The 57,213-nt window shown below is 69.5% G+C and carries 51 protein-coding genes (1 of these 51 running past the window's edge); 30 read left to right on the top strand and 21 right to left on the bottom strand.

Translation table 11 applies throughout. From position 1 onward, the window contains the following. A protein-coding gene (locus tag ACFRAQ_RS06440) for a hypothetical protein (protein ID WP_379094826.1) crosses the window boundary here: on the top strand, positions 1-304 show its final stretch. It extends 1,112 nt beyond the left edge of the window; the window shows 304 of its 1,416 coding nt (coding positions 1,113-1,416); its start codon lies off the left edge, out of view; it ends in the stop codon at positions 302-304. Positions 305-414: 110 nt separating this feature from the next. Next, a complete protein-coding gene (locus ACFRAQ_RS06445; RefSeq protein WP_379094829.1) occupies positions 415-1,737 on the top strand; it encodes a serine hydrolase domain-containing protein in 1,323 nt (440 codons plus the stop codon). A 19-nt stretch (positions 1,738-1,756) separates the two neighbouring features. On the opposite strand, the gene ACFRAQ_RS06450 is transcribed toward ACFRAQ_RS06445, so the two are convergent. Beyond that, complete coding sequence (locus ACFRAQ_RS06450; RefSeq protein WP_379094832.1) at positions 1,757-2,473, bottom strand: SDR family NAD(P)-dependent oxidoreductase; 717 nt, start codon at positions 2,471-2,473, stop codon at positions 1,757-1,759. A 109-nt stretch (positions 2,474-2,582) separates the two neighbouring features. On the opposite strand from ACFRAQ_RS06450, the gene ACFRAQ_RS06455 reads away from it, so the two are divergent. From ACFRAQ_RS06455 to ACFRAQ_RS06470, 4 genes are all read left to right on the top strand, one after another. Then, positions 2,583-3,224: a TetR/AcrR family transcriptional regulator gene (locus ACFRAQ_RS06455; RefSeq protein ID WP_379094835.1), complete on the top strand. Its 642-nt coding sequence runs from the start codon at positions 2,583-2,585 to the stop codon at positions 3,222-3,224. Positions 3,225-3,313: 89 nt separating this feature from the next. Then, complete coding sequence (locus ACFRAQ_RS06460) at positions 3,314-3,625, top strand: hypothetical protein (RefSeq protein ID WP_357086311.1); 312 nt, start codon at positions 3,314-3,316, stop codon at positions 3,623-3,625. An 82-nt stretch (positions 3,626-3,707) separates the two neighbouring features. Beyond that, positions 3,708-4,169 (top strand): hypothetical protein, encoded by a 462-nt coding sequence (locus tag ACFRAQ_RS06465; RefSeq protein WP_379094838.1) that lies wholly within the window; start codon positions 3,708-3,710, stop codon positions 4,167-4,169. Between the two features lie 61 nt (positions 4,170-4,230). Then, positions 4,231-5,385 carry an alkaline phosphatase family protein gene (locus ACFRAQ_RS06470; RefSeq protein ID WP_379094841.1) on the top strand — a complete coding sequence of 385 codons (1,155 nt, stop codon included), beginning with the start codon at positions 4,231-4,233 and terminating at the stop codon, positions 5,383-5,385. A 1-nt stretch (position 5,386) separates the two neighbouring features. Here the strand turns inward: ACFRAQ_RS06470 and ACFRAQ_RS06475 are convergent, their stop codons facing one another. Further along, positions 5,387-5,971, bottom strand: coding sequence for a QsdR family transcriptional regulator (locus tag ACFRAQ_RS06475; RefSeq protein WP_379094844.1), 585 nt, complete (start codon positions 5,969-5,971; stop codon positions 5,387-5,389). After that, complete coding sequence (locus tag ACFRAQ_RS06480; protein ID WP_379094846.1) at positions 5,968-6,915, bottom strand: patatin family protein; 948 nt, start codon at positions 6,913-6,915, stop codon at positions 5,968-5,970. Before ACFRAQ_RS06480 ends, ACFRAQ_RS06475 begins: the two co-directional genes overlap by 4 nt. A 119-nt stretch (positions 6,916-7,034) precedes the next feature. On the opposite strand from ACFRAQ_RS06480, the gene ACFRAQ_RS06485 reads away from it, so the two are divergent. Together ACFRAQ_RS06485 and ACFRAQ_RS06490 are read left to right on the top strand one after the other, a co-directional pair. Next, positions 7,035-8,201 carry an acyl-CoA dehydrogenase family protein gene (locus ACFRAQ_RS06485; RefSeq protein WP_379094849.1) on the top strand — a complete coding sequence of 389 codons (1,167 nt, stop codon included), beginning with the start codon at positions 7,035-7,037 and terminating at the stop codon, positions 8,199-8,201. Between the two features lie 9 nt (positions 8,202-8,210). Continuing rightward, a complete protein-coding gene (locus tag ACFRAQ_RS06490; protein ID WP_379094852.1) occupies positions 8,211-9,290 on the top strand; it encodes an acyl-CoA dehydrogenase family protein in 1,080 nt (359 codons plus the stop codon). Positions 9,291-9,597: 307 nt separating this feature from the next. On the opposite strand, the gene ACFRAQ_RS06495 is transcribed toward ACFRAQ_RS06490, so the two are convergent. The 5 genes from ACFRAQ_RS06495 to ACFRAQ_RS06515 all read right to left on the bottom strand — a co-directional run bounded on the left by ACFRAQ_RS06495 (position 9,598) and on the right by ACFRAQ_RS06515 (position 17,659). After that, on the bottom strand, positions 9,598-11,034 hold the full coding sequence (locus tag ACFRAQ_RS06495; RefSeq protein ID WP_379094855.1) for a DUF222 domain-containing protein: 1,437 nt from the start codon (positions 11,032-11,034) through the stop codon (positions 9,598-9,600). A gap of 91 nt (positions 11,035-11,125) precedes the next feature. Continuing rightward, positions 11,126-13,189, bottom strand: coding sequence for an MMPL family transporter (locus ACFRAQ_RS06500; protein WP_379094857.1), 2,064 nt, complete (start codon positions 13,187-13,189; stop codon positions 11,126-11,128). Between the two features lie 29 nt (positions 13,190-13,218). Next, positions 13,219-13,599 (bottom strand): nuclear transport factor 2 family protein, encoded by a 381-nt coding sequence (locus tag ACFRAQ_RS06505; protein WP_379094860.1) that lies wholly within the window; start codon positions 13,597-13,599, stop codon positions 13,219-13,221. A 177-nt stretch (positions 13,600-13,776) separates the two neighbouring features. After that, entirely contained in the window at positions 13,777-17,208 is a 3,432-nt protein-coding gene (locus ACFRAQ_RS06510; protein WP_379094863.1) for a BTAD domain-containing putative transcriptional regulator, read from the bottom strand. A gap of 88 nt (positions 17,209-17,296) precedes the next feature. After that, positions 17,297-17,659, bottom strand: coding sequence for a hypothetical protein (locus ACFRAQ_RS06515; protein WP_379094866.1), 363 nt, complete (start codon positions 17,657-17,659; stop codon positions 17,297-17,299). A 305-nt stretch (positions 17,660-17,964) separates the two neighbouring features. Here ACFRAQ_RS06515 and ACFRAQ_RS06520 point away from each other — a divergent pair, with 305 nt between their 5' ends. The 4 genes from ACFRAQ_RS06520 (at position 17,965) to ACFRAQ_RS06535 (ending at position 22,194) form a co-directional block, all read left to right on the top strand. Beyond that, positions 17,965-19,098, top strand: a complete 1,134-nt coding sequence (locus ACFRAQ_RS06520; protein ID WP_379094869.1) for an LLM class flavin-dependent oxidoreductase — start codon at positions 17,965-17,967, stop codon at positions 19,096-19,098. Between the two features lie 8 nt (positions 19,099-19,106). After that, complete coding sequence (locus ACFRAQ_RS06525; protein WP_379094872.1) at positions 19,107-19,763, top strand: CE1759 family FMN reductase; 657 nt, start codon at positions 19,107-19,109, stop codon at positions 19,761-19,763. Between the two features lie 28 nt (positions 19,764-19,791). Beyond that, a complete protein-coding gene (locus ACFRAQ_RS06530; protein WP_379094875.1) occupies positions 19,792-20,754 on the top strand; it encodes a DUF5996 family protein in 963 nt (320 codons plus the stop codon). Positions 20,755-20,820: 66 nt separating this feature from the next. Beyond that, positions 20,821-22,194: a bifunctional lysylphosphatidylglycerol flippase/synthetase MprF gene (locus ACFRAQ_RS06535; protein ID WP_379094878.1), complete on the top strand. Its 1,374-nt coding sequence runs from the start codon at positions 20,821-20,823 to the stop codon at positions 22,192-22,194. A gap of 75 nt (positions 22,195-22,269) precedes the next feature. Here ACFRAQ_RS06535 and ACFRAQ_RS06540 read toward each other — a convergent pair whose 3' ends face one another. The 3 genes from ACFRAQ_RS06540 to ACFRAQ_RS06550 form a co-directional block, all read right to left on the bottom strand. Then, the gene (locus ACFRAQ_RS06540; RefSeq protein WP_379094881.1) at positions 22,270-23,022 is read right to left on the bottom strand and encodes an alpha/beta fold hydrolase; all 753 of its coding nucleotides are present in this window, start codon (positions 23,020-23,022) and stop codon (positions 22,270-22,272) included. 62 nt (positions 23,023-23,084) lie between these two features. After that, on the bottom strand, positions 23,085-23,834 hold the full coding sequence (locus ACFRAQ_RS06545; protein ID WP_379094884.1) for an SDR family oxidoreductase: 750 nt from the start codon (positions 23,832-23,834) through the stop codon (positions 23,085-23,087). A gap of 77 nt (positions 23,835-23,911) precedes the next feature. Then, complete coding sequence (locus ACFRAQ_RS06550; protein ID WP_379094887.1) at positions 23,912-24,292, bottom strand: hypothetical protein; 381 nt, start codon at positions 24,290-24,292, stop codon at positions 23,912-23,914. 180 nt (positions 24,293-24,472) lie between these two features. Here ACFRAQ_RS06550 and ACFRAQ_RS06555 point away from each other — a divergent pair, with 180 nt between their 5' ends. From ACFRAQ_RS06555 to ACFRAQ_RS06585, 7 genes are all read left to right on the top strand, one after another. Next, on the top strand, positions 24,473-25,030 hold the full coding sequence (locus tag ACFRAQ_RS06555) for a sigma-70 family RNA polymerase sigma factor (protein ID WP_379094890.1): 558 nt from the start codon (positions 24,473-24,475) through the stop codon (positions 25,028-25,030). Between the two features lie 84 nt (positions 25,031-25,114). Then, positions 25,115-25,573 (top strand): ubiquinol-cytochrome c reductase iron-sulfur subunit, encoded by a 459-nt coding sequence (locus ACFRAQ_RS06560; protein WP_379094893.1) that lies wholly within the window; start codon positions 25,115-25,117, stop codon positions 25,571-25,573. 279 nt (positions 25,574-25,852) lie between these two features. Next, positions 25,853-27,661 (top strand): N-acetylmuramoyl-L-alanine amidase, encoded by a 1,809-nt coding sequence (locus ACFRAQ_RS06565; RefSeq protein ID WP_379094896.1) that lies wholly within the window; start codon positions 25,853-25,855, stop codon positions 27,659-27,661. A gap of 371 nt (positions 27,662-28,032) precedes the next feature. Then, the gene (locus ACFRAQ_RS06570; protein ID WP_379094899.1) at positions 28,033-29,055 is read left to right on the top strand and encodes an Hsp70 family protein; all 1,023 of its coding nucleotides are present in this window, start codon (positions 28,033-28,035) and stop codon (positions 29,053-29,055) included. Between the two features lie 176 nt (positions 29,056-29,231). After that, a complete protein-coding gene (locus ACFRAQ_RS06575; protein ID WP_379094902.1) occupies positions 29,232-30,236 on the top strand; it encodes a diiron oxygenase in 1,005 nt (334 codons plus the stop codon). Between the two features lie 14 nt (positions 30,237-30,250). Further along, positions 30,251-31,834: an FAD-dependent oxidoreductase gene (locus ACFRAQ_RS06580; RefSeq protein ID WP_379094904.1), complete on the top strand. Its 1,584-nt coding sequence runs from the start codon at positions 30,251-30,253 to the stop codon at positions 31,832-31,834. Between the two features lie 742 nt (positions 31,835-32,576). Beyond that, entirely contained in the window at positions 32,577-34,820 is a 2,244-nt protein-coding gene (locus ACFRAQ_RS06585) for an Hsp70 family protein (RefSeq protein ID WP_379094907.1), read from the top strand. A 413-nt stretch (positions 34,821-35,233) separates the two neighbouring features. Here the strand turns inward: ACFRAQ_RS06585 and ACFRAQ_RS06590 are convergent, their stop codons facing one another. From ACFRAQ_RS06590 to ACFRAQ_RS06600, 3 genes are all read right to left on the bottom strand, one after another. Then, positions 35,234-35,992, bottom strand: coding sequence for an SDR family NAD(P)-dependent oxidoreductase (locus tag ACFRAQ_RS06590; protein WP_379094910.1), 759 nt, complete (start codon positions 35,990-35,992; stop codon positions 35,234-35,236). Positions 35,993-36,108: 116 nt separating this feature from the next. After that, complete coding sequence (locus tag ACFRAQ_RS06595) at positions 36,109-36,756, bottom strand: HAD family hydrolase (RefSeq protein WP_379094913.1); 648 nt, start codon at positions 36,754-36,756, stop codon at positions 36,109-36,111. A gap of 24 nt (positions 36,757-36,780) precedes the next feature. Further along, positions 36,781-37,347, bottom strand: a complete 567-nt coding sequence (locus ACFRAQ_RS06600) for a hypothetical protein (RefSeq protein WP_379094915.1) — start codon at positions 37,345-37,347, stop codon at positions 36,781-36,783. A gap of 132 nt (positions 37,348-37,479) precedes the next feature. On the opposite strand from ACFRAQ_RS06600, the gene ACFRAQ_RS06605 reads away from it, so the two are divergent. After that, a complete protein-coding gene (locus ACFRAQ_RS06605; RefSeq protein WP_379094918.1) occupies positions 37,480-38,187 on the top strand; it encodes a TIGR00266 family protein in 708 nt (235 codons plus the stop codon). A gap of 48 nt (positions 38,188-38,235) precedes the next feature. On the opposite strand, the gene ACFRAQ_RS06610 is transcribed toward ACFRAQ_RS06605, so the two are convergent. The 6 genes from ACFRAQ_RS06610 to ACFRAQ_RS06635 form a co-directional block, all read right to left on the bottom strand. Continuing rightward, positions 38,236-39,066 carry a sirohydrochlorin chelatase gene (locus ACFRAQ_RS06610; protein WP_379095861.1) on the bottom strand — a complete coding sequence of 277 codons (831 nt, stop codon included), beginning with the start codon at positions 39,064-39,066 and terminating at the stop codon, positions 38,236-38,238. A 208-nt stretch (positions 39,067-39,274) separates the two neighbouring features. Further along, a complete protein-coding gene (locus ACFRAQ_RS06615; RefSeq protein WP_357086251.1) occupies positions 39,275-40,564 on the bottom strand; it encodes a GTP-binding protein in 1,290 nt (429 codons plus the stop codon). Further along, entirely contained in the window at positions 40,564-41,490 is a 927-nt protein-coding gene (gene cysD / locus ACFRAQ_RS06620) for a sulfate adenylyltransferase subunit CysD (protein ID WP_379094921.1), read from the bottom strand. The genes ACFRAQ_RS06615 and cysD overlap by 1 nt, the downstream gene beginning before the upstream one ends. After that, positions 41,469-42,179 carry a phosphoadenylyl-sulfate reductase gene (locus tag ACFRAQ_RS06625; RefSeq protein WP_379094924.1) on the bottom strand — a complete coding sequence of 237 codons (711 nt, stop codon included), beginning with the start codon at positions 42,177-42,179 and terminating at the stop codon, positions 41,469-41,471. Before ACFRAQ_RS06625 ends, cysD begins: the two co-directional genes overlap by 22 nt. Positions 42,180-42,194: 15 nt before the next feature. Then, entirely contained in the window at positions 42,195-43,937 is a 1,743-nt protein-coding gene (locus tag ACFRAQ_RS06630) for a nitrite/sulfite reductase (protein ID WP_379094927.1), read from the bottom strand. 400 nt (positions 43,938-44,337) lie between these two features. Next, entirely contained in the window at positions 44,338-45,201 is an 864-nt protein-coding gene (locus ACFRAQ_RS06635; RefSeq protein ID WP_379094929.1) for an immunity 49 family protein, read from the bottom strand. Positions 45,202-45,539: 338 nt separating this feature from the next. Here ACFRAQ_RS06635 and hemW point away from each other — a divergent pair, with 338 nt between their 5' ends. The 10 genes from hemW (at position 45,540) to era (ending at position 55,480) form a co-directional block, all read left to right on the top strand. Continuing rightward, positions 45,540-46,790 carry a radical SAM family heme chaperone HemW gene (gene hemW, locus ACFRAQ_RS06640; RefSeq protein ID WP_379094932.1) on the top strand — a complete coding sequence of 417 codons (1,251 nt, stop codon included), beginning with the start codon at positions 45,540-45,542 and terminating at the stop codon, positions 46,788-46,790. 111 nt (positions 46,791-46,901) lie between these two features. Next, complete coding sequence (locus ACFRAQ_RS06645; protein ID WP_379094935.1) at positions 46,902-47,744, top strand: alpha/beta fold hydrolase; 843 nt, start codon at positions 46,902-46,904, stop codon at positions 47,742-47,744. 152 nt (positions 47,745-47,896) lie between these two features. Beyond that, complete coding sequence (gene hrcA, locus ACFRAQ_RS06650; protein WP_357278606.1) at positions 47,897-48,937, top strand: heat-inducible transcriptional repressor HrcA; 1,041 nt, start codon at positions 47,897-47,899, stop codon at positions 48,935-48,937. 34 nt (positions 48,938-48,971) lie between these two features. Then, positions 48,972-50,126, top strand: a complete 1,155-nt coding sequence (gene dnaJ / locus ACFRAQ_RS06655; protein WP_357086237.1) for a molecular chaperone DnaJ — start codon at positions 48,972-48,974, stop codon at positions 50,124-50,126. Between the two features lie 4 nt (positions 50,127-50,130). Then, positions 50,131-50,871 (top strand): 16S rRNA (uracil(1498)-N(3))-methyltransferase, encoded by a 741-nt coding sequence (locus ACFRAQ_RS06660; protein ID WP_379094940.1) that lies wholly within the window; start codon positions 50,131-50,133, stop codon positions 50,869-50,871. A gap of 240 nt (positions 50,872-51,111) precedes the next feature. Next, the gene (locus tag ACFRAQ_RS06665; protein WP_357279025.1) at positions 51,112-52,170 is read left to right on the top strand and encodes a PhoH family protein; all 1,059 of its coding nucleotides are present in this window, start codon (positions 51,112-51,114) and stop codon (positions 52,168-52,170) included. Between the two features lie 22 nt (positions 52,171-52,192). Next, positions 52,193-52,750 (top strand): rRNA maturation RNase YbeY, encoded by a 558-nt coding sequence (gene ybeY / locus ACFRAQ_RS06670; protein ID WP_357004316.1) that lies wholly within the window; start codon positions 52,193-52,195, stop codon positions 52,748-52,750. Continuing rightward, the gene (locus tag ACFRAQ_RS06675; RefSeq protein ID WP_379094944.1) at positions 52,747-54,084 is read left to right on the top strand and encodes a hemolysin family protein; all 1,338 of its coding nucleotides are present in this window, start codon (positions 52,747-52,749) and stop codon (positions 54,082-54,084) included. Before ybeY ends, ACFRAQ_RS06675 begins: the two co-directional genes overlap by 4 nt. Continuing rightward, positions 54,081-54,530, top strand: a complete 450-nt coding sequence (locus ACFRAQ_RS06680; protein ID WP_379094947.1) for a cytidine deaminase — start codon at positions 54,081-54,083, stop codon at positions 54,528-54,530. Before ACFRAQ_RS06675 ends, ACFRAQ_RS06680 begins: the two co-directional genes overlap by 4 nt. Further along, positions 54,527-55,480, top strand: coding sequence for a GTPase Era (gene era / locus ACFRAQ_RS06685; RefSeq protein WP_379094950.1), 954 nt, complete (start codon positions 54,527-54,529; stop codon positions 55,478-55,480). Before ACFRAQ_RS06680 ends, era begins: the two co-directional genes overlap by 4 nt. A gap of 65 nt (positions 55,481-55,545) precedes the next feature. Here era and ACFRAQ_RS06690 read toward each other — a convergent pair whose 3' ends face one another. Further along, positions 55,546-56,961 (bottom strand): amidase, encoded by a 1,416-nt coding sequence (locus tag ACFRAQ_RS06690; RefSeq protein ID WP_379094953.1) that lies wholly within the window; start codon positions 56,959-56,961, stop codon positions 55,546-55,548. Between the last annotated feature and the right edge of the window lie 252 nt (positions 56,962-57,213).

The following is a 57,213-nucleotide window of genomic DNA, read 5'->3' on the forward strand; positions in this document are numbered from 1 at the left end:
CCTGCGCTTCGCCGAACCCGTCGGCCTGGTGGCGGCCATGCTCACCGGTGGCGCCGAACTGGTGACGGCGGGGCGTTGGCCGCTGCCCACCGACCTGGCGTTCCGCCGGTGCTCCGGCATCCCCGACAGCGTGCACCCGTTCCAGGAAGCCGTGTGCGCCATCGACTCCGCGCACGAGACAGCCGACCCGGTCGTCGCCCTCAATGCCTGGCAGCGCACACATCTGGCCGCCTGGCGCGCGACCGGGGCGATCGAGCATTCCCCGCTGATCTGGGCGGCGTTCGCCACCGTCGACACCCACTGATCGGCTGCCCCGAAAACCCGCGCCCCCGAAAGTCACGGGCCGGGAAAAGCTAATCGCGCCCGCCGATTCTCCGATGAGCCAGACGGATTCAACGGAGTACGGAGGATCGTGTGGCGCGCTTCCTGACAGGCATCCTGGCGGTGATGATGGCGGCCGCCCTGACCTCGTTCGCGGCGCCCGTCGCCGGGGCGGAGCCGGACGGCCTGCGGCACTGCGACGTCAGCGACGGCAGGCAGCCCGACACCGCGACCGCCGAAGAGGTGGGCCTGGATTCGGAGGCGCTGCGGCGCGCGGTCGACTTCGCCTCCGACCCCACCCGCTTCACCGTGCAGGTGTTCCGCAACAACTGCCTGATCGCGGCCGGACCCACCAATCAGCGGGCGGGTGGCGTCCCGTGGAATCTGTGGAGCGGCACCAAGAGCGTCGTGTCCATGGTCGCGGGGATCGCGGTCGGCGAAGGCCTACTGCGCGTGGACGATCCGATCGGCGACTACCTGCCCGCCGGGCTCGGTGACGCCGAACATCGCGCGATCACCGTGCGCAGCCTGCTGACCGAGACCTCCGGCATGGAGATCGCCATCGCCTCCGAAGGCATCACCGGGGTGGCCCGGCTCGACCCGAACGTGGTCGCGCAGGCCCTCGCCATGCCCATCCTGCATCCGCAGGGGGAGACCTGGCAGTACAGTCAACGCGCCGTCGACCTGCTCGTGTACGTGATCCAGCGGGCGGTCGGCGAGGACTTCCAGGCGTACGCGCAACGAAACCTGTTCGATCCCTTGGGTATCCGGCACACCGACTATCTGTGGGCGCGGGACCGCAGCGGCAACACCTACGGGCACGCCCACCTGGTGCTCCCGCCCGACGACTACGCCAAACTCGGCCTGCTGCTCGTCAATCGCGGCACGTGGCACGGCCGCCCGGTGATCCCGACCGCCTACCTCGCCGAGGCCACCACCTCCAACGGCGTCAACCCCTGCTACGGCTTCCTGATCACCGTCAACGGCCCCGACTGTGAGGACCTGTTCCCGGGCCTCCCCAAGGACGCCCTCCAGATGGCCGGCATGATGCGCCAGGACAACTTCATCGTCCCCAGCCTCGGCCTCCTCGTCAGCTGGACCGGCGTCACGGTTCCCGGTGGCGCGGTGAGCTTTCCGCACGACGTCCTGCGCGGCCTCACCACCGCCTTCCGCACCCCCGCACTCTCCGACCCCGGCCCCTACGTCCAACGTCCGGACGCCAGCATCACCGACCCCATGTTCATGAACCCGGACGCCACCCTCGCCGCCCTGGGCCTCGGCCCGATGGCCTACCCGGGGTGCGGCCTGCTGGAATGCCTCGGCAAACCCCTGTACCCGCCCTTCGGCGACTGGCCCCCCGGCTGTTTCATCCTCGGCTGCACCGGGGCCGATCCCGCGACCCCGGGCATCCGCTGACCCGTCGGGGGGCATGGGTTCAGAAGCCGATCTCCACTTCGGTTCGATCCCGGCCGGTGTACAGATCCCAATAGTGGTCGCCCAGTTCGCTATTGGTCATGCGCGGGATGCTGACGCCGGACGGCACCACTTCGGGGTGCTCGTCGACCATGCGCTCCGCCTCGCTGTCGCCGATCAGCACGCCGATGTTCATCAACCCGACGTGCACGCCGGTGCCGCGCAGTTCCTCGGCCAGTTGCAGCACGTAGGCCCGCTGCGCGGCCAGGGCCACACCGAAATTGGCCAGGTAGGGCAGCACGCCGTGCGCGGGCGAGCCCGAGGAGAACAACAGGGCGCCGGTGCGCCGCTCGAGCATGGCGGGCAGCAGGGCTCGGGTCATCAGGATGGGCGAGTGCAGTTTCAGGGTGATGGGAACGCGCAGGGCCGCGAGGTCCACGGCGCGGGTGGAGGGTGCGCGGTCGGTCATCCCGGCGGCCGCGCCGTGCAGTGCGACATCGATGTCGCCGAAGGTCCGCCGAATGGTCGCGATGGCCTCGTCGAGCTGGTCCGCGGCGGTGACGTCGGCGGGGAAGGCCTGGGCCTCGATGCCCTCGGCTTTCAGGTCGGCCACGTGCCGATCGGCCTTGTCGGGTCTGCGGCTGATCACGGCGACGCGGAACCCCTCTCGCCCGAAGCGCCGTGCGACGCCCATGCCGAGGCCGGGGCCGAAACCGAAGATCGCGATGGTCTTGCTCATGCTCGCTCCCAGATAAGTTGAGCAGTGGTTCAAGTTACATCTCCGACGCTAACACTAAGTTGAACCTATACTCAACATAAATCGTGACCCGGATTTGTAGGATCGGCGGATGCCCGCCCAGAAACCGCTCCGCCTCGACGCCCGCCGCAATCGCGACGCGCTGGTGACCGCGGCGCGTGAGGTTTTCGCCGAACGTGGGCTCGACGCGCCCCTCAAGGAGATCGCCGCCCGCGCGGGCGTGGCCATCGGCACCCTCTACAACCGCTTCCCGGCGCGCGACGATCTGATCGCGGCCGCTGTCGAGGACCGCATCGAGGCGGGCGGTCGCATCGCGGAAGCCGCTCTCGCCTTGGATGATCCGTGGGATTCGTTCGTGTACCTGGTCGAGAAGATCTGTGAACTACAGGCTCACGACCGCCTGCTCAACGAGCTCGCATTACGCGCCGCGCCCAGTCCGGAGATCGCCGCCCAGCGTGATCGGGGCCACGCCGTCATGCGTGAAATCATCACGCGCGCACAGGATGCCGGGGCGCTGCGGGCGGACTGGGTGCTCGAGGACATCGCGTTCATCACCTGGTCGCACACGCGGGTGGTGGAGCAGACCACGGACATCGCCCCCGAAGCGTGGCGGCGCAATCTGGCGCTGATCCTGGACGGTCTGCGGGCGGAAGCCGCTCACCCGCTACCGGTTCCGCCGATCAGTGAGGAGCAGTTGAACCGCTCGCTGCTCGCCGACCCGGACCGCGATTGAGGGACGAACACCGACCCGAAGAAACGGCGGAATCGGCTCCGGTTACCGTCGAGGATGATCGTTCGTTCGCACGTGTTGGAGGTAGTGAAATGGCTGGGATTCCCGCGGTACCGACGTCGCTGCTCGCGGCCGGTGGACTCACCGGCGGCTTCGCGCTCGCCCAGGCCACCAAGAAGCGTCAGCTCGGCGGTGCGGTGTTCGCGGCGGGCACGGCGGCCGCGTTCCCGCGGTGGCGCAAGACCGTCGGCACCGGTGGCGCGGCCGCGCTGACCGGGCTCGCCATCGGCGCAATGGGCGCCTCGCACCCGCTGGCCAAGAAGATCGGCGCGTGGCCGTCGGTGGCCGTGGTGTCGAGCGTGGTCGCCGTGGCCGCGTGGGCCGCGGTGGATCGCCGCGCCTGATTCATCCGCCGGTCCTCCGGTGTGTGTCGGACCGTAAGGTTCGATCGCGTGCCGGGGGACCGTCCACGCAATACCGTGGAGTATGCGCACTTTCGTTCACCTACTGCTGTTCGCCGCCGCCATCGCGGTGGCGGCCGGGGTCTTCGGTCCGCTCGTCGGCACGGTCGACGCGCGGAATGTTCAGTTCACCGACCTGCGGAACGGCTTCGAGCAAGGCCGGACCCTGGGGCAGATCGGGGCGCAGTCGGGGAGCTTCGTCACCTCACTGGCCATCGGGCTGCTCGCGGTCGCGGCGGTGGTGCTGGTGGCCGCGCTGACCGGGTCCCGCATCGTGGGCTGGATCGGCGTCCTGGCCGGACTGGCCGGACTCGGCGTCCTGGGCTGGCGGCTCGACCAGCGCTTCGACCACGAACTCCGCACCGACTACCGGCACCTGCTCTCCGGCACCTGGGGGCTGTACCTCGTCGCCGGGGGACTACTGCTGTCGCTGCTGCTCCTGCTCGTCCCGCGCGAACGCCGCCTGCCCCCGCCGCCGGGATTCTGAACTCGCGGCTTTTCCGGGCGAGCGACCTGAACGGTGGCCGCGCAATCAATAGAGTCGGGCCATGCCCGGTACACCCGCGGGGTCCAGTCCGCACACGCTCGCCGACATCCTGCCCTCCGTCGCCGCCTCCTTCGGACTCGACCAGCCCAATCCCCTGGCCATCGCGCCCAATCGGGACGTCGTGGTCCTGCTCATCGACGGCCTCGGCGCGGAACTGCTGGGCCGCCACCGCGACCTCGCGCCCACCCTCGCCACCCACGTCCGCACCACGCTCACCGCGGGCTTTCCGGCCACCACGTCGACCAGCCTGACCAGCCTCGCGCTCGGCGCGCCCTGCGCCACCCACGGCATCATCGGCTACAGCTTCGCGCTGCCCGAGGGCGACGGGGTGCGGCTGCTGAACTCGCTGCGCTGGACCCTCGACAGCGCCACCGGCGACACCGCCGTCGAGGCCTACCCGCCGGAATCGGTGCAGCCGCAGGCCAGTCGCCTCGAGGACCTGGCCGCCCACGGGATCGAACCGCACTACGTGATCCCCGGCTACCAGCGCGCCTCGGGACTGACCCGCGCCGCCTTCCGCGCCCCGGGCACCCTGCACCCGGCCTCGAACCTCGATGATCTGCGCGCCGGAATCCTCGCTGTCGCACAGCATTCGGGGACGGCGTCGCGGTTCGCCTACGCCTACTTCGCCGACCTCGACGCCAACGGGCACCTGTACGGCCCCGAATCGCCGCAGTGGCTGGCGGTCCTCGCGGAGATCGACGCCGCGGTGGCCGACCTGCTCGCGGACCTGCCGTCGAGCTGCACGCTGCTGATCACCGGCGACCACGGAATGATCCACGTGGACAACGCCATCGACCTCGACGCGCTCCCCGCCCTGCACCGGGGCGTCCGCCTGATCGGCGGCGAGGCGCGGGTGCGTCACGTCTATCTCGAACACCCCGACGCCCTCGCCGATGTCCGCGCGGCCTGGACCGGGGAACTCGCGCCGCACGCCACCGTCGTCTCCCGGGAACAAGCCCTCGACGAGCACTGGTTCGGGCCGACCCCGCCGACACCCGTGATCGCCCATCGCATCGGCGATCTCATCGCCGTGGCCGAGAATCGAGCCGCGCTGATCCGCCCCGCCCTCGAACCCCTGGAATCCGCGCTACTGGGCCACCACGGGGCCCGCACCTCCGCCGAACAGCTCGTCCCGCTGATCGCGAACCGCTGAATCAGGTTCGCAGCAGCGCGTTCTGGACCTTGCGCAGGCGGTCCACGTCACCGCGGAAACCGGCCACGGCATCGTTGTAGAGGAACGCCTCCCACAACCGGACCAGGGCATAGGCGAGGGTGTCCGGCTCGATCGGCGGCTGGTAGCCCTCCGATCGCGCGCGCTCGATGTGCCGCTCGACGATGCTCACCGCGGTCTGGTGCACCGTCCCGTCACCGCGCGTGATCAGGCGCAGGGCGGCGGTGGACTCGTTGTCGAAGTAGGCGCGCAGCGCGTCATTGGCGACCAGCAGGTCGATGGTCCGGTCCAGCACCGCGGCGAGCCGCTCCCCACCGGTGCCGCGGGTGCGGCGGTCGGCCAGGGCGACCACCTTCTCCAGCTGCCGCGCCACGGCCGCGCCGAGCAGGCCGTCGCGGGAGCCGAACCAGCGGTAGATGCTCGCCCGCCCCACCCCGAGCTGCGCGGCAATGGCATTGACGTCCAGCCGCTTTCCCGCCAGGAACACGGCGATGGACGCCTCGAGCACATCGTCCCGGCTCGCCGACGCCGGTCGGCCCGGCGCTCTCGTTCCCTCCGCTCGTGTCACGCGGACAGCTTAGGAGCCAGGAACTCCGACAGCGTGCGCGCGGTCGCCGCGCGTCCCAGGATGAGGGCCGTCCGCAGCACCTCGGGGTCACGATCGACGCGGCCGATAGCGGGTGCGTCGCGCGGCGGGCGGATCTGCAGCACGGCCGGGTCGGAGGCGAAATCGCGCTCGTCGCTGTGATGTCGCTCGACCCGCGCGAGCCAGGGCTCGACGGTCCCGGGCGCGTGCCGCGACAGGAAGCGCGCCACCACCCGCGACTCCACCGTCGACGGGGGCCGCACGGCCTCGTCGTCCCGGCGCGTGCGCAGCACCAGCACCCGGGTAGCGCCCTGCGCCAACGCCGTTCGCACCGGCACGGATTCCGACAGCCCCGCGTCCACGAACCGCCGCGCCCCGATCCGGACCGGCCGCCCCGCCAGGATCGGCAGGCAGGTCGAGGCCCGCAGCGCCGTCTGCACCGAGCGCACATCGCTCAGCTCCGGGTGCAGGTCGACGGCCGCGCCGGTATCGGCGTCGGTGGCGATCGGGTGGAAGGTGATGGCATTGGCCAGGATCGCCGGGAAATCCATGGGCACGATCCGCTCGTACACGGTGTGCACCAGGTAGTCGGTGTCCACCACCTTGCCGCCGCGCAGCGCCCGCGCCGGACTGATGACGCGGTTGATCACCTCGGGATTCCAGGCCCGCCGCGAATCCACCGCCCGCCCGCACAGCAGCCAGGCCGCGTTCAACGCGCCCGCCGAAGCCCCGTACACCGCGTCGAAGCAGGACAGCACGCCCAATTCCTCGATGGCCATGGCCATTCCGTGCGAGTAGGCGCCACGCGAGGAGCCGCCCTCGATGACGAGGGCGAGACGATGGCGATCCGTGCGGCGACCGGGGGCGCTGTCCTCGCGGTGCCGGCGCGCGATGAGTTCGCCGACGCCGAGGTCGTGGTCGGACAAGGGTGCTCCTTTCGAGGGGCCGGGGGCGTGTCGAGTATACGACCCTATTTGAGACACGGCTATGTCTGTGTATCATTTCCGGCGATGGCGTGGGTAACCACGAAACTGGAGGTCAACGCATGCAACTAGCGCTCACCGACGACGAGCTCGCCTTCCGCGACGAGCTGCGCGCGTTCTATCGGAGCGAAATCCCGGCCGACATCCGCAACCGGCATCGGCACGGACAGGAACTGTCCAAGGACGACCTCGTCACCAGCCAGCGCATCCTCAACGCGCACGGGCTCGCCACCCCGAACTGGCCGGTGGCCTGGGGCGGCAAGGACTGGACCCCGATCCAGCGGCACCTGTGGCACGAGGAGATGCAGCTCGCGTCGGTGCCGGAACCGCTCACCTTCAACACCAATATGATCGGGCCGGTCATCGCGCACTTCGGCTCCGAGGAACTCAAGGCGCGCTTCCTGCCCGCCACCGCCAACCTCGACATCTGGTGGTGCCAAGGCTTTTCCGAACCCGAAGCCGGCTCCGACCTCGCCTCCCTGCGCACCGTCGCCGTCCGCGACGGCGACAGCTACGTGATCAACGGCCAGAAGACCTGGACCACCGGCGCGCAGTTCGCCGACTGGATCTTCTGCCTGGCCCGCACCGATCCCGACGCCCCCAAGAAGCAGGCGGGCATCTCCATGTTCCTGTTCCCGCTCGACACCCCGGGCGTGACCGTACGGCCCATCAAGCTCATCGACGGCGGCCACGAGGTCAACGAGGTGTTCCTGGAGAACGTCCGGGTGCCCGCCGACCAGCTCGTCGGCGCCGAGAACCAGGGCTGGACCTACGCCAAATTCCTGCTCGGCAACGAACGCACCGGCATCGCCGCCGTCGGCCAGACCAAGGTGCGGCTGTGGCTCGCCAAGGAACACGCCAAGCAGACCCGCCTCGGCGACCGCACCCTGCTCGACGATCCGCTGTTCGCGACCCGCCTCGCCGAACTCGAAAACGAGCTGCTGGCATTGGAACTCGTGCAACTACGGGTCGCCGCCGGATCCGCCGACGGCAAACCCAACCCGGTGTCGTCGATCCTCAAACTGCGCGGCACCGAGCTCCAGCAGGCCGTCACCGAACTCCTGGTCGACATCGCCGGCCCGGATTCGATTGCCCGCGAGGACGAGTCGAACGCCGACTGGGCGCGCCGCAGCACCGCCACCTACCTGAACTATCGCAAGACATCGATCTACGGAGGATCCAACGAGGTGCAGCGCGGCATCATCGCCTCGACGATCCTCGGACTGTGAGGCAGCACCATGGATTTCGATCTCACCCCCGAACAGGAAATGCTGCGCGACACCGTGCGGGACCTGCTCGCCCGCGGCCGCGACACCGAACGGTGGGCCACCTTCGCCGACATCGGGCTGCTCGGACTCACCTTCGATGAGGCAGACGGCGGCATGGGCGCCGGACCCATCGAAGCCATGCTGGTCATGACCGAGATCGGGCGCGCCCTGGCCACCGAACCGATCCTGGACTGCGCGCTACTGCCCGGTGCGCTCATCTCGGCCGTCGGCAGCGACGTCCAGCGCAAGGATCTGCTGCCGCGCGTCGCCGAAGGACAGCTGAAACTCGCTTTCGCCCACGGTGAGCCGGGTCTGCGCTGGCCTGCCACCGACACCGACACTCAGGCCGTTCCCGATGGCGACGGGTGGCGCATCACCGGACGCAAGCACCCCGTTTCTCACGGTGACCAGGCGGACGTTCTGATCGTCACTGCTGCCCACGCGGACGGCGTCGGGCTGTTCCTGGTCAAGCCCTCCGATCCGGGTGTGCGTCTGCGGCCGTACACCACCCACGACGGACGGCATGGCGCGGACATCGAATTCGACGGAGCTTCCGCGGAACCGCTCGGCGACGTGGCCGATGCCTCCGATGCCATCGGTGCCGCCATCGCCGCCGCCCAGGCCGCGTTGTGTGCCGAAGCGATCGGGGCGATGGAAGAGGCGCTGCGGCTGACGGCCGAATACCTGAAGACTCGCAAGCAGTTCGGTGTGGCGCTGCGTACGTTCCAGACGCTGACCCAGCGTGCTGCCGACATGTACGTGTCGCTGGAGCTGGCGCGGGGGATGAGCATGTACGCGTCCATGTCGCTGGCCGACGGGGTTATCGATCCGATGGTTGTATCCCGTGCCAAGTTGCGAATCGGGCGGTCGGCCAGGCACATCGGGCAGGAGGCGATTCAGATGCACGGCGGGATCGGTATGACCGACGAGTATCCGGTTGGGCACTTCACCGCGCGGTTGAACGCCATCGAGCACACGCTGGGGGACTGCACCGACCACTTGCGGTACCTCGGCAGTCATGTGGCTGACTATCAGATGGTCGAGATCTGAGGGCAGAGAAGACCGAAGATCAAGAGAACTAAAGACAAAAGACGCCTGGAGAAGGAAGAGAGGGTGGCCGAGCTTGCGAGGCACCCTCACCTACCAGCCCCCTCACGGCTCGGCCGTGCAGCATCCCGGAGCAAGAAGGGTTGAGGGGTTGGGGTTCGGGCTCGAGAAGGTGATGCGTGCAGTCGGTGGGCTGGGATCGGCGGAATGCGGATCCCAACCCGGCGTCAGCCCCAGTCCGGCAGGGCAGGCGACGCAACCACACTTCGCGTCGCTTTGCGCACGCCGGCAGGACACGAGCAGCTCGGTGTCACGCTGCCCGTGAGCGCCACGTTCGGCAACTCGAATCGACGGCAGCGGCGATCGCCTGCCCCACGTGATGACGATCGTTCACGCGTGGGGTACCGGTGGGATCAACACTCTTCGGCGCAATCCAGCCCGTCCGGCCGGGGTAAAGCGAATCTTTACCCATCACAACGGTTTTCCAGCCATCGGGCCCGTCGTTGATCAACGCGTGGCAGTGGTCGCACGCGAGTGTGAGGTTGGTGATGTCGGTCGGCCCGTTTTTGGCCCAGTCGGTGATGTGGTGGGCGGCGCACATGTTGGCGGGTTGTTCACACCCTGGTCGAGTGCATCCCTTGTCGCGGGCGAGAAGTGCGAGGCGTTGGGCGCGGTTGGCGGTGCGGCGGGAGCGGCGCAGGTAGAGCGGCATCCCGTCGCCATCGAGGACCGCGATCACCGGCCGGGTGCCCTCGGCCATCTTCAGGGCCTCGTTGATCGATATCTGGGTGCCCGACGCGGTGGTGGCGACCCCGGTGCCGTTCTCGAGGTCGGACAGGCTCATGGTGAGCACGACCTCGACCGGCAGCCCACGGTGCATGCCCAGGGTCCGCATGTTCACACCCGGCTGCACCAACGCCAGCAACGCGTCATGAGTCCGCTGCCCGGCATCACGACGATCACGACGCGCGGCAGCATCAAGAACACTGTCGGCGATGAACCCACCAGTGGCCGACGGGCTTTCGGGATCTTCGACGTTGCACATCCCGGGACGGGCGAGCTTGGCGAACACCGCATCCAGGCACGCACGCAGCTCCGGGGTGATCCACCCTTCGATCCGCGTCATCCCGTCCACGCCGGGACGGCACAACGTGATCCCACGACGGCGGCGACGGTCAGCGTCCGACACCACTTTCCCGTCGGGATCGAGGCGGGCGAGGATGTCACGGCCGATCTTCAACAGATCATCCGGCCACCCACTACGCGAGTAGTCCACCAGGATCTGCTCCGCCTCCGCGCGAGCTTCGGCGGGCACATCAACCGGCAGGTGGTCCATCACGTCCACGATGTGGCGCACGTGATCCCGCGAAATATCACCGACCGCAAACGCTTCGGCGGTCACCGGCAGTACCGGCGGCGCGACGTGCCCGGTCTGCTGCACGAATTCGCCGCAGTGGTGGGTGATCTTCACCCGCACCGACGCGTCGTAGCGTGACAGTCCGAGGGTGTGGCGCAGAAACGGCACCATCTTCCCCGCGCCACTGCGCGAATGCAGCGACCGCTCCCCGGCTTCGATGATCAGACGGGTATCCAGCGCGGCGAGTTGGCGCTTGCAGGTTTCGAGCTGCTGCATCAACGACACAACATCCTCGTCGGAGAACTCCACCATCTTCCCGCCCTGCACGGATTCGGTCAGGGTCGAGACCGCGGCCGCCAGTTCAGCGATACCGCAGTCGTCGAGTGTCACCCCATTCGAATCCATGCCTCCATTTTACGCCCGCGTGATTATCTGTGTGGCCTGAAATGCAAAGGGGTCCAAGCTTTTCAGATTGCACAAATTAAATAGTTTGCGTCACAATCGGATTGGGAATCGCGCCTTCTTCTCGGGAATCGAGTCGGGTGCGTTGTGGCCACCACATGCGCTCACCCAGATCGATCGCGAGCGCTGGTACAAGCACGGTTCGCACCAGAAACGTATCCAGCAGCACTCCAAACGCGACTGCGAACCCGATCTCCGCCGCGAAAACCAAAGGCAGCGTGAGCAATGCCGCGAACGTCCCCGCCAGCACAACACCTGCCGCCGTGATCGTTCCGCTGGTGGTGCGCACCGCGATCGCCGTCGCCGTAGCGGTGTCATGGTTCGCGGTCTCCTCGCGGATCCTGGCCATCAGGAAGATGCTGTAGTCGATCCCCAGGCTGATCAGAAACACGAAGGCCCACAGCGGGAACGATGGGTCCGCGCCCGCGAAGCCGAGCACCTTGTCGAACACCAGCGCGCTGACGCCGAGAGCTGCCGCGAGAGAAAGGACGACAGTCGCCAGAACCACCGCGGGAGCGACCAAGGCTCGAAGCAGTAGCGCCATGATCGCCAAGACGACGAACAACACCAGTGGCACAACCGTATTGCGGTCGTGGCGGGCGGATTTCTGAGTATCGAGCGCGACGGCGCTGCTGCCTCCAACCATGGCATCGGGCACCGAACGCACCACCGAGCGGAGACGTTCGACGGTTGCGAACGCCGCAGCGCTACCGGTGACATCGGCCGTCGTCACCTCCAAGTAGGCGAGACCGTCCGCGCACACGGGAGTCGACACCGACACCACACCGGGAACCCCCGAAGCCGAGTCCCGCAGGCGATCCGCGTCCGACGCCGGTCCGATGATCTGCAGCGGGTCACCGGATCCGCCCGGGAAATGCTCGAGGAGGACCTGCTCGCCGACCACGGCATCAGGGCGGTTTCGGAAGGTGTCCTGCGCCCGCAGTCCGGACGCGTGCAAACCGAACAACCCCAGGGAGAGGAACGCCAGCACGGCCGCGGTGACCTGCCAGACCCTGCGCGGACGGGAGGTGATCAAGCGTTCGAGGCGACTCCCTCGGCGACTTCCGGCCGGTTCGGGATCGCCGAATCGCGGTGCGGCGGGCCAGAATATCCACCTGCCGCACAGCACGAGCAGGGCCGGATACAGGGTGGTGAGCACCGCGAAGCTGACCAGGACGCCCGTCGCCATCACTGGGCCCAGGCTCTTTGTCGAGTTCAGGTCGGCCACGACCAGGCACAACAGGCTCAGCGCGACGGTGATCGCGCTCGCGGTGATCGCGGGTCCGGCGCGGCGGATGGCCGTGGCCATGGCCGCGTGACGATTCTCCGTGCGCCGCAACTCCTCTCGATAGCGTGCGGTGAGCAGCAGTGCGTAGTCCGTGCCCGCGCCGAAGACCAGGACGGTCAGCAGGAATTCCGTGTCACTGTTGACCGTCAGGCCCGCGTGCGCCGCCAGGAGGTAGATCAGCCCCTGTGCGACGGTCAGGGCCACGCCCACGCACACCAGCGGCAGCAGCCACAGCACCGGACTGCGGTAGGTGACCAGCAAGATCGCTATGACGATCGCGATGGTCACGTACAACAGTGTCGAGTTCACCGCGGAGAACGCGTCCGCCGAATCGGCCCCATAACCCGCCGGCCCGGTGACGTGCACGCTCATGCCCGCATCGGCGACGATGTCGCGGATCGATCGCACCGTCGGCAGCGCGTCCGTGACCCCCTTGACGCCCACCGAGATCGGGACCGCGACTTGGATCGCCTTGCCGTCCTCGGACTCCACGGGCTCCGGGACCGGGCCGTGCACCTGCGGCAGCGTCGCGAACCGCTGCGAGTCCGACTCCGCGCGCGCCCGCGCGGTGGCGCTCGACACCGCGTCGCCGCGCTCGTAGACGACCACCGCCGGATACACATCGGACCCGATGAACTTCCCGGTCAGCTCGGAGACCTTCGTCGACTCCGCACTCTTCGGCAGCCACGTCGTGGCGTCGTTCTTCTCGGCCCCGGCGAGCTTGCCCGCCAGACCACCGGTGGCGACGAGCACGGCCACCCAGAAGACGATGGCGGCCACAGCGATTCGCCGCACGATCGGCGCGGATAGCGAGGACCTCACGGTTACTCGCCCTCCACCGGCACGGAGCGGGTGAGCTGATCGATCCGCTCGATGCGTCCGTCCGGGGACAGGCGGCCGATCATGCACACTTCGGTGGCGGTCGGGCCGGTCGTGCGGAGGGTCGCGAACATTGTGTAGTGGGCCGCGATGCTGTCACCGGACAGCAAGGCTCGATGGATGCGGACCCGGACGGATTCGGCGTTCCTGCGAGCCGGGCGGGCGTGGGCTATCAAGGACTGACGGTTCAGGTGGAGGCCGTCGTTGCGGTAGTCGACGTCGGGGGCGAACCAGCGGTCGACCACGGTGGACGGGTCATCGGGGCTGAACGCCATGTCGTGGGGATAGGTGGTGAGGAACTCGTGCAGATCGGAGTCGTTTCGCATGCGGCCCACACTGCGGGGCGGTGCTCACAGTGAGTTCACATCGCGCTCACACGCATTCACTCGGCGCTCACGTGTTCCGACAACCCAGGCTGGTCGTGGCGCGTCTGGCCCATCCGAAGGGATGACCCAACGTCCGTCGTGCTGCGTACGAGCCTGGCTGCTCGATCGTGCTGCTCATCAACCCCGGTCGTCCGAGCTGCTGTCCCTCGCCGTCCGAAGACTGGCTTCGACCGTCGCGAGTGCCCCGTCGCGTGGGAGAACCCGGGCCCGTTCGTATGCGGCAGTCGCCTGATCGCTGCCGAGGACGGCCGCCAATTCCGTTCGGAGCGCCACGATGTCGGGATAGCGGGCATCCGGCGCGCCACGCAACGCGTGCCCGGCGCCCAAAGCCTCGGCCGACGCCGCCGCGGCCCCTGCCGCCAGGCACACCCGTGCGACGCCGACGGCCACCTCGGCGGCCAAGGGCAGGTCTCGGACGGCCACGGCGTTCGCCCACGCATCCGAACAATGGGTGGCGGCCGCAGCGGTACTGCCCTCGGCCGCGCGCAGCAAGCCCATGCGCAGGCCGAACATCGCCCGGTACGACCGGTCCTCGCGCACCGCCCGCCCGAGATCGGACTCCACCCGCCGCAAACAGCGCACCGACTCTGCCAGATCCCCATCGAACCGAGCGACATCCGCCGCGAGCAGCCGGGTCATGACGGTGTCCCCGGCCGGCAAGGTCTCCTCGGCCAGCGCGGTCAGATCGGCCCGGGCCGCCTCCACCTCGCCCGAATGCAAGCGGATCATCACCAGCCACACCCGCAACGCGACCGGTCTGCCCAGCTCCTCCGCCGCGACCAGCGCCGACGCCATCGCCGCCTCGGCCCCGTCGAAATCCCCGAGCGCCGCCCGCGTGAACGCCAGATACGTCAATGCGGTGGACCAGCCCCACCGCTCCCCGGCCTCCTCGAAACACCCCGCCGCCATCCGCAAATCCGCCTCCAGCCGCGCCACCCCGGACTCGTTCGCGTGCAGGAACGACCGCACCAACCAGAACATCCCCCGAGTCCACGCATCGGGATGCCCCAGCCACGGCTCCACCACCCCGAGCCCCACATCGACTCGTTCGGACGCCAACTCCACCAGCGCCCAAGCCAATTCCGCTGCCCCGTCCGCTGTCGCCGAAGCGGCTGAACCGGAAGCCGATTCCGTCGCGCCCGTCCAGCGGCGGATGTGGTCGGCGGCCGCGGTGAGTTCGGTGGCCTGGGCGGCGAGCATGGAATGCAGGGCGAACGCGGCCGCCAGTGGGGGATGAGGGTGGGCCGTCGGGAGTTCGAGGATCGGGCGCAGGAGCCGGACCGCGTCCGTGTGACTGGCGTGGAGGGCCCAGTACATGCCGAGCGCCGAGCCCAGGCGGGCCGCGGTGTCGGTGTCCGCGGACTCCTGGGCGAAGCGCAGGGCTGCGATCAGGTGATCATGGTGGGCATCGAGGAGCCGGAGCCAGGGGAGTTGGGCGTGGCCTCGTAGATACGGATGGGCGGCTTCGGCGAGAGCCAGGTGGTAGGCCGCATGGGCGGATCTGGTCGAGTCCAGTTCACCTCGGGCCGTGAGGTGCTCCCGACCGTAGGCGCGGACCGACTCGAGCATGCGGTAGCGCGGCTGCGGTGTGGGCAGGGCGGGTTCGGCGACCAGGACGTCGACGAGCTGCACCAGCGATTTGTCCAGCAGCGCTTCGAGTTCGGCGCACGCCACACCGAGACCCTCGGCAGCGGCGGGGGTGAACGGTGCGGGAAAGACCGACAGGCGCGCGAGGGCGGTGCGCTCCGCCTCGATGAGAAGCTCCCAGTCCCAATCCAATACCGCCCGCAGCGTGCGGTGACGGGGGAGCGCGGTGCGGCTCCCGCCCGCCAGCACGGCGAAACGATCATCCAGCCGCGCACGCAGCACCGGCAGTGGCATGACCCGCAGCTTCGCGGCCGCGAGCTCCAAGGCCAACGGCAATCCGTCCAGGTGACGGCAGATCTCGGCGACAGTCTCGAGCAGGCTATCGGTCGGTGCGAGGTCGGCGCGGACCGCCGCAGCGCGATCCAGGAACAGTCGAACCGACGGGAAACCCTCGATATCAGCCGAATCGGGTGGCGGGACCGCTAACGGCGCGGTCTCCCACAGCGTTTCCCCGCCGATCCCCAGCGGTTGACGGCTCGTCGCGAGGACCCGCAGCTCCGGCACCCGCCCGAGCAGCTCCGCTACGAACCGGGCAACCTCATCGACGAGGTGCTCGCAGTTGTCCAGCACCAGCAGCATCGGCGCGGTCGGCAGCGCCTCCGCCAGCAATCCCACCGGATCCGCCCCCGAAGGCTCCACCGTCCGCGACAACGCCACCCCCAGCGCCCCGGCCACAGCCTGCGGGAGATCCGAGGAATCACTCACCGCCGCCAATTCCGCGAACCCCACACCACCCGCGAACCCTCCGCCCGCCATGCTTTCGCCTCGGCCGTGTGCCGGGCTTTCGCCTCGGCTGCTCGTCGTGTTTTCGTCCCGGCCGCTCGTCGTGCCCTCGTCCGCTCGGCCCGCCTCGCCCGGGACCGGTCCGCCCGCGATGTGCCCGCCCAGTTCTCCGGCCACGGCCACGGCCAGTCGCGTCTTGCCCGCGCCGCCCGGCCCCACCAACGTGACCAGCCGCGAGGCTCCGACCCGTTTCACCACCTCCGTCAGGTCGTGTTCGCGCCCGACGAAGCTCGTCAGCGGAATCCGGAGCCGCGCAGCCGGACTTGTGGCGTCGGTCGGCTGCTTCGCCGAATCGCTGTACGCGGGTGTCGACTCCGGCAGCTGCTGCGTGGAACCCACAGCGGTCGTGGCCGGTTCGGGCCCCGCCGCCACGGGGCGGGTCGGCGGCCCGCCTCGCAGGAGCTTCAGGTGCAGGTCCGCGAGTTCCGGGCTGGGGTCCAGGCCGAGTTCGGTGGCCAGCAGGGTGCGGTAGTGGGCGTAGGAGCTCAGGGCTTCGGGGGTGCGGCTCGCGGCGTGGAGAGCCTGAATGTGGAGCAGACGGGGGCGTTCTCGGAGGGGGTGGGCGGTGAGGAGGCCGGTCAGTTCGGTGATGAGGAGGGGATCGCCGGGGCTGGTGGACAGTTCGGCGGCCAGGGCCGATTCGGTGGCGGTCAGGCGGAGTTCGTCGAGGTGGGTGGCGGCAGCGGCGGCGAAGGGCAGGACCGATACGTCGGCGAGGGCGGGGCCGCGCCACAGGGAGAGGGCTTCGCGCAGTTGGTTGATGGCGGCGGAGCGGTCGCCGCGGTCGAGGCGCAGAATGCCGCCGCGGACGAGGCGCTCGAAGCGGTGGGCGTCGACCGAGAGGGCGGCGATGTCGAGGAGATAGCCGCCCGCGGCCGCGTGGAGCGGGACGCCGGCGGGGAGGGTGCGGCGGAGGCGGGAAACCAGCTCTTGCAGTGCGTGTTCGGGGCGTTTGGGCGCGGCTTCGGGCCACAGGTCGTCGATCAGGGTGGGGACGCGCACCGGGCGGCCGGGGTCCAGGGCGAGGCGAATCAGCAGGGCACGCAGACGGGTTCCCGGGACGGGAACGGGCCGGGCGTCGTTCGCCGCTTCCAGCGGGCCCAGGATGGCGATTCGCACTCCGCGAGTGTGGCACGGCGGCACGATCGGCTCGGATATTCGCTCGACCCCCCGAGCGGTCCGGTGGCGTGCGCCGGTAACGGTGTGGTCAGCCGCAGTTGGCGGCGGACAGGACGCGGGTTCGCCGGCGGCCTTCCTCCTCGGCGCAGGCGGTGGCGCGGCAGCGGTTGCTGCGGACCGCGGCGCTGAAAAGCTGGTATTCGGCCGACGGTACGCACACCTCCCGGTACGGATGTCGCTGGCCGACGCGGCGCTGGGGGCCGGGGATGACCACGCCGCGGCGCGGGTCGGGCCCGGTCTCCTGATCTCGCACCCACGACTTCAGGATGTGCGAATCGATACTGGGCAGAAATTCCACCGCACGATCCCATTCCAGGCCCTCCACCTGCATCGGATCGGCGACCGCGGTGACGACGACAGCGTATGCCGCACCGACGGAGTTGTCCGCCATTGGATCTACCCCCTGTCCATGCTCGAGATCTCCGGCGTTGCGCGGGGAATGTTCAGGATACTTCGAAAGATCTTGCACTACTGAGTGTTTCGCTGTACCCGCAAGTGGATTGCGGGTACTGGTCAGTCCTCGGTTCCGGAACGAAGCAGGTGCCGCCCGAATTCGGGACCCGTGGCGGGTGTGGTGGCGCCTTGGCGGCAGTGGCGCGAATCACGCCCCTGTCCCGCTCAGGAATACCCTCCCGACCCGCTATGTTCAAGTGGTTGCCATATCCACCAAATGTGGACGCGACCCGAGGAGGACCCGTGCAGTTCGGAATTTTCAGCGTCGGCGACGTGACGATGGACCCCACCACCGGCCGGACGCCCAGCGAGGCCGAGCGCATCCAGGCCATGGTCTCCATCGCCCTCAAGGCGGAGGAGGTCGGACTCGACGTGTTCGCCACCGGCGAGCACCACAACCCGCCCTTCGTGCCCTCCTCGCCGACCACCATGCTCGGCTATGTCGCCGCCAAGACCGACAAGCTGGTGCTGTCCACCGCGACCACCCTGATCACCACCAACGATCCGGTGAAGATCGCCGAGGACTTCGCCATGCTGCAGCACCTGGCCGGCGGCCGCGTCGACCTCATGATGGGCCGCGGCAACACCGGACCCGTCTACCCGTGGTTCGGCAAGGACATCCGCGACGGGGTGCCGCTGGCCATCGAGAACTACCACCTGCTGCGCCGCCTGTGGCGCGAACAGCGCGTGGACTGGGAAGGCAAGTTCCGCACCCCGCTGCAGGGCTACACCTCCACGCCCGCCCCGCTGGACGGCACCCCGCCGTTCGTGTGGCACGGCTCCATCCGCTCGCCCGAGATCGCCGAGCAGGCCGCCTATTACGGTGACGGCTTCTTCCACAACAACATCTTCTGGGACATGCAGCACACCAAGCAGATGGTGACCCTGTACCGCCGCCGCTTCGAGCACTACGGGCACGGCGCGGCCGAACAGGCCATCGTCGGACTCGGCGGCCAGGTGTTCATGGCCGAGACCGAGGCCGAGGCCAAGAAGATCTTCCGGCCCTACTTCGACAACGCGCCCGTCTACGGACACGGCCCGTCGCTGGAGGACTTCACCGAACTGACCCCGCTCACCGTCGGCACCCCCGAACAGGTCATCGAACGCACCCTGGGCTTCGCCGACAATGTCGGCGACTACCAGCGCCAGCTGTTCCTGATGGACCACGCCGGCCTGCCGCTGGACATGGTGCTGCAGCAGATCGAGATCCTCGGCAAGGAGGTGGTCCCGGTGCTGCGCAAGGAGTTCGAGGCCCGCCGCCCCGCCGGCGTGCCCAGCGATCCGCCCACCCACGCGTCGCTGGTCGCCGCCGGCCCCGACGCCCCGCACCACCTGGTCGAGCCCGCCCGCGAGCGCGTGCTCGCCGAAAAGAACTGAGGCCGAGCATGAGTCGCACACTGGTAGTCCTGACCGCCGGGCTCTCGCAGCCCTCCTCCACCCGGCTGCTCGCCGACCAGCTCGCCGCCGCGGTCTCCGCGGCGGTGGGCGGGCGCGGGGAGAGCCTCGACGTCGAGGTGATCGAACTGCGGGAACTGGCAGGCGATCTCGCCACCACCCTGACCACCGGCGGGCTGCCCACGCCCGCCGTGGCCGCGGCCCGGCAGCGGGTCTCCGACGCCGACGGGATCATCGCGGTGACCCCGGTGTTCACGGCCAGCTACAGCGGGCTGTTCAAGATGTTCATCGACGTCCTGGACACCGACTCGCTCAACGGCATGCCCGTGCTGATCGCCGCCACCGCGGGCACCGCCCGGCATTCGCTGGTGCTCGATCACGCGCTGCGGCCGCTGTTCGCCTACCTGCGGGCGGTGGTCGTCCCCACCGGCGTGTTCGCCGCCACCGAGGACTTCGGCTCCACCGGACTCACCGAACGCGTGCACCGGGCGGCGTCCGAACTCGCCCAGCAGATCGTCGCCGCACCCACCGCGGTGCAGGGCTTCCTACAGGACGAGCCGGTCCGGCACCGCAACTCCGGCAACGGCGTCGGCGCGGTCCGGCCGTTCGCCGAACTGCTCGCCGGGCACACCGGCGACGGGCGGTAACGCATTGATAGCTGAGTAGCATGAGCGGATGGCTCAGGACATACTTCCCGCCATCCCGCTCGACTCATGGCGGCCCACCAAGGAAACCCTGCACCGCTACGCCCAGATCGTGGGCAAAGTGGCCCTGGCCAAGGGGATCAGGCGCAACCACTGGTGGCACATGACCTACCGGCTCACCGCGCGCGGCTGGACCACCGTGCCGCTCGGTACCGCCACCGAAGGCCCCGTCTTCACCTGCTCGTTCGACTTCTTCGACCACGTGCTGCGGGTCTGCAACGACCGCGGCACCGAGGAGGAGGTGCCGCTCACGGGGCAGTCGGTGGCCAGTTTCTACATCGAGACCATGAACGCGCTGCGCAACCTCGGCGTCGAGGTGGCGCTCGCCCACCCGACCCCCTTCGACCTGCCCGACCACGGGCGGCCCTTCGACGAGGACGAGCAACACCACACCTACAACCCCGCCGCCGCGCAACGCGCCTTCCACGTGCAGAGCCAGGTCGGACGCATCCTGGAACAGTTCAGCGCCACCTACTCCGGCAAGATCAGCCCCGTCCAGATCTTCTGGCACACCTTCGATCTGGCCGTGCAGCGCTTCTCCGACCGCAAGATCCCCATGCCCGACTCCGTCGACCTGGTCACCCGCGAGGCCTACTCCCGCGAGGTGATCAGCGCCGGATTCTGGTTCGGCGACGACAAGGTCCCGGCCCCCACCTTCTACTCCTACACCGCGCCCGAACCCACCGGGCTCAGCGACAAACCACTGCGACCCGAACAGGCCAGCTGGGTGGCGTCCGGTTCCGGGCACAGCGCCTACCTGTCCTACGACGACGTCCGCGCCACGGCCGACCCCGTCGCCACGGCGCTGGATTTCTTCCAATCCGCATATGAGTCCGGATCGAGTCTCGCGGGCTGGGACTCTGTCGGTTTGGCCTGCCACAATGGCATCACCGATCCAGTGCTCACCACGCCGCGACTGGGCTGGCCGGAATAACCCGATGCCTCGAACCGTCTCTCACACATAGTGTCGAGTGGGAGACGCGGGAGAAAAGGGGTCCAGATGCGTGAGGAACGCGTACCGAATCCGACGCTGACCGCATACCGGGAAACCACCTTCGTCGCCGGGCCCAGCACCCGCGTCGGGCTGATGGGCGCCCTGGTCCTGGGCAGCGTCATCCTGGTCTGGGCCGCCGAACGCGCCTCCCGCGAAGGCGACGACCACGGCTGGTTCATCGCCGTCTCGGTCGCCGGGCTGTTCGTGGCGCGCGGGCTCTACCTGCGCCGGCCCATCACGCTGCCCCACCTCACCGGCGCGGCCATGACCCTGGTCGTCTCCAACTTCGCCTACCGCACCGAGCACCCCGGGATCGGATTCGTGTTCCTCGCGGTCAGCGGCGCGATCCTGGTGCTGCCACAGGGCAGCAAGCCGCAACCCGAACAGCTGCCCCGGGTGGCGGAACTGGTTCGGCGCAGCTCAGGGGATCCGCTCGCGCCGTTCGCGCTGCACTCGTCCAAGACCTACTTCTTCGGCGACGGGGGCTCCGCGGCGCTGGCCTACCGGGCCCGGCTCGGCATCGCCGTCGTCTCCGGCGACCCGCTCGGCGACCCCGCGCGGTTCCCGGACCTGCTCACCGAGTTCTCGCTGTTCGCGGGCAGCCACGGCTGGCGCATCGCGGTGCTCGGGGCGAGTCCCGAGGTCAGTGAGCTGTGGCAGCGGCGGGCCGTCGACCACCGCGGGCTGCGCGCCATCTCCGTGGGCCGCGACGTGGTCATCGACGTCGACCGCTACGACCTGGTGGGTCGTAAGTTCCGCAATCTGCGCCAGGCCGTGAGCCGCACCAAGAACTACGGCGTCACGACCGAGATCCTGCCCGAGGTCGCGCTCACCGAACCGCAGCGCCGAACCCTGCTGTCCATCGTCGACGAATGGGGGACCGGGCGGCAGACGCGTGGCTTCTCCATGATCCTCGACCACCTGCTCGACGGACGGCACCCCGGCATGCTGGTGGTGATGGCCCGCGACGCCGACGGACAGGTGGTCGGGTTCCAGCGCTACGGGACCTCCGGCAACGGCCAAGACCTCAGCCTGGACGTGCCGTGGCGGCGGCGCGACGCACCCAACGGACTCGACGAACGCATGATCGTGGACCTGGTGGACTACGCGCGCGACCATGGGATCAAGCGAATCTCGCTGGCGTTCGCGGCGTTTCCGGAGATCTTCGCCGACAAGCACCGGTCGCGGACCATGCAGGCGGTGTATCTCGCGGTGCGCCTGGGGGATCCGCTGATCCGGCTGGAATCGCTGTACCGATTCCTGCGCAAGTTCAACGCTTTCGGCGATCAGCGGTACGTGCTGATCCGGTGGCGTGAGGTGCTGATCGCGGCGCTGGCACTGCTCTCCCTGGAGTTCGTGCCGCACCGCAGGCAGCATTGACCAACTCTCGTGGACGCGCGGGGGAACCCCTGAAACCCCATAAGCCCGCGGCCGTTGTCAGCTCAGGAAGTCGAGTCAGCTCAGGAAGTCGACCAGGGCCTTCGAGAACGCCGGGTCGGCGACGGCGGCGAGGTGGTCGCCCTTGACCACCACGCACTCCGCGTGGGGAAGGGCGGCGGCCAGGCGCTCGGGTTCGGCGGCCAGCGGGTCGGCGTCGCCCGCCAGCACCAGGGCCGGAACGGTGATGCCGGTGAGGGATTCGATCGGGGCCTCGTTCAGGGCGGTCGCCACGGCGGCGATGGCCTCGCGGTCCGCGCCCAGCGCGTCGGCCAGCAGGCGGAACATGCTGGGCAGCCCCGTGACCGCCGTGGCGTCGCCGGACATGGCGGAGACGATGTCCTGCGCCGCGATCACCCGCCAGTCGATGCCGCCGCAATCCACCACGCCCGACCCGATACCGCCGATCGCGAGCCGCTCCACCCGCTCGTCGGCGCTCGCCACCAGCAGCGAGATGATCCCGCCCATCGAGTAGCCGACCACCGCGACCCGATCCAGGCCCAGGTGGTCGAACAGCGCGCGCATATCGTCGGCCATGGCCTGCCACGAGTAGCGGGCCGGGTCGTGCGGCTTGTCCGAGCGCCCGTGGCCGCGCGCGTCCAGCGAGATCACGTGGTGGCCCGCCTGTTCCAGCGCCGCGACCACGCCCAGGCTCATCCAGTTGGCATTGGTGTCGGCGACGATGCCGTGCTGCAACACCACCGGGACGCCCTCGCCCTCCCACACGCGGTAGTTGAGTTCGAGCCCGTCCCAGGTGGTGAATTTCGCCATGGCCGCGATGCTAGCGGCCGGGTCACGACCTTCGATCGGCATTCCCGGCCAGGAACCCGGCGTCAGCCCATCCGGGCCATGATCGCGCGCGGCAGCACCGGCATCACCAGACCCAGCACCCGCCACGGCCATTCGGGGACCGAGGCGCGCACGGTCTCGCGCTCGATGGCGGCGACCATCGATCGCACGCCCTTCTCCAGCGGCACAACCAGTTTCGCGTCCCCGGCCTTGGCGGACATGTCGGTGGCGATGAATCCCGGCTGCACCGTGGTGACCTTGATCGGGGTGCCGCGCAGCTCGATGGCCAGCCCCTCGCCCAGCGCGGTCACGCCCGCCTTGCTGGCCGCGTAGGCCGCCTTCTTGCCGGGCAGCCCGCGCACCGCGCTCATCGATGAGATGAGCACCAGGTGACCGGCGTGCTCGCGGCGGAAGATACCCATGGCGGCCTCGGCCTGGGCCAGGGCGCTCACGAAGTTCGTGGTGGCGGTGGCCAGATTGGCGTCGGCGCGGCCGGTGCCCAGGCGCGCGCCCTTGCCGATCCCGGCATTGACGATGATCCGGTCCAGCCCGCCGAGCTCCTCGCGCAACTCCTCGAACACCTTCGGGACGGCCGCGTGGTCGTCCACGTCCAGGCCGCGCACCGCGACCGTGATGCCCGGGTGCGCGGCCAGCAGCTCCGCGCGCAGCGCCTCCAGATTCGAGACCCGCCGGGCGCACAGCGCCAGATCGCGCCCGCGGCTCGCGAACGCGCGGGCCATCCCCGCGCCGAGTCCGGAGCTCGCGCCGGTGATGAGAATCCTCTGCCTGGTCATGCGCTCACCCTAGTGATCCGGCCGCGCCCGTGCGGGGTACCGGGACGAGCCGATACCCGGCACGAGCGCGGGCCCGACTATCCGAACGACCCGGTGTTGGGCCGTGCGGGCGTCAGGTGCCAGGCCCCGCAGTTCTGCGTCGAGAAGGCCACGTCGGTCGCCTTGATCTCCACCGTGATCGACCGCAGCCGGGTGAAGTCGCTGGCGATGATGTAGAAGTTCGGGTCCGCGTAGTCCTCGGGGGTCTGGACCTTCCACAGCCGCCGCCAGAAGCAGCCCGCGGGGGCCGGGTCCATCGTCCCGTCGCCGATATAGGTGCCCGGCTTGATATCCACATTGACCAAATAGGTGCCGTCGACGGTGATATCGGTGGCCGGTTCGGCCGCCGCAATTCCCGACGCCGCCATTGTCAGCGCGGAAGCGAATGCTCCCGTCGCTACGAGCGCGCCTGCACGCACGATGTTCCTCCCTGAGCAGTTCACTGCACCGCACGGTTCCCGTCGTACGGTGTTCGGGCGATCCCCGCATCTCCCGGGAGGGGTTTATCAGAAATTCCGGTCTGTTTTCGGGAAATCGGGCGATTTCGGGGAATTCACAAACATGCGATGCTCTTTCGGCCTCCAGCGCGATATTCAGTCATGGGAAGACTTCGCCCGGTCATGACCGGATGCGCCGGACAGTGCGCCCGGCTGTGTACCGACTCCGGACTGGCGGCTGTCCTCGCCGCCGATCGCGGCCTGCTGCACTGGCGGGCCATGAGTCGCCTCGGCGATCCGGGTCTGGCCGAACACGCCGTGCAGGAGACCCTGCTGCGGGCGTGGCGGGCCTGCGCCAGCTATGACCCCGACCGGGGCAGCGTGCGCACCTGGCTGCTGACCATCGAGCGCAACGTGCTCACCGACATCGCCCGCTTCCGCGCCGCGCGCCCCGGTGACACCTGCTGGGACGAGATCGGCGAACAGGCCGAGAACCGATGCGCCCGGCCCGACTTCAGCGAAGCCCTGACCGACGGTCTGCTGGTCGCCGACCTGCTCGCGCAGCTGCCCGCCCCGCAGCGCGACGCCGTCGTCCAGGTCATCCTGTGCGACCGCGCCTACCAAGATGTGGCCGCCGACCTGGGCATTCCGGTCGGCACCGTGAAGACCCGGGTGCACTACGCGCTGCGATCCCTGCGGCGCGTACCGCTCAGCGCGTGAGCCGGTGAACCAACCGACCCCTCCCATACGTCGAACAAGCAGCGGCCGAATCGCATCGGTCCGGCCCCGAGCGAGGAGTTTCCGATGACCGACACCACCGCCGGCCCCGGCGGATTCCGCCTGGACCGCCGCACCGCGCTGGCCACCACCGCCGTCGCCGCCGCCGCGCTCGCCGTGGTGGGTTGCGGCACCACATCCGACGGGCCCGCCTCCGCGGCGCCCAAAGCCGAGCCGGGCGGGCCGGACGCGAGACCCGCGAAGAAACTGGACGTACTGGCCAATACCTCCGACGTGCCGGTCGGCGGGGGTCTGATCACCGGCGGGACCGTCATCACCCAGCCGTCCGCGGGGTCGTTCCTGGGCTTCTCGTCGGTCTGTACGCACCTGGGCTGCAACGTGAATTCGGTGTCCGGCGGCCTGATCCGATGCCCGTGCCACGGCAGCACCTTCAATCTGGACGGATCGGTCGCGAGCGGGCCCGCGCCGCGGGCGCTGGACGCCCGCGGCATTCGGGTCGACGGGGACCAGATCGTCTCGGCCTGATCAGCCGTTTTCGTCCATGCGGTTCGACGCCGAGGGGTTGCGTCGAGCCGCTCAGGCGCGTCGTCCGGGCGGGACACGCGGGGTGGGGGATAGTTGGCGCTGTGGTCGCTTGCCATTGCGCCCGGTAGTGCTCCGGATCAGGGCATTTCGGTCGTTTGACCACTGGTAACGGTTCCGTCACGACGCTTGCCAGGTAGTAACTGGTGTTGCAAGAGTGAACTGCTGGGTCTGGTGTTACTAGTGGGAAGGGAGGGGCGCTCCGCCCGAGCGCCGCCGCTTATGAAACGAAGCATCACCAAGTCCGGAATTTGCACGGTCGTCACCGCGGCGGCCATCACCACCGTGGCCGGGATAGTCCCGGTCGCCGCGCTGGCCGCGCCGGCGCTGCCCGAACTACCCCAGAAGCTGGCCGGGAAGACCATCTTCCTGGACCCGGGCCATCAGGGGTCCAATCACAGTCAGGACACCAACAAACAGGTCAGTGACGGTCGCGGCGGCACCAAGGCGTGCCAGACCACCGGCATGACCACGCTGCACGGCATCGCCGAGCACACCATCACCTGGAACGTCGCGCAGCTGGTCCGCACCTCGCTCGAGGGCCTGGGCGCGCACGTGGTCATGAGCCGCCCGGACGACACCGGCTGGGGCGGCTGCATCGACGACCGGGCCAAGGCCGCCAACGACTCCGGCGCGGACGTCGCCGTCAGCATCCACGCCGACAGCGGGCCCGCCGACGGCAAGGGCTTCCATCTCATCGTGCCGCAGCTGCCGGTCCCCGACGCCAAGGTCAACGAGGTGCAGTCCGGTGCGGGCCTGGCCGCCAGCAAGGCCATGCGCGACACCTACCTGCAGAGCGGGTACCAGGCCGCCACCTACAACGGCGCCGCCGAGGGACTCCAAACCCGTTCCGACGTCGCGGGTCCCGCGCTGACCCTGGTGCCGGACGTCTTCCTCGAAATGGGCAACGGCGCCAACGCCGAGGACGCCCAGCAGCTGGAAACCCCGGAGGGACAGCTCAAGCACGCGGTCACCATCACCACCGGGATCGCGTCCTATCTGCTCGGCGTGCCGGTGCCCGCAGCCACCGACAAGCCGGCGGAGCGGGCTGCCGAGCCGGGAACCCAGCCGGCGCAACAGCTTCCGGCGCAGGCTCCGGCTCCCGAGACGTCGCTGGTCCCGCAGGCCGCGGTTCCGGTTCCCGAGGCCACTGCCCCGCAGGCTCCGGCCGTCGTGCCCGAGGCCGTGGCTCCGCAGGCCCCGGCAGCGGTCCCGGAGCCGACTCCCGAAGCCGTTGCGCCGCAGGCTCCCGTGGCGGTAGTGCCGCAGGTTCCGGCGTTCATCATTCCGGCGAAGGCTCCGCACTCGACGGCTCCGACAGCTCCGGCGGCTCCGGCGACTCCGGCCCAGCCGGGGACGAGTCAGGCCCAGCCGGGGACGAGTCAGGCCCAGCCTGGGACGAGCCAGGCCCAGCCCGGGACGAGCCAAGCCCAGCCCGGGCAGACTCCGGCACTCCCGGCGCAGAACCCCGGGACGCCCGGTACCGCTCCGGCGCAACAGAATCCGGGACAGCAGCCGGGAGAGGCGGTGCTCGAGGAGGGGCTCCAGGTCTTCCAGCAGCTCGCCGATCAGTTCCTGAACAACTGGCAGCACGCGCAGACTCCGCCGCAGCCGGGCATCCAGCAGCGGACCGTGCCGCAGCCGGGAACCACCCAGCCGCAGAACGGAACTCAGCCGCCGGCCGCGCAGCCCAAGCCCGCCACCCCGGCGGTGCGGGCGATCGCGGATCTGCGCGCACCGGTGCGGCAATCGCCGAGCACCCCTGGCGGTCAGGGGAATTCGGCGGCGCCGGGCGGCCTCGGGACGCAGTCGACCCCGGGCGCGCAGGCTCCCGGCACCGACAAGAACTCCAAGTCCGACAGTCTGGGCGCGGGGGGCCTGAGCTCGCTGGTGCAGATGGCGGTGAAGTTCTTCGGCCCGCTGGCCAAGATGCTCACCGGTGACTCGGGTCTGGGTGCGGACCTGATCAACCTGGCCTACAGCGTGGTCTCGGTGCTCAGCAATACGCTGTTCAGCTCGACCACCAAGTAGTCGAACAGCCACCAAGTAGTCGAACAGATCGACGCGGATTCGCCCTCGCTCCGGATTCTCCGGTGCGGGGGCGATTCTCGTGGGTGGCGATTCTCGTGGGTACGGAGACCAGGCGTACCGGGTGGCCTCGGCTGCCGCGTTTCCGGCGAATGGGTGAGTTCGGGCAAACATCTCGCGATCGGAATGCGCGCGGCGGGTTTTCGTGATCGCCTGCCTGGACAACACGGTTGTCGCCGGTCAGCGGCGCACGTGCGGACAATCGCGTGTCCGGTGGTTGGCAAGCATCCGGCGCAGGAGTTGCATGAATTCGAGTCGAGTTCGACGGCCGGCGCGAAGGCTCGGCCCGATGGACTCGTCGAACGAGGTGGATCATGGCGTTCGGTGTGGGGCTGAGTATCGGGACGGTCAACACGGTCTGTTCCACCGCGGCCGATCGAACCGGAAAGCTGCCGCCCGGCCGTCGAGGCATTCCTCCGGCCACGTGGCGCACCACCCTCACCTTCGACAGTTCCGGGACCGCCCGCGTCGGTCGCATTCCCCGGCACGGCCGCGTCATCACCGACTTCGCCGATCTCGGCCAGCGCGGCGCGCCGATGGCGCGGGTCGGGCACCGGGCGCTCTCGGCCGCGGATCTGGTGGCCACCGTGGCCTACAGCGTGGTCGCGGAGGTGCTGGGCAAACCCCCGGCGGGTGTGCTGGACCACGGGCAGACCGGTATCGCGGTGACCCATCCGGCCGGTTACTCCGCCCCTCTGATCGCCGAACTGCGCACCGCCCTGGACGGGGTGGGCCTGGACCGGGCCACCCTGATGGCCGAGCCGATCGCGGCCGCGTCCTGGCTGGCCGCCGAGCGCGGGCCGCTCACACCGGGATTGGCGCTGGTCTACGACCTCGGCGGGGCGGGGCTGGACGTCACGCTGCTGCGCGTCGGCATGGGCGCGCCCAGCAACCCGATCGTCGGCATGCCGCTGCACTCGGCCGACTACGGCGGCCGGGCCTTCGGCGACCTGGTGGGGCGCACACTGCGGCGCACCGCGGGCTCGCCGGTGGTGCCGCGCGGGCTGTCGGACGCGGACTCCGGGGAACTGCGCGCCGGCCACATTCGCCGATCGCTCGCCCTGGTCTACAAGTGCCTCCGGATCGCGGACGTCACCATGGCCGATGTGGATCGGATCCTGGTGGTCGGCGGGGCCGCGCGACCGCCCGAGGTGGCCCAGGTGCTGGCCAAGGAGCTGGCCCGTCCCGTGGTCGTGTCCTCCGACCCGGAACGGACCATCGCCGACGGCGCGGCCATCGCTGCGCGTCAGAGGTTGCTGGCCCAGGAGTCGGCCAGCCATCGCCATCATCCGCTGACCGGACTCTTCCGGCGTGTCACGCGGGTGGCCGCGCTCTGACGGCGTCCGCGGCGCTCTGAAGCGATCATTTGTCCTGCTACTCGCGAGTTCGTCCGGGTACCGCGTGTGCAGGCGTGCTAACTCGTGCAAGCATCTTGCGAACTGTTGTTGACGCCTCTCCAGTTTGGTGTAACTATTGGGTACACATAACGCCACTGACTGGAGAGGTGACGACGATGTCTCCGACCACGACCCCCCTTGACGACCCCGTGGTTGCCGAAGCTCAGGAGTACGCCAACAAGCTGCTGCTGCTCTCGGAAGGGTCGGTGAACAAGCACTTCGACCCCTACGAGGACATCGACTGGGACAACCCGGACTTCGATTCCAACGCCCGCCCCGAGCGCTGGATCCTGCCGGAGTCCGCGGACCCGCTGGGCCGCCACGACTGGTACCAGTCGCTGACGGTGGAGCAGCAGATCGCGGTCGGCAAGTACCGCCAGGCCAATATCGCCAAGGTCGGCCTGCAGTTCGAGTCCATCCTGATCAGCGGCATGGTCAACCACACCTTCTCGCTGCCCAACGGTGACGCGGAATTCCGCTACTGCACCCACGAGATGGCCGAGGAACTCAACCACACCCTGATGTTCCAGGAGATGGTGAACCGCATCGGCGTGGACGTTCCGGGCATGGGCCCGCTCGTCCGCCAGCTGCGCCTGCTCGGCGTGCCCGTCGCGGTCGCCTTCCCGAACCTGTTCTTCATGGCCGTGCTCGCCGGCGAGGAGCCGATCGACCACATCCAGAAGCAGATCCTGCGCTCGGGCGAGGAAGTCCACCCGATCATGCGCGGCGTGATGAGCATCCACGTCGCCGAGGAAGCCCGCCACATCTCCTTCGCGCACGAGTTCCTCAAGCACCACGTGCCGGAGCGCAACGTGGCCGAGCGCTTCATCCTCTCGATCGCCATGCCCGTCATCATGTTCATCCTGGGCCGGTCCATCGCGACCCCGCCGAAGAAGTTCTTCCAAGAGTTCGACATCCCGGAGCACGTCCGCAAGGAGCTGTTCTACGGCTCCAAGGAGGCCAAGCGGGTCTTCGCCGACTACTTCATCGATGTGCGCGCCCTCGCCGACGAGATCGGTCTGATGAACCCGATCTCCAAGCGGGTCTGGAAGCTGCTCGGCATTTCCGGCCCGGCGTCGCGCTACCGCTCGGAGCCCATCCGCTCCGGCAAGGTCGCGTAGGAAGGGGACGTACAGTGCCGTACGTTGTCACTCAATCCTGTTGCAGCGACGCCTCGTGCGTCTACGCCTGCCCGGTCAACTGCATCCATCCGACTCCCGACGAGCCGGACTTCCTGACCGCGGAAATGCTCTACGTCGACCCACAGGCCTGTGTGGACTGCGGGGCGTGCGCCACCGCCTGCCCGGTGGACGCCATCACCTCGTCGAAGAAGCTGACCGCGGAGCAGCTGCCGTTCATCGAGATCAACGCCGACTTCTACCGGCAGGAACGGCCGCGGCCACTGCTGGCCATGCCGATTCCCGCGGCCGAGGTCAAGCCCGGGCGGGAACCGCTGCGGGTGGCCGTCATCGGCTCCGGACCCTCGGCCATGTACGCCGCCGACGAGCTGCTCACCCAGCCCGGCGTGTCGGTGACCGTGTTCGACAAGGTGACCACGCCCTATGGTCTGGCCCGCTTCGGCGTCGCGCCCGACCACACCAAGACCCGCCAGGTCGGCGAGCTGTTCGACGTGATCTCCGCGCAGCCCGGCTTCGGCTCGTATCTGAACGTGAATGTGGGCGAGCACGTTTCGCACGAGGAACTGCTGGCGCACCACCACGCGGTGATCTACGCCGTCGGCGCGTCCTCGGACCGCAAGCTCGGGATCCCGGGCGAGGGGCTGCCCGGCAGCACCTCCGCCACCGACTTCGTGGCCTGGTACAACGGCCACCCCGACCAGGCGGGCCGGTTCTTCGACCTGTCGGCGCGGCGCGCGGTGATCGTGGGCAACGGCAATGTGGCGCTGGACGTGGCGCGCATCCTGACCACCGATCCGGAACTGCTGGCCGGCACCGACGTGTCGCAGCGGGCGCTGAACACGCTGCGGCGCAGCAATATCGAAGAGGTGGTGATCCTCGGGCGGCGCGGACCGGCCGAATCCGCCTTCACCGTGCCGGAATTCGTGGGCCTGCTGGGCGCCGATGTCGACATCGTGGTGGAGGGCGAGCTGCCGCCGATCGTCGAGGGCATGTCGCAGAAGGTCGAGCACAAGCTGAAGCTGTTGCACGGCTTGGCCGATCGGCCGGTGGGCGGGCGCAAGCGGATCGTGTTCCGATACCTGTCGGCGCCGGTGACCATCGCGGGCGTGGACCGGGTGACCGGGGTCGAGGTGGTGCGCAACGAGCTCGTCACCGGCGACAACGGCGCGGTGCACGCGGTTCCGACCGAGGACCTCGAGACCCTCGACGCCGGACTGGTGCTGACCTCGGTGGGTTACCGCGGTGTGGCGCTGCCGGGCGTGCCGTTCGACGAGCGGGCCGGGATCATCCCGAACCTGGACGGACGGGTGCTCGAGGAGTCCGGCGGCGCGGTGGTGTCCGGCGCGTACGTGACCGGCTGGATCAAGCGCGGCCCGACCGGGTTCATCGGGACCAACAAGTCCTGCGCGCAGCAGACGGTGCGCCAGCTGGTGGACGACTTCAATGCCGGGCGTCTGACCCGGCCCGCCCGCGGCGCGGGCGATTTCGACCGGCTCGTCGGTGAGCGGCAGCCGCACGCCATCCGTGGCGGCGCGGTCAACCGGCCCCGGCGCAAGCTGCCCCTGATGGTGCGTCGCTGACCCCACCCCTGTCGGCGTCGTTCCTTGGAAGGCCGCCGCACGCAACCCCTGTGCGTGCGGCGGCCTTCGTCATGTCCGGGCCCGCCGGGCGGTCGGTCGCGACTTTTTGTGCCGGGCAACGTATCCGGCATCGCCTCGGCTGCGAATTTCGGAGGTCTGTGTGAACGCCGGCCGACGCCGTCGAGTCCGCTGTACCGATGGTGTTGTGCGAGTTGTAATACCGCGTTTGCTTGCAGCGACATCTCCGGTAGTAGAGAAGATTTCGTCGTGAATCACGGACGGCATGGCGGCCCGCGTGGGGTATTAGGGGTCAGCTACCGACCAGTGATCGGTAATCCGCACTTCCGTACTGACGATGCGGTTTTGTTTTTCGGACACTACTCGCCTACCGGTCGGTATGAATTCAATGTTCGCTGTGGTGTAGCCACCGCCAAAGACTGTTCGGTTGTCTTTGCGGGGTCGTTGGATTTGATCTTGCTACGGCGGTTTCCTGACCAGTAGATTCGCCAACTTCGCTACTGGACGCGAAATCTTTTCTCCCGATTCGATATTCAATTCCCGCAAACGCCAGCTAACCTGAACGCGCTGTTTGGAAAACGACCGCGACCACATGGTTGGTACGCCTGATGGGCCGTGGTCTCGGTGCGTTGACGGGATAGCAATGACAGTTGGCTTTGGCATGAGCATCGGTACAGTGAACTCTGTATGGGCCACCACGGCCGGTGAAAGGAACCGACCAGCCGTGCGGGTTCGTCGGACCGCTGTCACCTTCGACAGCGCCGGCGGCCCGCAGATCGGGGGGATTCCCCGGTTCGCACCGGTGGTCACCGACTTCGCCGACCTCACGGCCGATCCCGACCCGGTGGTCATCGGGGGCCGTATCTGGTCGCCCGCGGACCTCATCGCGGCGGTGGTGAACGGGCTGATCGAATCCCATGCGCCCGAAGCGCCCGCCGTAACCACGTATCCCGCTTGCTATTCGGACAAACTCGTCACCCGCATTCGGCGGGCGCTGGACTGGTCCGGCGCGGCGGACGTCACCCTGATGCCCGAACCGGTCGCCGCCGTCGAATGGCTCGACGAGGAATACGGCCTCTCCGAGAACGGGATCACCCTGGTCTACGACCTCGGCGGCAACAGCCTCGACCTGGCCGTGGTGCGCACCGAATCCGAGGTGGAGGAGCGCGGCATCCTCGGCCGCGCCGAACGGTCGTACGACTTCGGCGGGCGGCCGCTGGGCGCGCTGCTGGCCAAGTACGCGCGCAGCATCGCGCCCGGCGCGACCGAGCCCGTGTCGGCCGTGGTGCCCGCCTCCGACACGAACCGGCTGCGCAGCTGGCACATTCGCAATTCGCTACGCCTGGTCCGGTCCGTCGTGCACCGGGCCGGGCTGCACATGGAGGAGATCGACCGGGTGCTGCTGATCGGCGGCGCGGCCCGGCCCCCCGAGGTGGCGCGCGTGCTGTCCGATCTGGGCCGCCCGGTCGTCATGTCGCCCGATCCCGCGCACACCGCCGCCGTCGGCGCGGCCATCGCCGCCTTTCGTAGCGTCGATACCGGTTCCGCCATCGGGCGCTACGCCCCTCGCGCCGCCGTGATCTCCGGCGCTGCAGTCGCTTCCGCGCTCGCCATGTCCGCCGCCACCGTGCTCGGCGGACCCGTCGCCGGGCCGCCCGGACTGCAGGCCGCCCCCGAACCCACCGACCCGCCCGCCGGCGCCTCGGCCCCCGGCGGCGGGGACGTCATGGTGCTCGACGACGCCGCCGCCCCGGCGGGCACCCGCGCCCACGCCGTCGCCACCGTCGCCGCCGTGCGCAGCTACGCGCCGCAGGCCCCGACGGTCACCTCCACCTGGTACAACGGCCGCCCCGTCGACACCACCGGCGGCGGCAGCCACTGCGAGACCCGCGCCCTGACCCTGACCAATCCCGCTGTCACCTACGCGAACCCGGCCCAGTTCACCAATCCGCTCCCTTTCCAGAACCCCGTCCTCGCAGGCTGGACCGTCGGCGGCTACGTCGGCCAGACCCCCAAGGTCAGCATCCCCGGCGCGCCGTCCGGAACCCTCCCCGGCACAACCCAACCCGGCACAACCCAACCCGGCGCCGGCCAGCCCGGCACGACTCAGCCCGGGACGACACAGCCCGGCACCGGCCAGCCGGGCACGACACAACCCGGCGGAACCCAGCCCGGCGCAGGTCAACCCGGTAATGGCCAGCCCGGCGCGAGCGATCCCGGTGCGGGCCAGCCGGGTTCGGGCCAGCCCGGCGGCACGACTCCCGGCGGCGCCACGGGCGGCACCGGTGGCGGCGCTGGAACCCCCGGCGCCTCGACGCCCGGCGGAACCACCACGGGCGGTACGACATCCGGCGGCGGTGCCACGGCAGGGGGCGGCGCGACCGGCGACCCCGCCGGCGCGAACACCGGTGGTGCCTCACCCGGCTCCGACGGTGGAGGCTCGAATCCCGGTGGCTCGAATCCGGGCGGTTCCAACCCCGGTGGCTCCAACGTGGGTGGCTCGAACCCTGGTGGTTCCAATCCTGGTGGGTCGAACCCGGGTGGCTCGAACCCTGGTGGTTCCAATCCTGGTGGGTCGAACCCGGGTGGCTCGAACCCTGGTGGTTCCAATCCTGGTGGCTCGAACCCGGGTGGTTCCAATCCTGGTGGTTCCAACCCCGGTGGCTCCAATGCTGGTGGCTCGAACCCCGGTGGTTCCAACCAGGGCGGTTCGAAGCCCGGCGGGGCCAATGGTGGCGCTGGAACCGGCGGCGGCACAGCATCTCCCGGCGGCTCGAAACCCGGCGGCTCTCAGGGCGGCGCGATCGGTGGCGGTTCCCAGGGCGGCGGCTCGTCCAAGGGTGGCGCGGGCGGTTCTTCGACCGGCGGCAGCCACGGTGGCGGTATGGGCGGCGGAGCCGGTGGCGGTATGGGCGGCGGCGGTGGGGCCGGCGGCGGCAAGGGTGGTGGTGGCGGTGGCAAACACTGACCCCTTGCGGCAGTGCGCTTCCCGCCCGCTCGGGCAGGGCTCGGCGCGGGCGTCGGATCGATCGCGGGCCTCGGGCCCGCGGGGTCCGGCACGGCCCGCCGGATCGTCGTCGTTGGCGGCGTTGGCTTTCGGTCTGGCTCTCACCAGGCGCGTTGTCCCGCGCGCCGGTGGGGGTGGCGGGGGAGATCGGGCGGTGGCGTCCCACCATTCGCCGGCTTCCCACGGTGACGCAGGCGGGGGCGGGACCGACCAGCCCGCCCCGCCTCGTCCCGTCGAGTGAGGGGAATCCCTCTCGTGGACCGGTGTCAGGGGAGCGGGGATCTGCGGGCTTCGCTGCCTTGACACCAGAGTGACCGGCCCACCACGCGTTCCAGTGCCCGGACGCGGTGGTGGGCCTGTCGCGTGCGCTGCGGTCAGCGGGCGGTGAAGCCGCCGTCGACGGCGAGCGCCGCGCCTGTGATGAACGACGCCTCGTCGCTGAGGAGATAGGCGCAGAAGGCGGCGATCTCGTCGGGACGGGCGATACGGCCCAGCGGGTGCAGGGCGGCGATGGCGGCCTCGCCTTCGGGGGTGGCGCCCATGGAATTCCGGAAGGCGGGGGTGTCGACCGCGCCCGAGACCAGGGCATTGACCCGGATGGACTGGTCCGCTGCTTCCAGGGCGACGGCGCGGGTCAGGCCCACCACCCCGTGTTTGGCGGCCACATACGGCGCGACCTGTGCCATCCCGACCACCCCCAGGTTGGAGGCGTTGTTGAGGATCGCGCCCCCGCCGGTGGCCGCGAGCGCTGGAACCTGGTGGCGCAGGCCGTGATAGACGGCGGTCAGGTTCAGCTCGAGGTCGGCGCGCCAGCCGGCCTCGTCGATGTCCTGCACCGGGCCGAGGGCGTTGACCGCGCCCGCGTTGTTGAAAGCCCCGTCCAGGCGGCCGAATTCGGTGATCGCCGCGGCGGTGAGCCGTTCCACGTCGGCGTCCACGGTGACGTCGGTGGGCACGAACAGTGCCCGTCCGCCGCCGGCGCGGATCTCCTCGGCCATGCGGTCGCCGGCTTCCTTGCCGCGCGCGCCGAGCACGACGGCCCCGCCCTCGGCGGCGATCCGCCGGGCCACGGCCGCACCGACTCCCGAGGTGGCACCGGTGATCAGGACGACCTTGGATTCGAACCGGGTCATGACTGTGTCTCCTTGCGGTAGAGCGGATTTCGTTGACATGTCATAGTCAACGCCGCGCGGAGACCGGCCGCTGGCGGAAAACGGCCGTCACGCTTGATGTGTCATGTATTGAGAAATCAGGCGGGCGCGAGCAGATCGGGCAGCTCGTCGAGGCTGTCGATGACCGTCGCCCGGGCCGCGTCCGGCAGCTCCGCGGTCAGATAGCCCCACGGCCCGCGGCGGATCAGCACCGGCCGCATGCCCGCCGCCAGTACCGGCAGCACATCGTTGTCGACGCGGTCGCCGACGTAGCAGATCTCGCCGGGCTCGACCCCCGCCACCTCGGCGACCTTGGCGAAGAACTTGGGATCCGGCTTCTCCAGCTCCCATTCGGCCGAGGTGTAGACCGCGTCCACCGGCAGGTCCATGCGCTCGATCGCCGACTTCGCCTGCGGCGGCTGGTTTCCCGCGATGATCACGGTGATCCCGCGCCGCCGCAGTTCGCGCAACGCGCGGTGCACGTCGGGGTAGAGGTCGTCGGCGTCGAAGTTGTTGCGCAGGCTCGCGGGTTCCTCGGCGGCCCAGGCCACTTGTTCGGCGTCCAGGTCGAGGTCGGGCCGGAACAGGGCGAAGGCGTCGGTGAGGGGACGTCCGGTGGCCGCCATACCGCCGATGACGCCGAGGAACGCGAAGCGGGGCACGCCGAGCCGGTCGGCCCAGCGGCACCAGATGCGTGTCTCGTCGATCAGCGTCTCGCCCACATCGAATACCGCAGCCTTGATCATTCGCCCAGCGTATCGGGCGGGGGATCAGCGCCGGGCGTTGAGGAAGCCGATGGCGGTCGCGCCCCACCAGCAGACCTGCGACGCTATCCCGGTGGCCGCGCCCCACGCCAGCAGCCGCGCGGTCAGGGGGGCATCACCGCGCGCGGTGAGTCTGCGATTGAGCGAGTAGGCCTGAATTCCATTGAGCGTCAGCGCCAGGACCAGCGCCAGCTTGGTGCGGGTCATGGTGGACGAGAGGTCGGGTTCCAGCACGCAGCCGCTGGCCACCAGTCCGGCCAGGCCCAGCCAGATGGGGACGTGCAGACGGCTCACCGCGCGCAGCGCCGACGCGAGGTCGAGACGGCCCGCGGCCCAACGCAGTACGAACGAGTCGGCGGTGAGGACGCCGCCGAATCCCACCACCAGCGAGGCGAGGTGGACGAACACGCCACCGTGGTGGACGGCCGGGCTCGCGGTGACGTGGGCGGCGATCCAGAGGGCGGCGGTCAGCGTGCCGGTGGCCAGCAGCGCGTACGCGGCGGTGATGCCCCAGGAATCGTGCGGGATGCCCGTCGTCCCGGTGTGCTGCCGGGTGCCGCTGATCTGGAGCATATCGAGCCTTCTATTAGGTAAGGAAATCCTAATTTACTGATCCCGTCGGCGTGGTGGCAAGTCCACAACGATCACGCCACGGTCGATGTCGGGCACACTGGGGTGAGTTGTGCGCACAGGAGGGGAAGCCTGATGGACGCCAGAATCCGGGGGACGGTCATGCCGGTGCTCGAGGTCGCCCTCGACCCCGGCGACAGCCTCGTCGCCGAAGCGGGCCAGCTGTCGTGGATGACCGAGAGCATCCGCCTCAACACCTCCACCCGCGCCGCGGCCGGCGGCGTCTTCGGCGCGGTCCGCAGGGCCATGGCCGGGGCGGGCCTGTTCATGACCGAATACACCGCGCACCGCCGGTCGGGCAGCGTGTCCTTCGCGGCGAAACTCCCCGGCCAGATCCTGCCCGTGCAGATCGGAAAGGACCGCGAATACCTGGTCCACCGGCACGGATTCCTCTGCGCCGCAGGCGATGTCCGGGTGGCCCTGAGCTTCCAGCGGCGCCTGGGCGCGGGCATCTTCGGCGGCAGCGGATTCACCCTGCAGCGGCTCAGCGGCGAGGGCTACGCCTGGGTGGAGCTCTCCGGCGAGGTCATCACCTACGACCTGGCCCCGGGCGAGACCCTGCGCGTCCACCCCGGCCACGTCGGATTGTTCGACGCCTCGGTCGATTTCGACATCACCATGATGAAGGGCATCCGCAACGTCCTCTTCGGCGGCGACGGCCTGTTCCTCGCCGCCCTCACCGGCCCCGGCCGCGTCTGGCTGCAATCGCTCACCATCACCAACCTCGCCCACTCCCTCATCCCGTACCTGCCGTTCCCCGAACCCGGAAACCAGGCCCGTTGAAACAGAAAGGCATCACCGTCGACTGACGGTGCGGGACAGCGGGTTCGGTCAGGCGGTGAGTTCGAGCGGCAGGGCGGCGGTGGCGTAGCGGTCCAGCGCCACTTCGGCCAGTAGCGGGTGCGCGCCGATCGTCTCGGCGTGCCGGACCAGCGGTAGCGTGTCGCGCAGGCGGTCGGTCAGCAGGCCCGGGGCCAGGAACCAGGGGGCGACCAGGATGCGCTCGGCGCCGCGTGACCGCAGGCGGGCGAAGGCCTTGTCGACCGTGGGTTGCGTGGTGGCGAAACAGATTTCGGTGTCCCAGCCGGTCATGGCGGTGAGCAGTCGCGCCACGTCACCGGTGCGGGTGTTGGCGATCGCGGACGTCGAGCCGACGGCGGCGACGGCGATGCCCCAACGCGGACCGGCCGTCCGGCGCAGCCGCCCGGTCGAGGCGTCGCTGACGGCGGCGGGCCGGAAGTCGGTGCCCGCGGCCATGGCCGCCGCGATGCGATCGCGCAGGGCGATGATCAGATGCGGATCGGGACCCAGCACCTCGGCCTGGGTCAGCCGCAGCTGCGGATGCCGGTCGCGGGCGGCATCCAGCAGGCCGGGCAGATCCACCCGCGCGTGAAACGCGTTGCCCAGCAGCAACGGCACCACCACGGCGTGCGCATGCCCAGCGGCCGCAACGGCATCGATGACCTGATCCACCGACGGCGTGCTCAGATCCAGGAACGCCAGCCGCACATCGAGATCCGGCCGCTGCGCCGCGATCCGCGCCACCACGTCCCGCATGGTCGCGGCCGAGCGAGGGTCACGGCTCCCGTGCGCCACCGCGATCAGCGCGGGCGCGTGCTCGAGGCGGAAAGGCGAAGCCGCCCCGCCGCGCACGGTCAACATGGCGCCCAGCGCCGAACCGGTCGCGATGCGCGATGCCGGACCATCCGCTGCGGGCCCGGGCGCACCGGGCACGGTGTGGAGCGCCGAACCGGGTCCGGTGTGCGGGGCCGGGCCGGGCACGGTCCGCTGGGCCGGGCCGAGGGTGTCGTGCGGGGCCGAACCGCCCGGCGAGACGGCCGGAACTGCGCCGTTGCCGGGCGGATTCATGTCAGGCTCCGACTTCGACCGCGGTCAGCGCGTCGCCGACCAGGCCCGCGGCCAGGGTGTTGCCGCCCGCGGGATCGATCAGCAGGAACGAGCCGGTGTGGCGGTTGACGCTGTAGTCGTCGGCCACGATCGGGTCGGCCACGCGCACCGAGATGCGGCCGATGTCGTTGAGCGACAGCGACTCCGGGTTGGGGTCGGCGGCCAGGTGCTGCTCGTCGAATCGCTCGATGAGCGCGCCGACGATGGCCTGGGTGGTGCGGGTGCCGTGCTTGAGCAGCAGGCGCGCGCCCGGGCGCAGCGGCTTGTCGCCGAGCCAGCAGACGGTGGCGTCGAAGGCGTCGATCGGCTCGGGAGCGCCCTCGGCGGCGGCGATCACGTCACCGCGCGAGACGTCCACGTCGTCGGCCAGCACCAGGGTGACGCTGCGGCCCGGCTGCGCCGAGGCGAGTTCACCATTGGGGGTGTCGATGCGCTCGACGGTGGTGCGGGTGCCGGAGGGCAGCACCACGACCTCGTCGCCCTTGGACACCAGGCCCGCCGCGACCTGACCCGCGTAGCCACGGTAGTCGGGGTATTCGGCGGTGCGGGGCCGGATCACGTACTGCACCGGGAAGCGCAGCCCGATCTCGTGGCGGCCGTGCACGTCCGCGTCCACCGGCACCGACTCCAGGTGCTCGATGAGCGAGGGACCGGTGTAGTACGGGGTGTTCTCCGAGCGCGAGGCGACATTGTCGCCGTGCAGCGCCGAGACCGGGATCTCCTGGATGTCCTCGGGAGCCCAGCCGAGTTTGGCGGTCAGCTCACCGAATTCGGAGGTGATCTTCTCGAAGACGCCGGCCGGATCGTCCACCAAGTCGATCTTGTTGACGGCCAGCACCAGCTTCGGCACGCCCAGCAGCGCCATGACGGCGGCGTGGCGGCGGGTCTGCTCGATGACACCCTTGCGGGCGTCGACCAGCAGGATCACCAGCTGCGCCGTCGACGCGCCCGACACCGTGTTGCGGGTGTACTGGACGTGGCCCGGGGTGTCGGCGAGCACGAAAGACCGCTGGGGCGTGGCGAAGTAGCGGTAGGCCACGTCGATGGTGATGCCCTGCTCGCGCTCGGCGCGCAGGCCGTCCACCAGCAGCGACAGGTCCGGAGTCGACAGACCCTTGTCGACCGACGCGCGGGTGACGGCGTCGATCTGGTCCGCGAGCACCGACTTGGTGTCGTACAGCAGCCGGCCGACCAGGGTGGACTTGCCGTCGTCGACCGATCCGGCGGTGGCCAGTCTCAACAGGTCGGACATCAGAAGTAACCCTCTCGCTTGCGGTCTTCCATGGCGGCCTCGGAGACACGGTCGTCGCCGCGGGTCGCGCCACGTTCGGTGAGCCGGGACGCGGCGACCTCGGCGAGGATCGCGTCATTGTCGGCGGCGTCGGAAATGATGGCGCCGGTGGTGGATCCGTCGCCGACGGTGCGGTAGCGCACCGACTTGACCAGCAGCTCCTCGCCCTCGGCCGGGCCGCCCCACACGCCGGGGGTCATCCACATGCCGTCGCGCTGGTACACCGGGCGCTCGTGGGCGTAGTAGATGCTGGCCAGCTCCACGTCCTCGCGGGCGATGTAGCGCCAGATGTCGAGCTCGGTCCAGTTGGAGATGGGGAACACGCGCACATGCTCGCCCGGAGCGTGGCGGCCGTTGTACAGGTTCCACAGCTCGGGACGCTGGCGCTTGGGGTCCCAGCGGCCGAAGGCGTCGCGCAGCGAGAAGATGCGCTCCTTGGCGCGCGAGCGCTCCTCGTCGCGGCGGCCGCCGCCGAAGACCGCGTCGAAGCGGTTCTCGTTGATGGCGTCCAGCAGCGGGACGGTCTGCAGCGGGTTGCGGATGCCGTCGGGGCGCTCGGTCAGGCGGCCGTCGGCGAGGTAGTCCTCGACCGAGGCGACATGCAGTCGCAGGCCGTACTTCTCGACGATCTTGTCGCGGAACGCGAGGACCTCGGGCAGGTTGTGCCCGGTGTCCACGTGCAGCAGCGCGAACGGCAGCGGCGCCGGCCAGAAGGCCTTGATCGCCAGGTGCAACAGGACGGTGGAGTCCTTGCCGCCGGAGAAGAGGATCACCGGCCGCTCGAATTCGCCTGCCACCTCACGGAAAATGTGGATGGACTCGGATTCGAGCGCGGCCAGGGTGTCGAATTCAGTCTCGATGGAGGTCATGAGGCGTGCAACCCGCATTCGGTCTTGGCGAGCCCGGCCCAGCGGCCGGATCGCGCGTCGGATCCCGGTTCCGGCTTCCGCGTGCACGGAGCGCAACCGATGGAGGGATAGCCCTCTTCCACAAGGGGATTGACGAGAATGCCGTTGGCCTCGATGTAGGCCGCCATCTCGTCATCGGACCAGGCGGCGATCGGATTGATCTTCACCAGGCCGAAGCCCTCGTCGTAGGAGATGAGGGGTGCGTTGGCGCGAGTCGGCGCCTCCACTCGACGGATGCCGGTCACCCAGGCGTTGTATCCGACGAGGGACTTCTTCAGGGGGACCACCTTGCGCAGGCGGCAGCATTCGGCGGCGTCGCGCGCGAACAGGTCCTTGCCGAGGAGCTGATCCTGTTCGGCGACAGTGGTTTCCGGCTGCACGTTCACGATGTTCACGCCGTACACCAGCTCGACCGCGTCACGGGTGCCGATGGTCTCGGCGAAGTGGTAGCCGGTGTCGAGGAACAGCACGTCCACGCCGGAGCGGACCTGCGAGGCCAGCTGCACCAGGACGGCGTCCTGCATGTTCGACGCGACGATGTAGTTGGAGCCGAAGGTGTCCTCGGTCCACTGCAGCAGTTCCTGCGCGGTCGCGTTCGGACCCAGCTCGGCGTTGCCCTTGTCGACCAGGGCGCGCAGCTCGGACTCGGCGAGTTTCGTTGTGGTCATTGATGTCTCTCCCAACTACCGCAGGTCTGCCTCATCGGCACGGACAGCCCACACCGCGAAACGCTCACCCTCGTCACGGTTCTTGACGAAGTTGCGCACCACGCGCTCGATGTAGTCGCCCAGTTCCTCGCTGGTGACCTTGTGCTGGCGCAACTTCCGGCCGAAGCCGGAGTCGAGTCCCAGGCTGCCTCCGAGGTGAACCTGGAAGCCCTCGATCTGATTCCCGTCACCGTCGTCGACGAGCTGGCCCTTGAAGCCGATGTCGGCGATCTGGGAGCGGCCGCAGGAGTTGGGGCAGCCGTTGATATTGATCGTGATCGGCACGTCGAGCTGCGCGTTGATGTCCGCGAGCCGCTGCTCCAGCTCGGGAGCCAGCACCTGCGAGCGCTTGCGGGTCTCGGTGAACGACAGCTTGCAGAACTCGATGCCGCTGCACGCCAGCAGGTTTCGCCGCCAGATGGACGGACGGCCGTGCAGGCCGAGCGGTTCCAGCGCGTCGATCAGCTGCTCGACCTTGTCGTCGGGGACGTCGAGGACGATGAGCTTCTGATAGGGGGTGAAGCGCACCCGGTCCGAACCGACCGCCTCGACGGCGTCGGCGACCTGGGTCAGGATGGTGCCCGACACGCGACCGGCGATGGGGGAGAAGCCGATGGCGTTGAGGCCGTTGCGCAGCTTCTGCACACCGATGTGGTCGATCGGGCGCTCCGGCTGCACCGGCGCGGGGCCGTCGATCAGCTTGCGCTTCAGGTACTCGTCCTCGAGCACCTGACGGAACTTCTCCACACCCCAGTCCTTGACCAGGAACTTGAGGCGGGCCTTGGTGCGCAGGCGGCGGTAACCGTAGTCGCGGAACAGCGAGACGACCGCTTCCCACACGTCCGGAACCTCGTCGAGCGGCACCCACGCGCCGAGGCGCTGGGCCAGCATCGGGTTGGTGGACAGGCCGCCGCCGACCCACAGGTCCAGGCCGGGCCCGTGCTCGGGGTGCACGACGCCGACGAAGGCGACGTCGTTGATCTCGTGCACCACGTCCTGCTGGCCGGAGATGGCGGTCTTGAACTTGCGCGGCAGGTTGGAGTATTCCTTCTTGCCGATGTAGCGCTCGACGATCTCGTCGATGGCCGGGGTCGGGTCGAGGATCTCGGTGAGCGACTCACCGGCCAGCGGCGAGCCCAGCACGACACGCGGGCAGTCGCCGCACGCCTCGGTGGTCTGCAGGCCGACCGCTTCGAGGCGACGCCAGATCTCCGGCACGTTCTCGATCTCGATCCAGTGGTACTGGACGTTCTCGCGGTCGGACAGGTCGGCGGTGTCGCGGCCGAACTCGGTGGAGATGCCCGCGAGGGTGCGCAGCTGGGCGAGGTTCAGCGCGCCCGCGTCGCACCGCACCCGCATCATGAAGTAGCGGGCCTCGAGCAGGTCGATGTTCTCGTCGCCGGTGTAGGTTCCGTCGTAGCCCTGCTCACGCTGGGTGTAGAGACCCCACCAGCGCATGCGGCCGCGCAGGTCGCTCTTGTCGATCGAGTCGAAACCCTGCTTCGAGTAGATGTTCTCGATGCGGGCGCGCACGTTGAGCGGGTTGTCGTCCTTCTTGGACTGCTCGTTGGCGTTGAGCGGCTCGCGGTAGCCGAGCGCCCACTGGCCCTCCGACTTGCGCTTCACCGGGCGGGCCGTGCGCTCACGCCGGACGGGCTGCGCCGGATCGGGCACAGTCTGCGGCGTATCGGAACTGGTGGCGTCGGTGCTCGACGTCATGGGGGTCGCTCCTGAAGGTCTTGCGGGCAGGCGGGAGGGGCTGGCTCACGCCTCCGATATCAGAGAACCGGCTCTATACGGCGTCAGGGAGACGCCGGATTCCGGGAGAATGGGAGCCGATCTACCGGAGGCTTCCGGACAGACAGCTCGCGCTGCAGACACGCTTGAAGTCGACATGGCGACGCGCCACGAGTCGTACTCCGAGTCCAGTCATGGGGCTTATTGTGCCACGTCAGAAGGGTCGTTCCGACTGCCGGATCGAATTTTCCGCAGTTTTCCGGGAAATCCCCTGGATACATTGTCCGATTTGTGACGGGCATCATAGATCAACACCGGACAAACCACTTGGACGGTTGACCTGAACGATTCGGTGCGAGTTCCTTGGTGATTCGGTGCGAGTCTAGGACGCGCGATCGGCGTCGGCCTCGGCCAGGCGGGCCTTCGCGGCGGCGAGGCGGGCGAGCTCGTCACCCAGCTCCGGGGAGAACATCCAATCCGGCCGATCGATGAATCCGGCCGGTAGGTACTCCGAGCGGACGGCCGTCCGATACCCCAGGTCCCGGGCCCAGCAGGCCAGGCCCAGCAGCGGCAGCGAGAACACGCCCTCGGGATCGTTGCGCCACACGTCGTTGTCGAAGAACGCCCGATGCCGCCGCAGCGCGTGGGACAGCTCGCGGTCGAAGCCCTCGGAATCGCCGTCGGCCAGCCGGATGAACACCTCCACGGCCGGGCGGAACAGCAGGTCGGTGACGCCCTGCGCGCCCACGCGGCTGGTGGTGTCCAGCGCCCAGGCCGCCTCGTAGACGCTCTTCGGCCCGTACCGCCACGCGGTCTGGAGCAGCCGCACCCACTCGTACTGGAAGTCGTCGAAGGCGTCGTCGCCGAACTCGCGCAGCCGGTCGATCGGGTAGTCGACCAGCTCGGCCATGGCCTCGGCGTCACGGGCGATGAGCGTCCACCAGAACGCCGCCCGCCAGCCCGCCACCTTGTCGTGTCGGTCGAAGCCGGATTCGATCCCGTCCGCCCGGAACCGGCGGGTCACCGTCTGCTCGGTCGAATGGGCGAAATACCAGGTCCGCGACCGTAGCGCCGCCGGATCTGGCAGCAGCATGGTGGCCAGCAGCACCCCGTCCATGGACCGCGAGAAGTTCGGCCCGTCCGGCCGCACCGGCCGCCGCGCCCGGTAGACCACCGGGGCCACCGACCCCTCGTCCACTTCCCTGATCGACTTGGCGTCGATCTCGTGCCGCGGCACCTCGATCATCGGCTCGTTCCCGTCCGCACCCGGACCAGCTCGCACCCGGCCCGCCGAAATCCCTTGGAATGTACCCGGATTCACCGAACACCGCCGGGTGGAGCCGGAAGCCGTCGGCCCGGGCGTTTGCCCGGCGCCAGCGGCCATGACGGCCAGGTACGCCTCCGGACAGCCTGCGACCCGGTCGGGGCCTGGCTTCGTACCGCGGCCGATCGGGCCCGGATTCGTCCCGCCCGCAATCGGGCCCAACCCGGCTTCGCGTTGTCGTTTTCGGGACCCCCGGCGGCCTTCTCGGCCAGGCTGCCGCCCGAGCCCGGGGTGGGGCGTTGGTGACCGGGTGCGCTGTGATGCGGGCAACCGGTCACACTGAACGGGTGACCTCCACCGCTCCCGAACAGACCGCCGGCACGGCCTCCGCGCAGGACGCCGACGCGCCGGTGCTGCGCGACTTCGGGGGCGGGCCGTTCGGGATCTACATCCACGTGCCGTTCTGCGCGACACGCTGCGGATACTGCGACTTCAACACCTACACGGCGGGGGAGCTGGGCTCCTCGTCCTCGCCGCAGTCCTGGTTCGAGGCGCTGCGCGGCGAGCTGGCCGCGGCGGCACGGGAATTCGACGCGCTGCCCTCGTCGACGCCCGCGGTCGAGACGGTGTTCGTGGGCGGCGGCACGCCGTCGCTGCTCGGTGGTGACGGCCTGGCCGGGGTGCTCGACGCGATCCGCGACAACTTCACCCTCGCGCCCGGCGCGGAGGTGACCACCGAGTCCAATCCGGAATCCACCTCGCCGGAGTTCTTCGAGCGGCTGCGGGCGGCCGGGTACACCCGGATCTCGCTGGGCATGCAGTCGGCGGCCCAGCACGTGCTGAAGATCCTGGACCGCACCCATACGCCGGGCCGGGCGGTGGCGGCCGCGAGGGAAGCCCGCGCGGCGGGCTTCGACCACGTCAACCTGGACCTCATCTACGGAACCCCTGGCGAATCCGACGCCGATCTGGACGCCAGCCTCGACGCCGTGCTGTCCGCGGGCGTGGACCACGTCTCGGCCTACTCGCTGATCGTGGAGGACGGCACCGCGCTGGCCCGCCGCGTCCGCCGCGGCGAACTGCCCGCCCCCGACGACGACGTGCTGGCCGCCCGCTACGAACGCATCGACACCCGCCTGGCCGCGGCGGGCCTGCACTGGTACGAGGTCTCCAACTGGGCCGCCTCCGACGCGGGCCGCTGCCGCCACAACCTCGGCTACTGGGACGGCGGCGACTGGCTCGGCGCGGGCCCGGGCGCGCACAGTCATGTCGGCGGCACCCGCTGGTGGAACGTGAAACACCCGGCGCGCTACGCGGATCGGGTCACCACGGGTGCGTTGCCCGCGGCGGGCTGGGAGTCGCTCACCGACGAGGAGCGCTACACCGAGCGCGTCATGCTGACCGTGCGGCTGCGCACCGGCCTGCCGCTGGCCGATCTCGACGCGGACGGCCGGGCCGCCGCCGAGCGCGTGATCGCGGACGGTCTGGCCGAGCGGGCCGGCGACCGCCTGATCCTCACCGACCGCGGCCGCTTGCTCGCCGACGGCGTCGTCCGCACCCTGCTGACCTGAGGCGAACGGATTCGGCCAACCGCGAGTGAAACCGCCTGGTCGGGACTAAATTGTTCACCGGAGATTGCGCAGCACCGGTCAGGATCGACACCTTCGGCCCGAGGACATCTCATGGTGAAGCCACTGACGCGACCCGTCCCGAACCGCTTCCGTACCCGACGCCTCACTCGCGCGACGTTCAGCGCGGCCGCGGCCGTGGCGCTCGCCGCGAGCCCGCTCGCCGCCGGATCGGCCACCGCCGCGGACCTGCCGACGGTCGTGCTGGTGCACGGCGCCTTCGCCGACGCCTCCAGCTGGGACGGCGTCGCCGCGCGACTGCGCGCGGACGGCTACCCCGTCGTGACGCCGGACAACCCACTGCGCGGTCCCGCGTACGACGCGGCCGCGATCCAGCGCACCCTCGACGGCATCACCGGTCCGATCGTGCTGGTCGGGCACTCCTACGGCGGCACCGTGATCAGCAATGTGCACGACCCCGAGGTCGAATCACTGGTCTACATCGCCGCTTTCGCTCCCGTGCAGGGCGAAGCCGCGCTGCTGGAACTGAATCCGATCCAGTACCCGGGTTCGCAGCTAACTCTCGCGCTGAGACTGAAGGCCGTCGACGACGCGCAGGGCATCGCGGGCAGGAACCTGGACGCCTACATCGACCCGGCCCGCTTCCCCGAGGTCTTCGCCCAGGACGTCGACCCGGCGACCGCCGCCGACATGGCCGCCCGCCAGCATTCGCTCGCCCTGTCCGCCAACCTCGAGGCCTCGGGCGCGCCGTCGTGGGCCTCGACACCGAGCTGGTACCTGGTGTCCACCGCCGACCGGGTGATTCCGCCCGCCTCCCAATGGGATATGGCCAAGCGCATGAACGCCCATGTCTCCTCGATCGACGCCTCGCACGCCGGGCTGGTCTCGCACCCGGCCGACGTGGCGGCGATGGTGGAGGCCGCCGCCGGGCGGTGAGCGTGCGGGCGGTCATACGGCGAGCTGCGCGACGCCCACTATCCTGGAGTGGATAATCCGGGAATTCCGTATGGCCGGCGCCCAGTGTCCCGCCGCGGAAGGCTCGGGGACGCGCCAGGCGTGCCCGAGGCGAGCGAGGAGGTGGGGCCACCATGTCGAGCACTGAGCAGCGACGGCTCGAGGTCCTGCGGGCCATCGTCGCGGACTACATCGCGACCAAGGAGCCGATCGGGTCCAAGACCCTGGTGGAGCGCCACAACCTCGGCGTGTCCAGCGCGACCGTCCGCAACGACATGGCGGTGCTGGAGGCCGAGGGCTACATCGCCCAGCCGCACACCTCGTCCGGCCGCATCCCCACCGACAAGGGTTACCGGCAGTTCGTCGATCACATCTCCGAGGTGAAGCCGCTGTCCGGTCCGGAACGCCGGGCCATCATGGAATTCCTGGAGAGCGGCGTCGATCTCGACGATGTGCTGCGCCGCGGGGTCCGGCTGCTCGCGCAGCTGACCCGGCAGGTCGCCATGGTCCAGTACCCGACGGTGTCGGCGTCGACCGTCCGGCACATCGAGGTGGTCGCGCTCAATCCGGCGCGGCTGCTGCTGGTGGTGATCACCGACACCGGCCGGGTCGATCAGCGCCTGGTCGATCTGGGCAATCTGATCAGCGACGAGGATCTGGCCGCGCTGCGCGGCATGCTCGGCAAGGCGATGGAGGGCAAGCGCCTGGCTGCGGCCTCCGCGGCGGTGGCCGAACTGCCCGAGCACTCCCCGGCCAAGCTGCGCGACGTGCTGGTCCGGGTGTCCACGGTGCTGGTCGAGACCCTCGTCGAGCACGCGGAGGAACGCCTCGTGCTGGGCGGTACCGCCAACCTCACCCGCAATGCCTCCGACTTCCCGGGCAACGGTTTCCCCGGTTCCCTGCGCACCGTTCTGGAGGCGCTCGAGGAGCAGGTGATCGTATTGAAGCTGCTGGCCGCGGCGCAGCAGCCGGGTACCGTGACGGTGCAGATCGGTGAGGAGACCAAGGTCGAGCAGATGCGCGGGACGGCCGTGGTGTCCACCGGTTACGGGCTGACCGGTACGGTGCTCGGAGGTATGGGGGTGCTGGGGCCGACCCGCATGGACTATCCGGGGACCATTGCCTCGGTGGCGGCCGTCGCCCGGTACATCGGTGAGGTGCTCGCCGAACGGTGAGCAAGCACGAGACGAAACAGGACTAGAGACGCACGTGGCACGGGACTATTACGCACTGCTCGGAGTCGCACGGGGTGCGACCGACCAGGAGATCAAGCGCGCCTACCGGAAGCTGGCCCGCGAACTGCATCCCGACGTGAATCCGGAGCCGGAGGCCCAGGAGAAGTTCCGCGAGGTCTCCACGGCCTACGAGGTGCTGTCGGACCCGGAGAAGCGTCGCATCGTCGACCTCGGCGGCGATCCGATGGAATCCGGCGGCGGCATGGGCGGCGGCTTCTCGGGCGCGGGCTTCGGCGGCCTCGGCGACGTCTTCGAGGCGTTCTTCGGCGGCATGAACGCCTCCGGCGGCACCCGCAAGCCGCGCGGCCGGGTGCAGCCGGGCGCGGATTCGCTGCTGCGGACCCGGCTTTCGCTGCAGGAGTGCGCGGTGGGCGTCACCAAGCACCTGACCGTCGACACCGCCATCCTCTGCGACCTGTGCCAGGGTTCGGGCACCAACGGCAACTCCAAGCCGGTGCGCTGTGAGACCTGTGGCGGCGCGGGCGAGGTGCAGACCGTGCAGCGGTCCTTCCTCGGCCAGGTCATGACCTCGCGTCCCTGCCCCACCTGCCGGGGCGCGGGCGAGACGATTCCGGACCCCTGCCGCAAGTGCGGCGGCGACGGCCGCGTGCGTTCGCGCCGCGAGATCGCCGCGCCGATCCCGGCCGGTGTGGCCAACGGCATGCGGGTGCGTCTCGCGGCCCAGGGCGAGGTCGGCCCGGGCGGCGGTCCCGCCGGCGACCTGTACGTGGAGATCGTGGAGCAGCCGCACGACACCTTCGTGCGCGACGGCGACGACCTGCACTGCACCATCCGGGTTCCCATGGTGGACGCGGCGCTGGGCACCACGGTCGTCATCGACACCATCCTCGACGGCCCGGTCGAGCTGACCATCCCGGCGGGCACCCAGCCCGGCGAGGCGTCGGTGCTGCGCGGCCACGGAATGCCGAAGCTGCGCGCCAACTCTCGCGGCGACCTGATCGCGCACCTCGACATCGTGGTGCCGACCAAGCTCGACGCCAAGCAGTCGGACCTGCTGCGCAAGTACAAGGGCATGCGGGCCAACGAGCACACCGAGGTGCTGTCGGCGCAGTCCGAGCACAACTCGGGCCTGTTCGCCCGTCTGCGCGCCTCGTTCAGCGGACGCTGATCCCTTGGCCGCCACCGTCTTCTACCTCGACGAGATCCCCGAACCGGGTGCGACCGCGGTGCTGGACGGCCCCGAGGGCCGCCACGCCGCCACGGTGCGCCGCACCCGGGTGGGGGAGCCGATCACGCTGTCCGACGGGCACGGGATCCTCGCCGATTCGGAAGTGGTTGCGGCCCAGAAGGATCGCCTCGAGCTGAAGGTCCTGTCCAAGCGCGCGGCCGCGCCCTGGACCCCGCAGGTGACGGTGGTCCAGGCGCTGCCCAAGTCCGACCGTTCGGAACTGGCGGTCGAGCTGATGACCGAGGCGGGCGCCGACGCCATCGTCCCGTGGCAGGCGCTGCGCTGTGTCTCCAACTGGGAGTCCAAGGCCCGCAAGGGCGTCGAGAAGTGGCGCGCCGCCGCCAAGCAGGCCGCCCGGCAGTCGCGGCGCGCCTACATCCCGGATGTGGCGGAGCTGCATGACACCAAGGATCTGCTGGAGCTGGTGCGCTCGGCCAAGGCCCAGGGCGCGCTGGTGGCCGCCCTGCACGAGTCCGGTGAATCCCGTTTGACCGAAATGTCTTTCGCCGCGGTGCCCGAGATCATTCTCATCGTCGGCCCCGAGGGCGGCCTGGACGACTCCGAGCTGAAGGCCCTCGCCGAAGCCGGAGCCGAGATCGTCCTGCTCGGCCCCACGGTGCTGCGCACCTCCACCGCCGCGGCCGTCGCGCTCGGCGCGCTGGGCGCTCTCACCCCGCGCTGGTAACCCTCGCCCGCGGATCGGCGGATCGATCCCGCGGGGTTCGCCACGGAATGGATTCGGCCCAGCGGCAGTTGCGTGTCAGCGGGGCGTTATGCCTGCTGGTAGCCGCTTATTCACTGGGCGGTGTCGGTAGGCGGCGGTAAACTTCTGTCAACGACGACGGCTTCGAGACCGGAAAGCAGGCCATAGCCACTTTTGAGAACACCAGGCGAAATCGGCGATCAGAGCACAACCACTGCCCGCATCGGCGGTGTCGACGGTTCCGGACCGGCGGGGCGGACCGTTCGTTCGAGCATCGAATTGGCACCGGAGTCGGTGTTCGGATTCCTGGGTTCGGCTGATGAGAACCTGCGTGAACTCGAGCGCCTCCTCGATGCCGACATCCACGTCCGCGGCAACTCCGTCACTCTGACCGGCAAACCGGCCGATGTGGCGCTGGCCGAGCGCGTGGTGGCCCAGCTCGTCGCGTTGACCGCGCGCAACCGAGTGGTCACGCCCGAGGCGGTGCGGCACACCTACTCCATGCTCACCGAGGGTTCCTCGGACTCCCCGGCCGAGGTGCTCAGCCTGGACATCCTGTCCCGGCGCGGCAGGACCATCCGACCCAAGACGCTGAACCAGAAGCGCTACGTCGACGCCATCGACGCGCACACCATCGTCTTCGGCGTCGGCCCGGCGGGTACCGGCAAGACTTACCTCGCCATGGCCAAGGCCGTGCAGGCGTTGCAGACCAAGCAGGTCAACCGCATCATCCTGACCCGGCCCGCGGTCGAGGCGGGCGAGCGGCTGGGCTTCCTGCCGGGCACACTCAACGAGAAGATCGACCCGTACCTGCGCCCGCTCTACGACGCCCTGCACGACATGATGGATCCCGAGGCGATCCCGAAGCTCATGCAGGCCGGGGTCATCGAGGTCGCGCCACTGGCCTACATGCGCGGTCGCACGCTCAACGACTCGTTCATCATTCTGGACGAGGCGCAGAACACGACGGCCGAGCAGATGAAGATGTTCCTCACCCGTCTGGGCTTCGGTTCCAAGATCGTGGTGACCGGTGACATCACCCAGGTCGACCTGCCGAACAACGCGCGGTCGGGTCTGCGCGCGGCCACGGAGATCCTGCACGGCATCGAGGACATCCACATCGCCGAGCTCACCAGCGCCGATGTGGTCCGTCACCGCCTGGTCGGGGCGATCGTGGACGCCTACGACCGCTACGAGTCGGACACGCGCCCGCCGGCGGCGGTGCACTATCCGGGCAATCGGGCGCAGCGACGTGCCGCGAGCCGGGGAGACCGGCACTGAACTCGACCACTACGCTGATCGGGTGAGTATCGAGATCGCCAACGAATCGGGTATCGAGGTATCCGAAGAAGAACTGGTCAGCGTCGCGCGGTTCGTCATCGGTCAGATGGACGTCCATCCGGCGGCCGAGCTGTCGATGGTGCTGGTCGATCTCGACACCATGGCGGATCTGCACATGCGCTGGATGGACCTACCGGGTCCGACCGACGTCATGTCGTTCCCCATGGACGAGCTGGAGCCGGGCGGGCGGCCCGATGCCGCCGAGCCCGGCCCCTCCATGCTCGGCGACATCGTGCTCTGCCCGGAGTTCGCGGCCCAGCAGGCCGAGAAGGCCGGGCACTCCATGGATCACGAGCTGGCGCTGCTGACCGTGCACGGCGTCCTGCACCTCCTCGGCTACGACCACGCCGAGCCGGAGGAGGAGAAGGAGATGTTCGCGTTGCAGGCCTCCCTACTGGAGGGCTGGTACGAGAACGTGCGCCAGGAGATGCGCCGCGCCGAGCTGGCCGAGCGCGACCAGCGGCTGCTGGGCAAGACCGGATTCACCGACACCACCGGTGATCCGCTGGGCCCGGCGTGAATTCATTCGTTCTGCTGCTGCTGGCGATCGTCCTGGTCCCGGCCGGCGGGGTGTTCGCGGCGCTGGATTCGGCGCTGAACACCATTTCGCCCGCGCGCGTCGAGGATCTGGTGCGCGCGGAGCGGACCGGGGCGGCGCGGCTGGCGCGCATCATCGCGGATCGGCCGCGGTATGTGAATCTCATGGTGCTGCTGCGCCTTACGTGCGAGATCACGGCAACGGTGTTGCTGGCGGCCGTGCTCCTGGACTCGCTGGGCGAGGCGCCCGCGCTGCTGATCACCGCGGCGGTCATGGTGCTCGTCGACTACGTGGTGATCGGTGTCGGCCCGCGTACGCTGGGCCGTCAGCACGCCTACTCGCTGGCGCTGGGCGCGTCGCTGCCCTTGCAGGCCATCGGCTCGCTGCTCGGCCCGATCAGCCGCCTGCTGATCCTGATCGGTAATGCGATCACCCCCGGTAAGGGATTCCGCAACGGCCCCTTCGCCTCCGAGATCGAACTGCGCGAAGTGGTGGATCTGGCGGGTGAGCGCGGCGTGGTGGACGCCGACGAGGCGCGCATGATCCAGTCGGTGTTCGAACTCGATTCCACCCCGGCGCGCGAGGTCATGGTGCCGCGCACCGAGATGGTGTGGATCGAGGCGGACAAGACCGCGGCGCAGGCCCTGTCGCTGGCGGTGCGGTCGGGGCATTCGCGGATTCCGGTGATCGGGGAGAACGTCGACGACATTCTCGGCGTCGTCTACCTGAAAGACCTTGTCCCGTACGCGGATCGGAGCCGGAAGGTGAAGGTGCGCCAGGTCATGCGGCCCGCCGTCTTCATCCCCGATTCCAAGCCCCTCGACGCGCTGCTCGACGAGATGCAGCGCCACCGCAACCACATGGCGGTGCTGGTCGACGAGTACGGCGGCATCGCGGGCCTGGTCACCATCGAGGACATTCTCGAGGAGATCGTGGGCGAGATCGCCGACGAGTACGACAAGGACGAGATCGCGCCGATCGAGCAGATCGGCGCCGGCAAGTTCCGGGTCTCGGCCCGGCTGCCCGTCGACGACCTGGGCGAGCTGTTCGACATCGAGATCGAGGAGGAGGACGTCGACACCGTCGGCGGCCTGCTCGCGCACGCCCTGGGCCGCGTCCCGCTGCCCGGCTCCAAGGCCGTCGTCCAGGGCTTGCAATTGAAGGGGGAGGGCGGGGCCGACGCGCGCGGCCGCATGCGGATCCACACGGTGGTGGTGCGCAGGGCCCAGGAGAAGACGAGAACCGAACCGGCGGAACAGGAACCGGGCGGCGCACACGACGATGGAGAGGCCGATGACCGAGATGAACGCCGATGATTGAGCTCGACGCCGAGGACGGCAAGCTGCGGGTGCTCGCCCGCGGCGCGATGGGCCGCACCGGCGGCCGCGGCGGCGCGGCCGTGCGCGACACCCACGGCCGCACCTACGCGGCCGGGACGGTGGAGCTGACCGCGCTCCCGCTGACCGCCCTGCAGGCCGCGGTGGCGGCCGCGATCTCCAGCGGCGCGACCGGTTTCGAGGCGGCCGTGGTGGTGGCGGGCAAGCTGTCCGATCCCGGTGTCGCGGCGGTGCGTGAGGTATCGCCCACGGCGCGAATCATTTTCAGCGACGTCAAGGGCGCGGTGTTCGACGTGCTGGACGCCGACGACCACTACGGCGTGGAGAACCCCATCGCGGCGCAACGCCCCGACGACGATGCCGCGGGTGCGCGTAAGGTCCCGGCGGGTTTCGACCTGGACACCGAATCGGAGGTCTTCGAATGAGCGGCAAGGGCGACGGCAAGGGCGAATTCCGTTCCGGCTTCGTGTGTTTCGTGGGGCGGCCGAACACCGGCAAGTCCACGCTGACCAATGCCATGGTGGGGCAGAAGATCGCCATCACCTCCTCGCGGCCGCAGACCACCCGGCACACCATCCGCGGCATCGTGCACCGCGACCACGCGCAGCTGATCCTGGTCGACACCCCCGGTCTGCACCGGCCGCGCACCCTGCTCGGGCAGCGGCTCAACGACCTGGTGCGCGATACGTATTCGGAAGTCGACGTGATCGCGGTCTGCATTCCGGCGGACGAGAAGATCGGTCCCGGTGACCGCTGGATCGTCGAGCAGATCAAGACCATGGCGCCCAAGACCACCCTGCTGGGTGTGGTCACCAAGATCGACAAGGTGAGCCGCGACCAGGTCGCGCACCAGTTGATGGCGGTCTCCCAGCTGCTGGGTCCCGAGGCCGAGGTGGTTCCGGTGTCCGCGGTCAAGGGCGAACAGGTCGAGGTGCTCATCGACGTCATCGCCTCGCAGATGCCCGAGGGCCCGGCCTTCTACCCGGACGGCGAGCTCACCGACGAGCCCGAGGAAGTCCTGATGGCCGAGCTCATTCGCGAGGCCGCGCTGGAGGGCGTGCGCGACGAGCTCCCGCACTCGCTCGCGGTGGTCATCGAGGAGGTCCTCGAACGCGAGGAGAACGACGACACCGAGACCGACGGCAGTCGCTCCGCGGAGGGCATGCTCGATGTGCACGCCCTGCTGTACGTGGAGCGCCCCAGCCAGAAGGCCATCATCATCGGCAAGGGCGGCGCCCGCCTGAAAGAGGTCGGCACCAACGCCCGCAAGCAGATCGAGCACATCCTCGGCACCCGCATCTACCTGCACCTGCACGTGAAGGTGGCCAAGGACTGGCAGCGCGACCCGAAGCAGCTGGGCAAGCTCGGCTTCTGACCCGCGTCATGCGAATGGCACACCGGTGAGGGAATGTTCCCTCGCCGGTGTGCCATTCGTCGTTTCTAGGACTGCGGCCACCACGGGGTCGGGCGGGCCTTGTACCACTGGAGTTCCGATTCCAGCTGGGCCGCGACCGAAACCAGCAGTTCCTCGGAGTTGGCGGGGCCCATCAGCTGGGAGCCGACCGGGAGCCCGTCCGCGGTGAAACCGGAGGGGATGTTGACCGCCGGCCAGCCCAGCACGTTCCACGGCCAGGTGTAGGGGCAGGCGGCGGTGATGAGTTCGTCGGTGGCCCAGGAGCCGATGCCGTCGATCTCGCGGACACCCGGGGGCGGGGTGGCGGTGGTGGGGGCCAGTACCAGGTCGAAGTCGTCGAAGATGCGGCCGGTCTGCTTGCGCAGCAACGGTTCCGCGGCGCGGGCGGCGAACAGCAGCGGGGACAGCAGGCGGCCGACGGTGGCGTTGTGGTGGGTGCGCGGGTCGACCTGCGCGCCGGGCAGCCGGTCGAGGGCCTCGCGGATGCCGACCATGGACCGCGGCAGGAAGGTCGCGCCCATCAGCACGCCGTAGTGCACGTCGGCGATGGTGACCTGGTGGCCGAGACGGCGCAGGGTCGCGGCGGTGGCGTGCACACCGGCCTCGACCTCGCGATCGAGCGCGGTCTTGGTGGCGGTGAACGGGATTCGCAGCGAGAGCGCGATGCGCAGGCGGCCCGGATCGCGGCCGACCGCGTCGGAGACGCGCAGCGCGGGCGGGGTGTGCAGGTCGCCGGGGTGCGGGCCGGCGGCGGCGTCGAGCAGCAGCGCGGCGTCGGCGACGGTGCGGGCGAGCGGGCCGTTCACGGTGAGCCCGTGGAAGGCTTCGGGCAGCGGCCAGGTCGAGATGCGACCGCGCTGGGGTTTGATGCCGAACAGGTTGTTCCAGGCGGCGGGGATCCGCACCGAGCCGGCCCCGTCGGAACCCAGTGCGGCGGGGACCAATCCGGCCGCGACCGCCGCCGCGGAACCACCCGACGAACCGCCGGGGGTGTGGCCCGCGCTCCACGGATTCGTGGTGTGGCCGAAGGCGTCTCCGCTGGTGAACGGGAGCTGGCCGAGCTCACAGGTATTGGTCTTGCCGACGATCACCGCGCCCGCCGCGCGCAATCGGCGCACCGCTTCGGCGTCCTCGGTCGCGGCGGGGAAGTCACCGCCGCAGCCGAATGCCGTTGGCGTGCCGGTCAGGTCGGTGTCGTCCTTGATGGCGAGCGGCACCCCGAGCAGCGGTTCCCGTTGTCCGGCGGCGAGTTTGCGGTCCGCCTCGGCGGCCTCGGCGAGGGCCTCGGCCCGGCGCACGATCCGGAAGGCGTTCAATGCCCCCTGGCTGGCCTCGATGCGATCGAGTACGGCCGTGGTCGCCTCGACCGATGTGATCGTGCCCGCCGCCAGGGCCGCCGCGAGTTCCGTCAGGCCCAGTTCGCCGACAGACGCCAAAGTCATGTGAATCCCGTCTCGTTTGTACTCGGGAGTAACATAGCGCGACTTTGGTCACACGTCCAACAGGTGGCGGTTGTGAAAGGCGACCTCCGGCCTTACCTATCCCCGCGCCGATCGTTCGAGGGCGTACCGCCGTCCGGCCCACCCCTCCAGGGCCGGACGGCAGTACAGATATGGGTCGCCGCGACCATCCGCCGGGCGGCGCGCAGCGATCGGGGCGCGGACGGCACGGCCGCCCAGCGGGATCCGGCGGCG

The sequence above is a fragment of the Nocardia sp. NPDC056611 genome, from assembly GCF_042792755.1.
Classification (GTDB): domain Bacteria; phylum Actinomycetota; class Actinomycetes; order Mycobacteriales; family Mycobacteriaceae; genus Nocardia.

Coding starts and splice junctions, on each gene's coding strand:
- ACFRAQ_RS06450 (WP_379094832.1), bottom strand. CDS start 2,473: ATGAGCAAGACCATCGCGATCTTCGGTTTCGGCCCCGGCCTCGGCATG.
- ACFRAQ_RS06630 (WP_379094927.1), bottom strand. CDS start 43,937: ATGACGTCGAGCACCGACGCCACCAGTTCCGATACGCCGCAGACTGTG.
- ACFRAQ_RS06455 (WP_379094835.1), top strand. CDS start 2,583: ATGCCCGCCCAGAAACCGCTCCGCCTCGACGCCCGCCGCAATCGCGAC.
- ACFRAQ_RS06645 (WP_379094935.1), top strand. CDS start 46,902: ATGGTGAAGCCACTGACGCGACCCGTCCCGAACCGCTTCCGTACCCGA.
- ACFRAQ_RS06490 (WP_379094852.1), top strand. CDS start 8,211: ATGGATTTCGATCTCACCCCCGAACAGGAAATGCTGCGCGACACCGTG.
- ACFRAQ_RS06530 (WP_379094875.1), top strand. CDS start 19,792: ATGGCTCAGGACATACTTCCCGCCATCCCGCTCGACTCATGGCGGCCC.
- ACFRAQ_RS06525 (WP_379094872.1), top strand. CDS start 19,107: ATGAGTCGCACACTGGTAGTCCTGACCGCCGGGCTCTCGCAGCCCTCC.
- ACFRAQ_RS06545 (WP_379094884.1), bottom strand. CDS start 23,834: ATGACCAGGCAGAGGATTCTCATCACCGGCGCGAGCTCCGGACTCGGC.
- ACFRAQ_RS06610 (WP_379095861.1), bottom strand. CDS start 39,066: ATGTTGACCGTGCGCGGCGGGGCGGCTTCGCCTTTCCGCCTCGAGCAC.
- ACFRAQ_RS06575 (WP_379094902.1), top strand. CDS start 29,232: ATGTCTCCGACCACGACCCCCCTTGACGACCCCGTGGTTGCCGAAGCT.
- hemW (WP_379094932.1), top strand. CDS start 45,540: ATGCGGGCAACCGGTCACACTGAACGGGTGACCTCCACCGCTCCCGAA.
- ACFRAQ_RS06465 (WP_379094838.1), top strand. CDS start 3,708: ATGCGCACTTTCGTTCACCTACTGCTGTTCGCCGCCGCCATCGCGGTG.
- hrcA (WP_357278606.1), top strand. CDS start 47,897: ATGTCGAGCACTGAGCAGCGACGGCTCGAGGTCCTGCGGGCCATCGTC.
- ACFRAQ_RS06535 (WP_379094878.1), top strand. CDS start 20,821: ATGCGTGAGGAACGCGTACCGAATCCGACGCTGACCGCATACCGGGAA.
- ACFRAQ_RS06565 (WP_379094896.1), top strand. CDS start 25,853: ATGAAACGAAGCATCACCAAGTCCGGAATTTGCACGGTCGTCACCGCG.
- ACFRAQ_RS06505 (WP_379094860.1), bottom strand. CDS start 13,599: ATGCGAAACGACTCCGATCTGCACGAGTTCCTCACCACCTATCCCCAC.
- ACFRAQ_RS06560 (WP_379094893.1), top strand. CDS start 25,115: ATGACCGACACCACCGCCGGCCCCGGCGGATTCCGCCTGGACCGCCGC.
- ACFRAQ_RS06515 (WP_379094866.1), bottom strand. CDS start 17,659: ATGGCGGACAACTCCGTCGGTGCGGCATACGCTGTCGTCGTCACCGCG.
- ACFRAQ_RS06595 (WP_379094913.1), bottom strand. CDS start 36,756: ATGATCAAGGCTGCGGTATTCGATGTGGGCGAGACGCTGATCGACGAG.
- ACFRAQ_RS06470 (WP_379094841.1), top strand. CDS start 4,231: ATGCCCGGTACACCCGCGGGGTCCAGTCCGCACACGCTCGCCGACATC.
- ACFRAQ_RS06540 (WP_379094881.1), bottom strand. CDS start 23,022: ATGGCGAAATTCACCACCTGGGACGGGCTCGAACTCAACTACCGCGTG.
- ACFRAQ_RS06570 (WP_379094899.1), top strand. CDS start 28,033: ATGGCGTTCGGTGTGGGGCTGAGTATCGGGACGGTCAACACGGTCTGT.
- ACFRAQ_RS06615 (WP_357086251.1), bottom strand. CDS start 40,564: ATGTCCGACCTGTTGAGACTGGCCACCGCCGGATCGGTCGACGACGGC.
- ACFRAQ_RS06625 (WP_379094924.1), bottom strand. CDS start 42,179: ATGACCACAACGAAACTCGCCGAGTCCGAGCTGCGCGCCCTGGTCGAC.
- ACFRAQ_RS06590 (WP_379094910.1), bottom strand. CDS start 35,992: ATGACCCGGTTCGAATCCAAGGTCGTCCTGATCACCGGTGCCACCTCG.
- ACFRAQ_RS06600 (WP_379094915.1), bottom strand. CDS start 37,347: ATGCTCCAGATCAGCGGCACCCGGCAGCACACCGGGACGACGGGCATC.
- ACFRAQ_RS06690 (WP_379094953.1), bottom strand. CDS start 56,961: ATGACTTTGGCGTCTGTCGGCGAACTGGGCCTGACGGAACTCGCGGCG.
- ACFRAQ_RS06635 (WP_379094929.1), bottom strand. CDS start 45,201: ATGATCGAGGTGCCGCGGCACGAGATCGACGCCAAGTCGATCAGGGAA.
- ACFRAQ_RS06460 (WP_357086311.1), top strand. CDS start 3,314: ATGGCTGGGATTCCCGCGGTACCGACGTCGCTGCTCGCGGCCGGTGGA.
- ACFRAQ_RS06555 (WP_379094890.1), top strand. CDS start 24,473: ATGGGAAGACTTCGCCCGGTCATGACCGGATGCGCCGGACAGTGCGCC.
- ACFRAQ_RS06605 (WP_379094918.1), top strand. CDS start 37,480: ATGGACGCCAGAATCCGGGGGACGGTCATGCCGGTGCTCGAGGTCGCC.
- ACFRAQ_RS06680 (WP_379094947.1), top strand. CDS start 54,081: ATGATTGAGCTCGACGCCGAGGACGGCAAGCTGCGGGTGCTCGCCCGC.
- cysD (WP_379094921.1), bottom strand. CDS start 41,490: ATGCGGGTTGCACGCCTCATGACCTCCATCGAGACTGAATTCGACACC.
- ACFRAQ_RS06485 (WP_379094849.1), top strand. CDS start 7,035: ATGCAACTAGCGCTCACCGACGACGAGCTCGCCTTCCGCGACGAGCTG.
- era (WP_379094950.1), top strand. CDS start 54,527: ATGAGCGGCAAGGGCGACGGCAAGGGCGAATTCCGTTCCGGCTTCGTG.